The organism is Idiomarina sp. ST20R2A10, assembly GCF_051842345.1.
GTDB lineage: Bacteria > Pseudomonadota > Gammaproteobacteria > Enterobacterales > Alteromonadaceae > Idiomarina > Idiomarina loihiensis.
Genome location: NZ_JBNIEY010000010.1, coordinates 1 through 57,671 on the forward strand (window position 1 = coordinate 1; position 57,671 = coordinate 57,671).

The 57,671-nt window shown below is 46.5% G+C and carries 55 protein-coding genes (1 of these 55 running past the window's edge); 24 read left to right on the plus strand and 31 right to left on the minus strand.

Features of this window, described 5'->3' with window-relative positions:
- The 3 genes from ACP7H9_RS12050 to ACP7H9_RS12060 all read left to right on the plus strand — a co-directional run.
- Positions 1-361 (plus strand): hypothetical protein (locus ACP7H9_RS12050; RefSeq protein ID WP_439222817.1); only part of this gene is annotated, 361 nt, incomplete at its 5' end.
- Between the two features lie 62 nt (positions 362-423).
- Positions 424-1,386, plus strand: a complete 963-nt coding sequence (locus tag ACP7H9_RS12055; protein ID WP_439222818.1) for a S41 family peptidase — start codon at positions 424-426, stop codon at positions 1,384-1,386.
- A 65-nt stretch (positions 1,387-1,451) separates the two neighbouring features.
- Positions 1,452-2,414: a DUF4350 domain-containing protein gene (locus tag ACP7H9_RS12060; protein WP_439222819.1), complete on the plus strand. Its 963-nt coding sequence runs from the start codon at positions 1,452-1,454 to the stop codon at positions 2,412-2,414.
- A gap of 277 nt (positions 2,415-2,691) precedes the next feature.
- Here the strand turns inward: ACP7H9_RS12060 and ACP7H9_RS12065 are convergent, their stop codons facing one another.
- Complete coding sequence (locus tag ACP7H9_RS12065) at positions 2,692-3,276, minus strand: LysE family translocator (protein ID WP_439222820.1); 585 nt, start codon at positions 3,274-3,276, stop codon at positions 2,692-2,694.
- Positions 3,277-3,384: 108 nt separating this feature from the next.
- On the opposite strand from ACP7H9_RS12065, the gene ACP7H9_RS12070 reads away from it, so the two are divergent.
- From ACP7H9_RS12070 to ACP7H9_RS12085, 4 genes are all read left to right on the plus strand, one after another.
- The gene (locus ACP7H9_RS12070) at positions 3,385-3,828 is read left to right on the plus strand and encodes an Lrp/AsnC family transcriptional regulator (RefSeq protein WP_439222821.1); all 444 of its coding nucleotides are present in this window, start codon (positions 3,385-3,387) and stop codon (positions 3,826-3,828) included.
- A gap of 160 nt (positions 3,829-3,988) precedes the next feature.
- Positions 3,989-5,074 (plus strand): sensor histidine kinase, encoded by a 1,086-nt coding sequence (locus tag ACP7H9_RS12075; protein WP_439222822.1) that lies wholly within the window; start codon positions 3,989-3,991, stop codon positions 5,072-5,074.
- Positions 5,071-5,805, plus strand: coding sequence for a LytR/AlgR family response regulator transcription factor (locus ACP7H9_RS12080; RefSeq protein WP_439222823.1), 735 nt, complete (start codon positions 5,071-5,073; stop codon positions 5,803-5,805). Before ACP7H9_RS12075 ends, ACP7H9_RS12080 begins: the two co-directional genes overlap by 4 nt.
- A gap of 153 nt (positions 5,806-5,958) precedes the next feature.
- A complete protein-coding gene (locus ACP7H9_RS12085; RefSeq protein WP_439222824.1) occupies positions 5,959-7,128 on the plus strand; it encodes an acyltransferase family protein in 1,170 nt (389 codons plus the stop codon).
- 147 nt (positions 7,129-7,275) lie between these two features.
- Here ACP7H9_RS12085 and ACP7H9_RS12090 read toward each other — a convergent pair whose 3' ends face one another.
- The 4 genes from ACP7H9_RS12090 to ACP7H9_RS12105 all read right to left on the minus strand — a co-directional run bounded on the left by ACP7H9_RS12090 (position 7,276) and on the right by ACP7H9_RS12105 (position 10,842).
- Positions 7,276-8,355, minus strand: a complete 1,080-nt coding sequence (locus tag ACP7H9_RS12090; RefSeq protein WP_439222825.1) for a serine hydrolase domain-containing protein — start codon at positions 8,353-8,355, stop codon at positions 7,276-7,278.
- Positions 8,356-8,498: 143 nt separating this feature from the next.
- Positions 8,499-8,711: a helix-turn-helix transcriptional regulator gene (locus ACP7H9_RS12095; protein ID WP_439222855.1), complete on the minus strand. Its 213-nt coding sequence runs from the start codon at positions 8,709-8,711 to the stop codon at positions 8,499-8,501.
- A 2-nt stretch (positions 8,712-8,713) separates the two neighbouring features.
- A complete protein-coding gene (locus ACP7H9_RS12100) occupies positions 8,714-9,133 on the minus strand; it encodes a hypothetical protein (RefSeq protein WP_439222826.1) in 420 nt (139 codons plus the stop codon).
- Between the two features lie 485 nt (positions 9,134-9,618).
- Positions 9,619-10,842: an acyltransferase family protein gene (locus ACP7H9_RS12105; RefSeq protein WP_439222827.1), complete on the minus strand. Its 1,224-nt coding sequence runs from the start codon at positions 10,840-10,842 to the stop codon at positions 9,619-9,621.
- Positions 10,843-10,966: 124 nt separating this feature from the next.
- On the opposite strand from ACP7H9_RS12105, the gene ACP7H9_RS12110 reads away from it, so the two are divergent.
- Entirely contained in the window at positions 10,967-11,854 is an 888-nt protein-coding gene (locus tag ACP7H9_RS12110) for a LytTR family DNA-binding domain-containing protein (protein ID WP_439222828.1), read from the plus strand.
- Positions 11,855-12,021: 167 nt separating this feature from the next.
- On the opposite strand, the gene ACP7H9_RS12115 is transcribed toward ACP7H9_RS12110, so the two are convergent.
- Positions 12,022-13,530 carry an amidohydrolase family protein gene (locus ACP7H9_RS12115; protein WP_439222829.1) on the minus strand — a complete coding sequence of 503 codons (1,509 nt, stop codon included), beginning with the start codon at positions 13,528-13,530 and terminating at the stop codon, positions 12,022-12,024.
- Between the two features lie 84 nt (positions 13,531-13,614).
- A complete protein-coding gene (locus ACP7H9_RS12120; RefSeq protein WP_439222830.1) occupies positions 13,615-14,646 on the minus strand; it encodes a helix-turn-helix domain-containing protein in 1,032 nt (343 codons plus the stop codon).
- A 224-nt stretch (positions 14,647-14,870) separates the two neighbouring features.
- Here ACP7H9_RS12120 and ACP7H9_RS12125 point away from each other — a divergent pair, with 224 nt between their 5' ends.
- The 3 genes from ACP7H9_RS12125 to ACP7H9_RS12135 are packed head-to-tail and all read left to right on the plus strand — an operon-like array spanning position 14,871 to position 16,380.
- Entirely contained in the window at positions 14,871-15,683 is an 813-nt protein-coding gene (locus tag ACP7H9_RS12125; RefSeq protein ID WP_417438857.1) for a helix-turn-helix domain-containing protein, read from the plus strand.
- A gap of 47 nt (positions 15,684-15,730) precedes the next feature.
- Entirely contained in the window at positions 15,731-16,183 is a 453-nt protein-coding gene (locus ACP7H9_RS12130) for a carboxymuconolactone decarboxylase family protein (RefSeq protein ID WP_439222831.1), read from the plus strand.
- Positions 16,184-16,194: 11 nt separating this feature from the next.
- A complete protein-coding gene (locus ACP7H9_RS12135; protein WP_081423233.1) occupies positions 16,195-16,380 on the plus strand; it encodes a YrhK family protein in 186 nt (61 codons plus the stop codon).
- A gap of 20 nt (positions 16,381-16,400) precedes the next feature.
- Here the strand turns inward: ACP7H9_RS12135 and ACP7H9_RS12140 are convergent, their stop codons facing one another.
- Positions 16,401-17,762 carry a bifunctional diguanylate cyclase/phosphodiesterase gene (locus ACP7H9_RS12140; protein WP_439222832.1) on the minus strand — a complete coding sequence of 454 codons (1,362 nt, stop codon included), beginning with the start codon at positions 17,760-17,762 and terminating at the stop codon, positions 16,401-16,403.
- A 195-nt stretch (positions 17,763-17,957) separates the two neighbouring features.
- On the opposite strand from ACP7H9_RS12140, the gene ACP7H9_RS12145 reads away from it, so the two are divergent.
- Both ACP7H9_RS12145 and ACP7H9_RS12150 read left to right on the plus strand, forming a co-directional pair.
- On the plus strand, positions 17,958-20,570 hold the full coding sequence (locus tag ACP7H9_RS12145; RefSeq protein WP_011235712.1) for a TonB-dependent receptor plug domain-containing protein: 2,613 nt from the start codon (positions 17,958-17,960) through the stop codon (positions 20,568-20,570).
- 116 nt (positions 20,571-20,686) lie between these two features.
- On the plus strand, positions 20,687-21,718 hold the full coding sequence (locus ACP7H9_RS12150; protein ID WP_011235713.1) for a phospholipase A: 1,032 nt from the start codon (positions 20,687-20,689) through the stop codon (positions 21,716-21,718).
- A 4-nt stretch (positions 21,719-21,722) separates the two neighbouring features.
- Here the strand turns inward: ACP7H9_RS12150 and ACP7H9_RS12155 are convergent, their stop codons facing one another.
- Positions 21,723-23,732: a ligand-gated channel protein gene (locus tag ACP7H9_RS12155; RefSeq protein WP_114982323.1), complete on the minus strand. Its 2,010-nt coding sequence runs from the start codon at positions 23,730-23,732 to the stop codon at positions 21,723-21,725.
- A gap of 113 nt (positions 23,733-23,845) precedes the next feature.
- Between ACP7H9_RS12155 and ACP7H9_RS12160 the strand changes: the two genes are divergently transcribed.
- A complete protein-coding gene (locus ACP7H9_RS12160) occupies positions 23,846-24,703 on the plus strand; it encodes a LysR family transcriptional regulator (protein WP_114982322.1) in 858 nt (285 codons plus the stop codon).
- Here the strand turns inward: ACP7H9_RS12160 and ACP7H9_RS12165 are convergent.
- From ACP7H9_RS12165 to ACP7H9_RS12180, 4 genes are all read right to left on the minus strand, one after another.
- Positions 24,677-25,336 (minus strand): SDR family oxidoreductase, encoded by a 660-nt coding sequence (locus ACP7H9_RS12165; protein ID WP_227016385.1) that lies wholly within the window; start codon positions 25,334-25,336, stop codon positions 24,677-24,679. The genes ACP7H9_RS12160 and ACP7H9_RS12165 overlap by 27 nt on opposite strands.
- A 130-nt stretch (positions 25,337-25,466) precedes the next feature.
- Positions 25,467-25,676 carry a cold-shock protein gene (locus tag ACP7H9_RS12170; RefSeq protein WP_011235717.1) on the minus strand — a complete coding sequence of 70 codons (210 nt, stop codon included), beginning with the start codon at positions 25,674-25,676 and terminating at the stop codon, positions 25,467-25,469.
- A gap of 215 nt (positions 25,677-25,891) precedes the next feature.
- The gene (locus ACP7H9_RS12175; RefSeq protein WP_273025441.1) at positions 25,892-27,280 is read right to left on the minus strand and encodes a diguanylate cyclase; all 1,389 of its coding nucleotides are present in this window, start codon (positions 27,278-27,280) and stop codon (positions 25,892-25,894) included.
- An 86-nt stretch (positions 27,281-27,366) separates the two neighbouring features.
- Positions 27,367-27,906: a DUF1415 domain-containing protein gene (locus ACP7H9_RS12180; RefSeq protein WP_273025442.1), complete on the minus strand. Its 540-nt coding sequence runs from the start codon at positions 27,904-27,906 to the stop codon at positions 27,367-27,369.
- Between the two features lie 36 nt (positions 27,907-27,942).
- Here ACP7H9_RS12180 and ACP7H9_RS12185 point away from each other — a divergent pair, with 36 nt between their 5' ends.
- Positions 27,943-28,404, plus strand: coding sequence for a methyltransferase family protein (locus tag ACP7H9_RS12185; RefSeq protein ID WP_273025443.1), 462 nt, complete (start codon positions 27,943-27,945; stop codon positions 28,402-28,404).
- 9 nt (positions 28,405-28,413) lie between these two features.
- Here the strand turns inward: ACP7H9_RS12185 and ACP7H9_RS12190 are convergent, their stop codons facing one another.
- The 5 genes from ACP7H9_RS12190 to ACP7H9_RS12210 form a co-directional block, all read right to left on the minus strand.
- Positions 28,414-29,091: a PepSY domain-containing protein gene (locus ACP7H9_RS12190; protein ID WP_273025444.1), complete on the minus strand. Its 678-nt coding sequence runs from the start codon at positions 29,089-29,091 to the stop codon at positions 28,414-28,416.
- Positions 29,088-29,804, minus strand: a complete 717-nt coding sequence (locus tag ACP7H9_RS12195) for a hypothetical protein (RefSeq protein WP_439222833.1) — start codon at positions 29,802-29,804, stop codon at positions 29,088-29,090. The genes ACP7H9_RS12190 and ACP7H9_RS12195 overlap by 4 nt, the downstream gene beginning before the upstream one ends.
- Before the next feature lie 65 nt (positions 29,805-29,869).
- The gene (locus ACP7H9_RS12200) at positions 29,870-30,460 is read right to left on the minus strand and encodes a uracil-DNA glycosylase family protein (protein WP_414019235.1); all 591 of its coding nucleotides are present in this window, start codon (positions 30,458-30,460) and stop codon (positions 29,870-29,872) included.
- Complete coding sequence (locus tag ACP7H9_RS12205) at positions 30,417-31,256, minus strand: patatin-like phospholipase family protein (protein WP_439222834.1); 840 nt, start codon at positions 31,254-31,256, stop codon at positions 30,417-30,419. Before ACP7H9_RS12205 ends, ACP7H9_RS12200 begins: the two co-directional genes overlap by 44 nt.
- 59 nt (positions 31,257-31,315) lie before the next feature.
- Positions 31,316-32,098 carry a ferredoxin--NADP reductase gene (locus tag ACP7H9_RS12210; RefSeq protein ID WP_153850201.1) on the minus strand — a complete coding sequence of 261 codons (783 nt, stop codon included), beginning with the start codon at positions 32,096-32,098 and terminating at the stop codon, positions 31,316-31,318.
- Between the two features lie 143 nt (positions 32,099-32,241).
- On the opposite strand from ACP7H9_RS12210, the gene ACP7H9_RS12215 reads away from it, so the two are divergent.
- Positions 32,242-33,309, plus strand: coding sequence for a PepSY-associated TM helix domain-containing protein (locus tag ACP7H9_RS12215; RefSeq protein ID WP_439222835.1), 1,068 nt, complete (start codon positions 32,242-32,244; stop codon positions 33,307-33,309).
- 2 nt (positions 33,310-33,311) lie between these two features.
- Positions 33,312-34,142, plus strand: a complete 831-nt coding sequence (locus tag ACP7H9_RS12220; RefSeq protein WP_439222836.1) for a DUF4198 domain-containing protein — start codon at positions 33,312-33,314, stop codon at positions 34,140-34,142.
- A gap of 65 nt (positions 34,143-34,207) precedes the next feature.
- Here ACP7H9_RS12220 and ACP7H9_RS12225 read toward each other — a convergent pair whose 3' ends face one another.
- Positions 34,208-35,209, minus strand: a complete 1,002-nt coding sequence (locus tag ACP7H9_RS12225; RefSeq protein ID WP_439222837.1) for a Vgb family protein — start codon at positions 35,207-35,209, stop codon at positions 34,208-34,210.
- Positions 35,210-35,396: 187 nt separating this feature from the next.
- Between ACP7H9_RS12225 and ACP7H9_RS12230 the strand changes: the two genes are divergently transcribed.
- On the plus strand, positions 35,397-37,172 hold the full coding sequence (locus ACP7H9_RS12230; RefSeq protein ID WP_011235729.1) for an SLC13 family permease: 1,776 nt from the start codon (positions 35,397-35,399) through the stop codon (positions 37,170-37,172).
- Here the strand turns inward: ACP7H9_RS12230 and ACP7H9_RS12235 are convergent.
- From ACP7H9_RS12235 to ACP7H9_RS12260, 6 genes are all read right to left on the minus strand, one after another.
- Positions 37,169-38,302 (minus strand): GNAT family N-acetyltransferase, encoded by a 1,134-nt coding sequence (locus ACP7H9_RS12235; protein WP_439222838.1) that lies wholly within the window; start codon positions 38,300-38,302, stop codon positions 37,169-37,171. The two genes, ACP7H9_RS12230 and ACP7H9_RS12235, sit on opposite strands and share 4 nt — an antisense overlap.
- A 3-nt stretch (positions 38,303-38,305) precedes the next feature.
- Positions 38,306-38,545, minus strand: coding sequence for a DUF2442 domain-containing protein (locus ACP7H9_RS12240; protein WP_114982310.1), 240 nt, complete (start codon positions 38,543-38,545; stop codon positions 38,306-38,308).
- Positions 38,526-38,762 carry a DUF4160 domain-containing protein gene (locus tag ACP7H9_RS12245; RefSeq protein ID WP_153850206.1) on the minus strand — a complete coding sequence of 79 codons (237 nt, stop codon included), beginning with the start codon at positions 38,760-38,762 and terminating at the stop codon, positions 38,526-38,528. The genes ACP7H9_RS12240 and ACP7H9_RS12245 overlap by 20 nt, the downstream gene beginning before the upstream one ends.
- 86 nt (positions 38,763-38,848) lie before the next feature.
- Positions 38,849-39,712 carry a putative RNA methyltransferase gene (locus ACP7H9_RS12250; protein WP_153850207.1) on the minus strand — a complete coding sequence of 288 codons (864 nt, stop codon included), beginning with the start codon at positions 39,710-39,712 and terminating at the stop codon, positions 38,849-38,851.
- 134 nt (positions 39,713-39,846) lie between these two features.
- Complete coding sequence (locus ACP7H9_RS12255; RefSeq protein ID WP_439222839.1) at positions 39,847-42,012, minus strand: S46 family peptidase; 2,166 nt, start codon at positions 42,010-42,012, stop codon at positions 39,847-39,849.
- Between the two features lie 180 nt (positions 42,013-42,192).
- Positions 42,193-44,340, minus strand: a complete 2,148-nt coding sequence (locus ACP7H9_RS12260) for a TonB-dependent siderophore receptor (RefSeq protein WP_439222840.1) — start codon at positions 44,338-44,340, stop codon at positions 42,193-42,195.
- 110 nt (positions 44,341-44,450) lie between these two features.
- Here ACP7H9_RS12260 and ACP7H9_RS12265 point away from each other — a divergent pair, with 110 nt between their 5' ends.
- The 3 genes from ACP7H9_RS12265 (at position 44,451) to ACP7H9_RS12275 (ending at position 48,289) form a co-directional block, all read left to right on the plus strand.
- A complete protein-coding gene (locus tag ACP7H9_RS12265; RefSeq protein WP_417441484.1) occupies positions 44,451-45,596 on the plus strand; it encodes a PepSY-associated TM helix domain-containing protein in 1,146 nt (381 codons plus the stop codon).
- Positions 45,596-46,066: a hypothetical protein gene (locus ACP7H9_RS12270; protein WP_439222841.1), complete on the plus strand. Its 471-nt coding sequence runs from the start codon at positions 45,596-45,598 to the stop codon at positions 46,064-46,066. Before ACP7H9_RS12265 ends, ACP7H9_RS12270 begins: the two co-directional genes overlap by 1 nt.
- A gap of 72 nt (positions 46,067-46,138) precedes the next feature.
- The gene (locus tag ACP7H9_RS12275; RefSeq protein WP_439222842.1) at positions 46,139-48,289 is read left to right on the plus strand and encodes a TonB-dependent siderophore receptor; all 2,151 of its coding nucleotides are present in this window, start codon (positions 46,139-46,141) and stop codon (positions 48,287-48,289) included.
- Between the two features lie 77 nt (positions 48,290-48,366).
- Here ACP7H9_RS12275 and ACP7H9_RS12280 read toward each other — a convergent pair whose 3' ends face one another.
- Positions 48,367-49,023: an epoxyqueuosine reductase QueH gene (locus tag ACP7H9_RS12280; RefSeq protein WP_110013507.1), complete on the minus strand. Its 657-nt coding sequence runs from the start codon at positions 49,021-49,023 to the stop codon at positions 48,367-48,369.
- A gap of 126 nt (positions 49,024-49,149) precedes the next feature.
- On the opposite strand from ACP7H9_RS12280, the gene vapB reads away from it, so the two are divergent.
- Together vapB and vapC are read left to right on the plus strand one after the other, a co-directional pair.
- On the plus strand, positions 49,150-49,416 hold the full coding sequence (gene vapB / locus ACP7H9_RS12285; RefSeq protein ID WP_439222843.1) for a type II toxin-antitoxin system VapB family antitoxin: 267 nt from the start codon (positions 49,150-49,152) through the stop codon (positions 49,414-49,416).
- Positions 49,413-49,862, plus strand: a complete 450-nt coding sequence (gene vapC / locus ACP7H9_RS12290; RefSeq protein ID WP_439222844.1) for a type II toxin-antitoxin system tRNA(fMet)-specific endonuclease VapC — start codon at positions 49,413-49,415, stop codon at positions 49,860-49,862. The genes vapB and vapC overlap by 4 nt, the downstream gene beginning before the upstream one ends.
- Before the next feature lie 14 nt (positions 49,863-49,876).
- On the opposite strand, the gene ACP7H9_RS12295 is transcribed toward vapC, so the two are convergent.
- A complete protein-coding gene (locus ACP7H9_RS12295) occupies positions 49,877-50,584 on the minus strand; it encodes a ZIP family metal transporter (protein WP_439222845.1) in 708 nt (235 codons plus the stop codon).
- Between the two features lie 2 nt (positions 50,585-50,586).
- Positions 50,587-51,867, minus strand: a complete 1,281-nt coding sequence (locus ACP7H9_RS12300; protein WP_439222846.1) for an anti-phage deoxyguanosine triphosphatase — start codon at positions 51,865-51,867, stop codon at positions 50,587-50,589.
- Between the two features lie 183 nt (positions 51,868-52,050).
- On the opposite strand from ACP7H9_RS12300, the gene ACP7H9_RS12305 reads away from it, so the two are divergent.
- The gene (locus ACP7H9_RS12305; protein WP_439222847.1) at positions 52,051-52,698 is read left to right on the plus strand and encodes a hypothetical protein; all 648 of its coding nucleotides are present in this window, start codon (positions 52,051-52,053) and stop codon (positions 52,696-52,698) included.
- A 22-nt stretch (positions 52,699-52,720) separates the two neighbouring features.
- Here ACP7H9_RS12305 and ACP7H9_RS12310 read toward each other — a convergent pair whose 3' ends face one another.
- The 3 genes from ACP7H9_RS12310 to recD all read right to left on the minus strand — a co-directional run.
- Positions 52,721-53,779 (minus strand): alpha/beta hydrolase, encoded by a 1,059-nt coding sequence (locus ACP7H9_RS12310; RefSeq protein WP_439222848.1) that lies wholly within the window; start codon positions 53,777-53,779, stop codon positions 52,721-52,723.
- 192 nt (positions 53,780-53,971) lie between these two features.
- A complete protein-coding gene (locus ACP7H9_RS12315; RefSeq protein WP_439222849.1) occupies positions 53,972-57,130 on the minus strand; it encodes a DUF3427 domain-containing protein in 3,159 nt (1,052 codons plus the stop codon).
- A protein-coding gene (gene recD / locus ACP7H9_RS12320) for an exodeoxyribonuclease V subunit alpha (RefSeq protein ID WP_034822889.1) crosses the window boundary here: on the minus strand, positions 57,123-57,671 show its 3' end. It continues 1,371 nt past the right edge of the window; 549 of the gene's 1,920 nt are visible here — the last part of the coding sequence; its start codon lies off the right edge, out of view; its stop codon occupies positions 57,123-57,125. The genes ACP7H9_RS12315 and recD overlap by 8 nt, the downstream gene beginning before the upstream one ends.

A 57,671-nucleotide genomic window follows, 5' to 3' on the forward strand; every position in this document is an offset into this window, starting at 1 on the left:
GGCCGGTTGTGTGGTTTATGCGACGCTTACATTATCTTGGCCGGTTGGCCGGTTGTGTGGTTTATGCGACGCTTACATAAAAATAGGTGTCTTTTTAAACCTGCCGCCCCTACTAATGCAGCTTATGGCTCTCCTTAAACTAGAGATTACCCCTATCATTTTCGCAGCATTGTTGTGGGCGAATATCCCACTTCAATACCTTGGTATGGCCTCATTCTTTACTCAGCATCAGGTAACTTTCAACGGATGGGGTGTGAGTCAAGCGTCTCCTGTGGTTTGGTTCTCTATAGTATTGTTTTGGCTGCTTCTGGCTGCTCTTATTAGCTATATAAGCTTGCTAAGGATAACTAGTAAAAGCTGATTTTATTTGTATTCACATTTTAGTGTAACCTAACTTTTTCACTTGGAGTGAGGTTCAAGTCGGTGCTTCTATTTCGCGCTTTTCTGCTCTTACAGCTACTAACATTTTCGACACACGCTCAAGATTCAGTGCGTGGCGAGGATGTAACTCCTGAAGCGACAGCATATGAAGTTCTGGATTTGATGAGGGAGCATGTTGTTACGCGTGACCAGGTAAACTGGCGTGTATTAAAGTCTGATTTGGATAGTATTGAGCGTCCATTTACCAGAGATAATTTACGCGAGGCACTAACTCTCATCTTAAAGCGAGCTGATACTGGCCATACATTTTATAAAAGTTCCGTTGAACCAAAGTTTGTGATGCAAAGAAAGTTTGAATGTGTGGCAACGAATACCTATGACTTGCCTATCATTCCTGGACACATTGGCTACCTTCGCGTCAATAGCTTCAATGCCCCCTCAGAGAAGGCTAAGCTTCGCTATATCAAAGAATTGCGAGATGAGATCAACAGACAGAAAGATCGCGATACAAAAGCCTGGATTATCGACCTCCGGTATAACAAGGGTGGGAATATGTGGCCGATGTTAGCTGGAGTCGCGCCATTGCTAAGCAACGGAGTACATGGTTATTTTGTGAAACCTGACGGCTCCAAAACTGCTTGGGGAACCTATGACGGACAAAGTTTTCTCAATAATCAGTTTATGATTGGAATTGAAAAGCCTCCAGTGGGAGATGCAAACATGCCAATAGCAGTGTTAAGTAGCGAACAAACAGCGAGCTCTGGGGAGTCATTATTAGTCGCTTTTGAAGGGAAACCTAATATCCGCTCTTTTGGCAAACCATCGTGTGGTATGTCGACAGCTAACCACACGTTTAATCTAAGTAATGGGGCGACTTTAAATATTACGACAGCAATTATGGCAAGTAGCACCGGTAGAGTATTCGGTGGCAGAATATCTGTCGACGAAGACTCTAAACGTCCGGTCGAAGATGCGATTCAGTGGATTAATAAAATTGTCGAATAATGACTTCGGCATGCCCGCAACTCGCTTAAGGCGGTCTGACTGTGTCGCACCAAAAGGAATTGTGAGTGAAACTATTGTCTAGGCTTATTTTTCTGTGTTTAGTTTTGGCAATTTCAGCATGCTCTGACAGCTCGCAGCAAGCTGATCCTGATTTTCACCCCCATGGTAGTACAACCAGTTTGATCGCAGATGAGAGCCCGGTTGTCATCGTTGATGAAGCACACAATAATTTTCTTACCATCTCAGGTCGGTATAAACCTTTCGAGCAAGTTTTGTCGAACAATGGTTATAAAGTCAGGTCGAATACTAAAAGTTTCACATCATACCTTTTGAATAGAGCCGATATTCTAGTAATTGCCAATGCACTAGATCGTAATAGAAGTGACTGGCAACCACCGTTTGGCAGTGCATTAGATGATGATGAAGTTGATAACATCAAAAAGTGGGTTAGTGATGGAGGTTCACTTTTGTTAATCGCTGACCACACACCGTTTCCAAAAGTTGTCGAAAATCTCGCACTCGCCTTCGGTTTCGAATTTAGTAATGGGCATGTTGGGTCTTATGTATTTCGGAGTGCAGATAACACTCTCGCTGAGCACACGATAACAACCGGTACCAGCAATAATTCGTCACCAGAGCCGCTTATGCCTTTTCCTAAGCAAGCGTTGAATGAGAAGAGCCCACCTTTCGGTCAAGTAACGCAAGTAAAGACCTTTGGCGGATCTGCATTCAAAGCTCCTGATGAAGCAACGTCATTGTTAACAATTGGGCAGGGTGCTGTGTCTATAGAGCCGCTCATACCATTTCAGGTTACTTCGTCGACACCTCGAATATCAATGAATGGCTGGAGCCAGGGAGCCGTTCTAAAATTCGGAAAAGGGCGTGTAGCCGTATTCTCTGAGGGTATGATGTTTTCGTCACAAGTGGATCTTAAAACAGGTAAAAAATATGGTTTAAGAGCCGTTGGAGCTGAACAAAACGAGCAATTTCTCCTCAATATCCTGTTTTGGCTTTCGAGTGCTAATTAATCGCGAAACACGCTGGTTTTCAGGGTTTTCATCGATAAAGAAGATACTAAATGAAGTTTCCACTACTCACAGCTCGTATCGGACTGACTGTTTAGTGCCAAGAACGTACATTGACGCTTTAACCACGTACGATTTAATCGTCACTGAGGCTCTCTCTATTGTTTCCGAGAAATCATTAGTTGTTTTTCTGACAATCTCAGAAGATGGGTCTGCGGCAAAATGAGCAAATATGAGCAGTAAATCATCTCTGTATATAAATCATGAAGGCCGCAGAACATTAAACCAGCATCGGCAAAGTAGAGCCGACCAAGATCAACGCCATACTCCAGTTAAAAAGGCGCATGTGCAATTCCTGCTTTAACACTCGACTGATTTTTTTGCCTGCGTATGCCCAAATAGAGGCGGAAGGCATATTCACAAATATAAACGCCAGTGTGACCAAAGTCAGTCCAAACAAACTTGCTGTCGGGTTATAAAGGCTCACCGCTGATAAAGCCATCGTCCAACCTTTTGGATTTATCCATTGAAATAAAACTGCGGCCGAGAACGTCATCGGCTGATATGAAGCGCTCTCCACTTGCGGACGACTACGCGCAATTTTTAATGCAATGTAAACTAGAAACACGCCACAAATCACGCGCAGCGCATCATGAATTTTAGGGAAAGTCTTAAAAACCTCGGCTAAACCCAGCCCCACTAAAAAAATCATAAGGCCAAAGCCAAAGATAACACCCAACATATGGGGGATAGTCCGTCTAAAGCCTACGTTGGCACCCGAAGCCATGAGCATCATGTTATTAGGGCCCGGTGTAAAGGTAGAAACAAAAGCGAACAGCACAAGCGCCAGTAATGACTGATCCATGACAGCAACCTTTTTCAGTAAGATATGGCGCATAGAATAACTGGAATTCTATGGAATTTTGTGCTTTTATTGCCAATAATGAAGGAAATTAAGAAACGATGTTCTCTTATGGATAAGTTTGACGAAAAGATATTGCAAGAACTGAAAAGCGATGGGCGAATTTCCAATATCAAACTGTCAGAGCGTATTGGATTATCGCCGTCGGCAACATTTCGGCGAGTACAGGAACTTGAACGCAAGCGCGTTATCAAAGGCTATCGCGTAATTTTAGACCCTGAGCAGCTCCAAATCGGTTTTGTCGCATTCGTCACCATTGGCTTAAGTGACCACCGCAGAAGCTCGCAGCTAGCTTTTGAGCAACACGTTGCAAATGTACCCGAAGTCGTTGAGTGCCACAACGTAACAGGAACCCACGAATATCTGTTACGCGTTGAGGCAACTGACCTCAAACATTTTCAACGCATACACTCCAACGTGCTGGGTGAGTGCCCACATGTCAATGCCATCACCACAATGGTTGTGATGGAGTCATCAAAAGATCAGCACAATTGAATTAGGCAGAAACCGAAGGTCCCTTCCTCGCTCAAAGCGGAAATCAGTAATGCACTTTATGCTATTAGTCCCTCAATTTTGCGTCTGGTCACAATTAAGTTGATCAATAAGGCTGTTCTCTTAATATGGCTTAAATCTGATAAAGTTGAGAGTTTATTTTATGCTTAGCTCGTGGAAAAGAACCTTACGTTACGGGCTAATATGGACCCTTCTTGGCGTTTACCTGAGCATAGCCAGAACAACCGAACAAGCAGACAATAATATACCCTGGTGGGTTATCTGGTATACGGAGATGACCGCGGCTTATCTGCTCGGGTTGATTTTTCCGTTAGTAAAAAAATACTATGAGTTGTCTTATTTTAGTCATTGGTCGACGCTTGGCCAATGGCTGCGGCATATTGCTATCTTACCTTTTATTATTTTGCTGATATGTGTGTTAATGGATATTGTTCGTTATCCATTCTATGCCAATCTGCCCGCAGCCTATGGCATGGATCACTATCTGTGGCTCAACGAGCATTTCTCAAAGCGAATCTTGTTGGAGTGGCCGCGTATCGGTGTGATTTATCTATCTATGGTACTCGCCATTTTTTATCGGAAGGAGGAACTAAAGCGAGGGAAAGAGAAACAGCGAAGCATGCAAGTGCAAAGCGAGTTAAGCAGCGTAAAACTGTTGCAGCTTAAGTCTCAGCTGCGTCCGCACTTTCTGTTCAATACATTGAATATGATTTCGGAAAAAATAGTGACAGATCCTCTGTTGGCAGAAGGACTTCTACAACAGCTGTCTGACTTGCTTCGTTACTATCTGGCTCAGTCAGAAACCTCCCAGGTGAAGTTGTCACAGGAAATGACTATTTTGCATAGTTATTTGGCTATCCTACAAAAACGGTTTCCCTCTCAAATCCATTATGAGGAAAGCATAGCGGATGAGTTACTGCATCAGAATGTACCTTCGATGTTGTTGCAACCGGTTCTGGAAAATGCGGTGATGCATACCATTCACCGCAGCCGTGGTGAAGTATTAATCGCGTTGAAAATAGTAATGCATGAAGGAAATATTCATATTGAGATGACCAATACCCTGCCGACTGCTGAACCGGCATCAGAATCTTTAGGTATTGGCCTGAAAAGTGTCCAAAAACAACTGGAATTGTTGTACGGCGACGAGGGCGAGTTGACGCTCGACGTCGGTCATAATCGAGCACGGTTGGAGATCGTGTTTCCCGCCACAAGGGCAGAGGCATGACGATCCTTATCGCTGATGATGAAGCTCCTTCACGGGAAAAGCTTAAGCGCATGTTAAGTCAATTAGCGCCAGACCATGGCATTATTGAGGCAAGAGACGGGCTTGAAGCAATGGAGCTGATTGAGCAGCAGAAGCCTGACATTTTAGTGCTTGATATTCATATGCCGGAAATGACTGGGCTTGAAGTGGCACTGGAGATTGGAGATAGGTTCCCCGTTATATTTGTTACCGCTTATGACGAGTACGCTATAAGAGCCTTTGAACTGTTTGCCGTTGACTATTTACTTAAACCTTATTCTCTACAAAGGCTGGACGTTGCCATACAGAGAGCCTACTCGCGTATTGATAAGCCCGCTATAATACCGAGCAAAGAGCTTCTGGCCTTAGCAAAAAATTTGTCACCCCAACACGCGCCACGCATATTGGTTCGAACTGGTGAGCGAATGTTGCCGTTATCTATCTCTAGCATTAACTGGATTGCCAGCATGGGCAACTATCTGGAGCTGCATACCGAAGACAGCAAGTTTATCGAACGCGATACAATGAATAATTTCCTTTCCCGTTTAGATTCTCGTTTCATTCGAGTTCATCGCAGCTTTTCAGTTAAGCTGGACGAGGTCCGTAAGGTTGAAGCGGTATTTAAAGGCGACTATCAACTGACTATGAGCGATGGCAACACGGTCAAATTGAGTCGCCATTATCGCGACGCCTTCTTTTCAAGATTTGCGTAAGGATTGTCCACCTTTCGATCTTTTATGGCCTCTTAACCTGCTTATCACATAGTTTTGCGACTGGTCACAAATTGGCGGTAGACCTATTTATTGAATGCCATTATCAAAGCCTGTTAATAAATTGTCGTCTACGATGTAGGCAGGAGCCTGGTAATGAACGTCGAGCATCAACGGTACTATGAACTGGACTGGCTAAGGGTATTGGCGTTTTTCTTATTGATACTTTTTCATGCTGGGATGGCGTTTAATACTTGGGGCTGGCATATTAAAAATACAGAGCAAAGTGAGTGGTTAACTGATTTGATGTACTTTCCCCATCAATGGCGTATCCCTTTGCTTTATCTTATTTCGGGGACGGGGATCTGGTTTAGCCTTAATAGTCGGGGAATAGTACGGTTTATTAAGGAGCGTGCTACACGGCTGATATTGCCACTTATATTTGGCATTCTGGTGGTCGTTCCTCCACAGATATACGTGCAGCGATTGACTGAGGGAATGACTCTATCTTACTGGCAATTTTACCCTCGTTTTTTTGATGGAATTTACCCAGAAGGTAATTTTTCCTGGCATCACCTTTGGTTCGTTGTGTACCTGGTTGCCAGTATTATTGTTCTGTTACCACTGTTTAGCTGGATACGAAAACAGAATAGTCAAGGTCGGTTGAACTTGCTATACCGTATTACCTGCCATCCGTACGGCATTCATTTATTCGCGGTGCCTATTGTTGCGGCCGATTGGTTTCTGGCGCCTATTTTCCCCCCAACTGACCAGTATCTGATTGGCGACTGGACCCGTTTCAGTGTACTGACAATGATATTGCTTATCGGCTTCTTATTTTGCTCGAACCAGAAATACTGGAGAGTTTTACTTGATTCCCGTCGCACCTTTTTGGTGACTGGTATTGGACTCTTCGCAATACGCTATTTGGTGTTATTTAGTATGGTGACAATACCCGACTCCGGCTTGATTCATCGCCTGTATGACTTTATTAACGTTGGCTCAAGCTGGATGATTATATTAGCCGCACTAGGTTATGGTCGACGCTATTTAACCTTTTCCAACCGTTTCCTCACTTACTGCAATGAAGCGGTTTATCCCTTCTATATTTTGCATCAGACCGTAACCCTCATAGCCGTGTATTTTTTAGTACCACTAACGTTGCACTGGTTTACCAAATTTGCTTTGGTCACAGTCAGCACCGTTGTGGTGACCTGGGGGATATATCACTACCTAATCAGACCTTATAATCCTACTCGCTTTGTATTTGGTCTGAAACTACAGAAGTCTGAGTCAAAACTTCCTAAGAAAGTTTGTGAAACTTAGTTGTTCTTATTGGTAGTTTTGATATTTCGCTACTGGCTCGAAGCTGAGAGTCTGTTGTGAGCGAACAGCAGAAGTAACGAAAAAGTCAGCAACGCTATGGCGAGTTTTTAATTTTCCGATTTATTAAAATATATCGACGACACAAATTTACTGCCTACGCAAAATCCGAACAATGCGGTTATAGATGATACCCGATAGGCCCGTGGCCTTGCCGCCGATGATATTTGCGGTTCCCCAGGTGTCTCCGCCAGTTGTATTCACAAACTGAACCACGACTGTGTCAATATCTTCATGATAACGTGCAATACTGTGGTAACCTGGGACCCAACCGGTATGTCCATATTTATAAATTGAGGAGTAGGTTGCTTGCTCGTCGTTATTGAGCAGTGAGCCGTCATTTAAGGCGCGCAAGAAAAGTCCAACATCCTCTGCTGTGGCGATCATTGATCCACCGGGTATTACATGATCAAGCTGTCTGAGATCGTCGTCGTATTCATACCAATAACCGCTGGCAACACTGTCATATTCGACTTGGCTGAGCAAGCTGTACGTATTCGTGAGCCCAAGAGGAGCCAATATTTCTTCAGCGATATATTCATGGTGGCTGTAGCCCAGTACGTTGTCCAGAATACGGCCAAGCAGCAGATAGTTTGTATTAGAGTAACTGGTCCGTGCGTCAGGTTCGAAATCCGCTGGTTCATCCAGGACGAGTTCCAGAGCTTTGTTGATGTCCGTCTGCGAAGCGAACCAATCCCATGCTTCATCATCCGTGAAATTTGGAATGCCGCTGCGATGCTGCACCAACATTCGCAGAGTAATTTGATCGGTATATTCAATCCTGCCAGCAAGATTAGGCAAATAATCCTCTAACGTTTTATCTAGCGACAAACTCCTGTTATTGACCAATTTGGCAACCGCCGTGGCGATATATAGTTTGCTGATACTGCCAATTCTAAAGAATGCGTGCGGGTTAGCCGGTTCTTTAGTCATTTTATTTTTCCAGCCTGCAGTATAAACCTGTGGTGGCCTTCCTGCCTGATCGACATAGACGATTATGCCATCCAGTCCCTGCTCAACTGCATCATCTACCTGTTCTTGCACCGTATCAGGTAATGGCGCTAACCAAATAGGCAATAAATCCAAAGGGGCAACTGCGATGGTTATGGTGATAGCGACGATCGGCATGATAATTCGAAGTTTACGGGTTAAACTATTCTGCTTTTTCACTTGGAGTCCCTTTCAGCGCCAGGATAGCCATTATTTCGTGGTTTACCTCTTTTCAAAAATAGCACACTTATTAAAATTTCTACGAAATTCATCTGGCTTATCATTTTGTTCCAAATAACCTGCTTTGAACGGGACTCCGTAATTCATGCATCACTTTCGAACCAAAATACATCTACAAGGCTGATATTAAATACCCTCGCTATGCGAAACGCAGTTTCTAAAGATGGTGAATAACGGCGTAGCTCAATCGCGGCTATCGTTTGTCGTGTGACACCTACTCTTTCTCCCAGCTCTCCTTGTGTCATATCACCGTTTTCCGCCCGCAATTCTCTTACCCGGTTCGCGACTGGCAACATCATTAATAACCTCTCCGAAAGCTCCAAATTTGCACTGCGTACTCCACAACTTGCGACACGACTAAACTTAATAAGCAACTATAAAATAGTAGGTTGCCATCGCTGACGAAAAGAAACAGCATTAATGAACCGACCACACCGCTGCTCAGCACAATACCAGCGACTGCTTTACCCCTACGAAAAAATGCTTTATCTCGCTCGTCTGTTTGCTGGTCGGCTTCTTTGACATTCGTAACGGCTAAAATAATTTGTCCAACCACGCTCACTACTATAAAAACTACCGTGACCTGGATAAACATCGGTAAGACTGGGGGAACTTGCGCTTGTACTAGGTATGTTTGGACAACCTCAAAGGTCATGTAGCTCCCGATGACTAGTGTCGCGAGCAACATCAGCCATGCTGATTTTTCTTTGAAAGCCATTATCCACTCCTTAATGTTAAAATTTTTTAACATTACAAAATTATATTGAGCTCCGCTTTATGTCAAATTTTATTAACATTAGAGTGGATTTTATTAGTTCAGTATCTTGCTGTTGAGACTTCCCGACATTATTTATGGTAAAAAGATCAGCTCAATAACAAAAAAATAAGAAACTAACTACTATCCGGTTATTTTCGTTCTAGCGCTGTTTCGCCTCGCCAAGAGCGCTCCCTAACTTCCGCTCTTGGCACAAAAGCTGAAGGTCCCTAATGAGCGATAAGCAGACCTCTAATTTTCAGTCTACTTAAACTATAGATTTCGCTAATTAGGGGTTATTTATTGAGCTGTTTACCAACGCTAATCTGTCCTTCAGCTAAGAACAATTAGAATATTTAACACTAACAATGGTATTGACTGACAGGAGCCAATACTGCCGATTTGGTCGGTCGTTATCCGTTGGAAATTCGCAGTTCTCTTACTTACACTTAAAACAAAATCTCTAAGCCAATTGGAACACTGCAACAAAAAGTGAAAGCCTGCACGCACTTCTCTAAACGCTGACTTCGCAGAGATACTGGCATTCCGAAGGCCGGGCGTAACACATTAGAGCGTTCAATCGTGATCAATATTGAAAAGCAGAGCATCAATACAAATAAGGTGCTTAATAAAAAATGTTGAAATAGTGGTATCTCCGGCGCATAGCTGGACAGAAGAAATGCCACAACGATACTGACACTTTGGTGAATGATATAAAGTGGGAACACCAGAGTGTTTAGTCGCGTAATTTGAGGCTTAGCGTGGTTAAACCATTTGTAAACTGCTGCGACAATCGCGATCGGCATAACCGTCCGGTTAAGAATGTACCCGAACTCAGCAATGAATATGATAAATTCATTCGGGTTTTCGGATTTCCATACAAAAAAGAAGCCTATCTGCACCGCAATTAAGCTAAGAACGGCCAACGATATCAGCACTTTTGCATGTTCAGATATCTGGTTCCAAAAGTTTAGATATCGACCAAGTGAAAACCCAACAAAGAACCAAACCAATCCGTAAGATTCTCTTACCAAGTCACCTGAAAAGGCTTCTTGAATAAACAATGCTAAGACGAATATCGCTAGTAGAATTAACCATATTTTCTTTGCTATAGCGGCTAAAACTCGTTTACCAATAGTCGTCGCTAACAAAGGTGAAATTAATATTGCCAGTAGACTGTATTGCCACAATGATCGGAGAAACCAAAGGTGATTTACATCAATGCTCGGCCAGATCCCTGCTGTGAAATTCCTGAACATTTCACCCTGTTGAAAAAACAACGCATAAGTGAACTCTGAATAACTCAGCGGCATTTCGCTCGCTTGTGACATTTCAATATAAAGCTGGGGGGGAACAATCAAAAGTACACCAATTAAAAGCGGGAAAAGCAATTGTGACGTCCGCTTCAACAATGCATATGGGATCGATATTTTGGTAATCATGAAACTTAACGCAATCCCAGATATCAACCACAATAGTCCCATGCGCCAGGGAGACGTCACTACCATTAAGTTTTGTAAAAAGACCCATTCCGTTTCGACCTTATAGTGAAATCCCCAGTCAGGTACGTAGATCATTGCGTGGTGAAACATAACCAATACAGCTATAGCTACCACTCGTAGCGTATCAATTGCAGGTATTCGACCTTCTACGAAATTTTTAGTTGTATTCATGTGTGATTTCCGTGTTAGATATACACGGATCTTTTACTTGAAACGCATCATCTTGTCGTCGCTAACACCTTGTTATGACAGTTAAAAGTGATGAGCGGTTGAAAATAGGGGCTAACGAATTGTCGTGAGAATAAATAAGCAATGGTTTCAGACTCATAAAAGGCTGGTTGAGCTAATTTTGTTGTTCGCAATTTTCTCAATAAATGGGCTGATAAACGCGACGACAGTATTAATGCAAGATATGCGGGGAAACGAGAGCGCATTTTTGACCTGGGAGCCTTTCGTCTGGGAACTATCAAGTGCTTACTCGACGCTATTGTTATTCCCACTTATTGCATTGTTTACTGAGCACTTCAGCTGGCAATGGAAGTACCCATTGAAATCTTTTTTGAGATATACAGGTGCAGCAATCGTTTTCAGTCTATTACATGTCTGCACGATGGTTCTTGTAAGAGAGTTTGCTTACGGCTTCACCGCATCAGAATATGATTTCGCAACAAATACAAATACTTTTGTATTTGAGCTATTCTATGAAATACGAAAAGACGTTTGGAGCTTCACATTCTTTGTCGTTGTAATTGAAGTCTATCGTTACGCACTTTATCAGTGGTTAGGTGATACCAAGCCAATTTTTCAATCTTCAGTGCCTCCCGCGGAAAGTCATAACGTTCTACCTGAAGTCCTACTAGTAAAGAAAACGGGAAAAGAGTTTTTGATAAAGACGAGAGAGGTGCAGTGGGCAGAATCTGCAGGAAACTACATCAATCTCCGTATTGACGAAGCCATTTATCCGATGCGAATTACAATGGCAGACTTCGCCGAGCAAGCAAAATTCTATGGTTTTGTTCGCACGCATCGTTCACAAGTCATCAACACCCATTGGATAGAACATATTAAGAAACTCCCCTCTGGTGATGCAGACATCAAAATGAGAGACGGCACCGTGCTTAAATTATCCAGACGTTTTAAAAAGGAGTTTGACACGTTTGTGACTTCGCTTTCCACTACGTAAGTTGAAATGGGAATAGAGTTCTTCGTTATCTGAACATTCAAAAGCCTAAAGATGCCCCCCGTTTTTTCGTGCAAATACTGCCAGTGACGCCGTAGATCTTGAGATAGCCAATATAACGATTTAATCAACCTATTCCCGGATATTCGCAACCGTAACTAACTCACGGTCTAATCATTAATCCCTTCGTTTGCGTCCCGAACCGCTTTTAACATAGCTTGAGTGTCCTTCGGAGAGTACCAACGTCCGTTAGACATAACGCCCGAAATTGCTCTGGTATTGTCGATATCCACCAGCGGATTACTATTCAGTACCACAAGGTCTGCCTGGTAACCTGCAGCAACGACGCCCGTTTTTAACCCCATCCACTGTGCGGTTTCAGCCGTCGCGCTTCTCAATGCCTCCGCTGGTTTATAGCCGGTACGAACCAGCGCAGCAAGCTCGTCGTGCATGGAAAACCCGGGAACCATTACAGGCACATTTGCATCAGTACCCGCCAGAACCTTGACCCGATTATCGCGCATAGCCTGCAAAAGTATCTGGTTGGCTTTTGCGTAAGCTTTCCAATAACGCTGATTACCGGGAACACGCTCTTCAGGATAGTCTTCCGGTAAACGATAAATGTTTACTTCGGGCAGCCACCCCATGACTTTAATACTTGGGTGTAGAGCCTCCGCAATTCCGCGGTTTACATGCTCTACGTGAACATGACTCAGTGCACTTTCTACGCTCATTTTCTGTGCAGGAAAGCTTTCGACAAGCGCCAGAGTAGAAACCACCGCCATATTATTCTCTGCCAGACGGCTTGCTATGTCGGTACTACGCTTTTCTACAAACTCCAGAAAGACCTCAGTATTATCGCGGCCATAGCCACCAAATTCACGGTCCAGGGCTTTAACAAACTCTTCAACATGGGCTATTTCTTTCAGGTTCGATGGCCAAAGCTCTGAAAGTGGCAGGTTATATGGAATATGCCCTAAAATTTGTATATCGCTATTACCCGCCTCCTCGTTAAAAGCAAAGAAGTGGTCATTGCTTAAAAGCGTGTAAATTTTTATGGCATCGTAGCCTGCGTCTTTAATCTCGTTTACCCGCTCAGGTATATCGTCGATATCGGCTACCGGGTTTATTTTTGCAGCCCAACGGTCGAACAAGCCAGCAATACCACTTGAGCTATTATGACGTCGGGTTGCCACAAATAAGTCCGGCCCCGGCCGTCCTGATGCAATTTCAGCACGCCATTGCAGGTGCTCTTCACTACCATTGAGCTCACGTACATGGGTGACGCCATTAGCCAGATACAACAACAAGTCATTCGGGCTTTGCCATAAGTGCACATGCGCATCAATAAGGCCGGGAATTATAAACTTACCCGTGCCATCAATGACTTGCGCATCCTCAGGTAATGAGAGGTCGCTCCCCACTTTTGTTATTTTGCCTTCTTGAATCAATACCGTCTGATTAGGCAGCATGTACTGTCCATTATCTGACAACACGTTTGCGTTGGTAATGGCGTAAGCGTCCTGAGTTTTTGCATAAAGCGCAGGGTCTACAACAGGAACATATTCTCCCCAGGCTTTATTCACCTGGTAGTACATAACACCGAAACTGGTCGCGCTGAGAGCAAGCAATAAAACAATTAACCACAAACCGAGTTTCTTTAAGTTTAAAGCTTTCATAACTAATTACCTTTGGTTCTGATAAGTGCATTCAGAATAGAAAGGCAACCCAATAAAAGCTGATCGATTATGAAAAATATCGCGTCAATTTTGAAAATTCTGAAGGTTTTTGCGAAATTGAGACGGCGTCACTCCGGTTTCTTTTTTGAAGGCACGATTAAAAGGCGGTAAAGAGTTAAACCCGTTATTCAGAGCAATGGTTAAAATGGGAAGGTGATCGTTATCTCGTTTTGAGAAGCAGTCCATCACGCCTTTAAGCCGGAAAGAGTTAATGTAATGACTGAAGTTAGTGAAGCCCGTTTGGGTGTTTATCAAGGCTCTCAATTTATGCTCTGCTACCCCCAGCTTTTTGGCCAAATCAGCAATGGTCAGAGCTTCTTCTAAATACACCTTGTCTTGTGTCATTAGCTTGTCGAGTTCGGCCAGTATTCTTTTATCCGCTGCTGACAATTGCTTCTTCTGAGAAGCGTTCCGATAAAAAGTCAGCGCCGACGTGTCACCCTTTAATACCCAAAGGCTCATGGAAAAAATGGGAAGCCAGACGCTCAGTGCATTAATTGTAGACTGGGAGCTATGCAACCAAACAGACCCCACCAAAACCGCGACCAAAATAGACGCTGAAATAATGAATAGAAAATAAAGTCGATAGGTGCGCCGGGCTTCAATTAAGTCGTCGTTACGGCCGCTTAGCGTAACGAACACCATATGTGCCACCAGACAAAGTGTCAGAGTAATAATAACAACAGGCCACCACGTAGGCAGCTCGTTCAACCAACCCAACCAAACAGCCCGCTCCACCAGCATAGAACCGCTAACTGCAATTAAAGCCAGCCAATGGAACTTTCCCGGCCTGAAATCTCGATGAAAAAGGGTTAACACAAATACCCAGGTAACCGGCAAAAGCAAAGTATCCAGTAACCGAAAGGGAACTTGCCACACCATAGGAAGCGCAAATTCAGCGGGCATAGAACCAAGCAGAAAGCTTGCCAGGCAGAGGTTTGTAGCCACCATTAAAGTACAGCGTCTGGAACGGGGCAGATCTTTAATTACCAGCACCGTCATAAGCAACAACAAGCCCAGTGCGGAAAACCGGATGAATGCGTCAATCAAGAACATAAGCCTGTGCCTTGGGCTGTCCTGAGAATCAGTATCTTTAGTTAAATTATAACCAGCCTTGAGATAAAATCTGAAAATTAATCTAACCCGGCTTTGTCTTCCAAAATCAGCTCACCGTTAAGACTATGTAAAGCTATTCGGTAATTGCCAGCAGTCGCTGTCTACTTGGGCTATTTGTTCCAATCGGTTATTATTTATTCACATACACTTCGAAGGTTGCCTGCATGTCACACAACAAATTTGACATTATACCTGCTGCCAGCTTTTCTAATATTGGGTTAGAAATGATTCCGCCGTTTCCAGGCCTCTCCAGCTGGGTTCAGTGCTTGTGGGTTAATAATGACTTAAAAAACAGTTCGCGCCATGTTGAAGAAAAACTCTATCCCGATGCGGGGTCCAGTTTAACTTTTGAAATACGTAATACTCGGATCAATGCTCGTTATTTTCACCATACTCGAGTCGTTACTCACCGTTGGGATACATCAACAAGGTACATTAGCGTACGATTCCGCCCGGGAGGCGCGAAAGCACTGCTGAGGCTGGACATCGATGATTCGCAGAACATCGAAATAGAGTTGCTCGACACAGCCTTTTCTCAACAACTCAGTTTACAGCCATTAATGGACATGCTGCCCACTCTATCGGCAGACCAACAAGTACAGGCGGTACAAAACTGGTTACTGACGCTGAGTTATCGTGCTCAAGAACCGAATCGTAAGTGGTCGACTTTATTGGCTCATGCGTCCACCTATTTAATACCGCCTCAGCAACTGGCATTACAGAATGGATTTAGTCGACGCACACTGGAAAGGCAATTGCGCAAATACTTAGGTTTTACACCAAATCAGCTACACGGCTTTGCTCAAATTCGAGCCGCCCGACAATATTTGATTTTGACACCAGACAGTCTCAGCGACATTGCTCTTGCCTGTGGCTACTTCGATCAAGCGCACTTTACAAATGCTTTCCGTGAGCAAACCTTGGAAACGCCACTGCAATACCGCCAAAGAAAAATGTCGCAAATCTCCAATCGATAGCTAGCGAATGTTCCTAAAGTATCCGGAGTTAATCTTTGGAGGACATTATGCAACACCGAATTTCACAATCTTCACTTTATAAACAATGCCCGCGCCTGGTGACTCATTTAACCGCGTTAGGCGATGTACCGGAATCAGTAAATCTGTCTCCGCAACTTCTGCATCTCGTCAGACTGCGCGCATCACAACTAAACCACTGTGGCTTTTGTCAGAAAATGCATACCGATGAAGCCCGAGCTGATGGTGAACTCCAGTCAAGGCTAGATGTGCTTCCGGCCTGGAAAGAATTATCGTGTTTTACCGCAGAAGAACGGGCTGCTTTGGCCTGGACGGAAGCACTAACGCTAATCAACCATGTAGAAATCACAGATGCTGTCTTTCAGTCGGCACTGAATGCTTTTGGAGAAAGTGGGTTAATTGAATTGACCACGGTCATAGTACAGATAAATAGCTGGAATCGTATTGCGGTGAGTTTCCGTTTCCAACCCGACATAAAATAATGGGTCGTAGTATGAAAGCAACTTTCTTACAGCGCCTTCAAAAAAACACATTAGGGATATTGGCTAGCTTGTCGTTCTTCTTTGGGAGCATGCTATTTCTACCCACTTTCGCAAGCTATGCAACGGTCGGTGTGTGGCTCTTCATGACAGGATCAGCGTTGATGTTTATCGATATTATTCGCTCACTAAATGATTAGTGGGCGAATAGACCAGCGAGTCAATTACTGGACCAAGACACTCTATTTCTTCCATCTCTTTTACTTTTATAAAGAGCTAAATCGGCCTTTTTGTAGGCGCTGTTAAATTCATCTTCAGCCTTTAACTCTGTCGCACCAATCGAGACCGTGACCTTAATAGACTGATTTTTATCAATAGTAATAGCGTTGCCCTCAATCGCTGTGCGCACTTTTTCCAAAACTCTTTCGGCTTTCTCTCGGGGAAGATCAGTCAAAAGCAGGGCAAATTCTTCTCCGCCAACCCGCGATACGCAATCACTAATACGTACAAGTCCAGCTATTTTACGAGCCGTTTGCTGCAAAACCTCATCACCTGCGTCATGACCGTAGTTATCATTTACTTTTTTAAAATGATCAACATCGATGATGGCAAAGCAAGTAACATTTGCGAACTTATTATCGTTGGGCTCCAGCTCTTCAAATCTCTCAGTAATAAACAACCGATTCGACAGTCCGGTTAAAAAATCGGTATAAGCAAGTTTCTCTAACCTCTTAGTCTTAGACGAGTTAATAATAATAGTCTCAATAGCAGAGCAAATTAAACTCATTAACTCAATATCGAGCTCGGTAAACGGTGTAAGCCGTGTCTCAGGACTAGTGAAGTTTAACGTTCCCCAGGTTATCCCATTAACTCTTATAAGCAGCCCCAGGTAGGTTTGCAGTTGAAATTTTTCATAGCAGGGGTGGCCTGAATATTCGTCGCTTTCAGAAGCATGCGTAGTTGTAATGACCTCATTAGCCGTCAACGTCACCGAGCAATAAGTATCGCCTAACGGAAAAGTTGTTTCAGCAGGGATATCTGCTGTTTCCGAGTACGAATATTTAACCGTGTAAGTATCATTCTCAACATGGCTTACAAGCCCTGTTTGAACATTTAAATAATGACAACCCAGTTTAAGCAAGTTATTGATACGTTCGGTTGATAATACCTGTGACTGGCAATTTACTACATCGTGAACCGCTCGCAGCACTTCGGCTGCACTCGCATATTCGGTCACATCGTTTATAACCGCGAAAAATCCATTAACTTTTTTACTCAAGCCTTCAAAGTTAGGAACATACTTGATATCCAGTTGAATAGTGCGCCCGTCTCTCAGGTTCACTTTATCAGTAAAGCCTATTTCCTCGCCTTTCAGTACTCGATCATGAAGCTCCGAAATTTTTCCATAAGACTCTTCCCCAACAACCTCGGCAATACTCTTACCTTTAATGTTTTTGAGTTTTACACCGAAAAAACCCTCATAGGCAGTGTTGACGAATTTGTAACGACGCTCATTATCCACAAAGGCAAGCAGGTAGGGCAGCACGTTTGATAACTTCTTAAAGGAGCGATCTACTTTCATGATTTGGCTCGAATTTCTGCTGAGTCATTCTAATTTTAGCATACACAGGTGTTTTGACTGTGTACACCTAGTTACTACTAGAGAAAGTTCCTCCCAAATTGCAATTTCCCCTTTACCTCCACCACTCATCTCGCTTATGCTAAATAGCCGTTTAGACGTCTAAACGGCTTATTAATTCATTTTGTGAGGTATTTAATGAAATCAAAGTTCTTTACGTTATCAACTATTGCCGCTGGACTTATCGCTGCATCGGCATCCCCAGCTCTGTTAGCCAATGATGCTAGCTCCGAGCTGGAACGCATTAGTGTTACGGGTTCCTACATTAAACGGGCCCAGAATGAAGACGCCACGCCGTTGCAAATTATTGATGCCAGCGACATATCGGCCAGTGGTGAAATTACGCTCACAGACTTGCTGCGTGACTTAACGGTGAATACCGGTAACAGTTACGACGAGCAATACACCAGCAGCTTTTCGGCGGGTTCGGCTTCGGTTGGCTTACGCGGCTTAAGCCCCAAAAACACGCTTATTCTGGTGAATGGTCAGCGGGTGTCTAACTACGGTTTTGCGTTGGGGACTCAGGATACCTTCGTTGACTTAAACGCGTTACCTTTAGGCGCGGTGGAGCGCATAGAGGTACTGAAAGACGGCGCTTCCGCAGTATATGGCTCGGACGCTATTGCCGGGGTTATCAACATTATTCTACGCAACAACGTACAAAGCACTCAGTTCCGCGCGGGTGTCGGCGGTGCCAGCGAAGGTTCATTAACGCAATACAGTGCGGGCGTTATCAGCGGGTTTGGCGACATAGCAGGCGACGGCTATAACCTGACATTCAGCTACGACTACCTGACCCGCGAGCGTTTAAACGCCGATGACCGCGACTTTACTCGCTCGGGTGACTTTCGCGACAAGCCCGGCGGGCGTTTGTCTGGCTGGTCGTCGCAGGGCGGTAATTATTTAAGTGATCCGCAAAACCCTCAGGCTTTTGAGAACTGCCCGGGCATTTCTGAGAAAAGAGACCGAAGCGATTTTACCCCTGGCGCAGACGGCCAGGTGTGCGCCTTTAACGCTCAGCCATACAACACGCTGCAGCCGGAAGTTGAGCGACACCAGTTCTCACTACAGGGCACTTTGCAGCTTACCGAGGACATACAGGCGTACAGTGACTTTCTGTACAGCAATAACCGTTCAAGCCACGTGTTTGGCGCGCCGTTAAGTGTCGGTGCCGGACTGCGGGCTTACAATGAGGAAACCGGCAGTTTAGTCGATATTCCGGTGGAATTACCGGTCGGGCATCCGGATAACCCGGGTTCAGAGGCCTTACCTTTTGAATACACCTTTTTTGATGTAGGCGAGCGCGTAAAAGCCAATAAACAAGACTTTCACCGCTTTCTGGCCGGTGTTAATTACCGGGGCTTAGACTGGGACTGGTCAGTTAACGTGCTGAATTCACAAAGCCGCCAGCGCGAGTACGTTGATAACTTTATTAACCGCTACACTTTTGAAGATATGCTGGCCAGCGGCGAATATGACTTTTTTAACGGCAACAATGACCCGGCAACCATTGAAGCGTTGCGCATTGATACGCGTCGTCCGGGCTTTTACGAGCTAAACAGCATTAACGCTAATGCCAGCACCATTTTAAAAGAGCTAGATAACGGCCCGCTAAGCGTTGCCTTTGGGGTCGACTGGCGTGAAGAAGAAATGGATGCGGGAACTTCACCGGAAGTGTTATCGGGCACCGAGCTGCGCCCGGCTATCAACCTGGTTAAAGGGAAGCGACAAGTTGCGGCAGGCTTTGTTGAGCTGGACGTTCCTGTTGTCGAGAACCTGAACGTAAACCTGGCCGGCCGTTATGACCATTATGATGATTTTGGCTCAGCCTGGTCACCTAAAGTGGCGTTTCACTATGTATTAGGCGACGATTGGCTTCTGCGCGGCTCGTGGTCACGCGGCTTCCGTGCACCATCGCTACCGGAAATTGCAGAAAGCAACACCATCAGTTATGGCTCGGTTATAGACCCTAACGACCCTATTAATCCGGGCGCGAGTCGTGGTTTCACGCAAGTGCGTACAGGTAACTCTGAACTCGATGCCGAACGCTCAACCAACCTCAATGCCGGTATTATCTGGTCTCCGCAAAAAGGTGCCAGCATTGCTGTCGATGTATTCGAAATTGAGCAGGACGATATTATTGCCCCCGACAACGCGCAGTTTATTGTCAATAATGAAGGCCTGTACGCAGACCGCATTCAGCGCGACGACGCCGGGCGACTGCAAATTATCAGCAACCAATACCGCAACCAGGGCACCCGTTCCACCCGCGGCTTCGATATTGATGCGAATTACCAAGTGCAGTTAAACAACTCGACGCTTCAGTTTCAGAGTACCTGGTCACGGCTTTTAGAATACAAGCAGGCCTTAGTTGCCGGTCAGGAACCTACTGACGGCGCTGGCAGTAATATATTAGGCGCATTGCCTAAGTGGAAAGGTAACAACCAACTGCGCTGGCTTATTAGCGACTGGCAATGGGGCGTCAGCCTCAACTACACCAGTAGCTATGAGCAGCAGGTGGCCACGCAAAGCAGTAACCCGGGTTTAGATGAAAAGGTCGACAGCTACTGGCAGGTTGACTCGCAGCTGGTTTATCAGGGTTTTGGTGACACTCAGCTAACCCTGAATATCAGCAACCTGTTCGACGAGCAGCCGCCGTTTGATCCGGCTGGCGGAGCCTACGGATACGATATGACCCAGTACAATCTGCGCGGTCGTACAGCTAACCTATCTATTGTTCACAATTTTTAGCGGAAAATATCAGCAGGGTCAGAAAAATTTCTTCTGACCCTATTTTGTAAACGTGTGATCTAAACACCCTTCTTACGCTATAGTACAAGGAGTCTTAATAAAGGAAGCTTGCGCTTATGAAAAAATGGATCTGGATAATTGCATCGGGAGTTACCGCACTAGCGGCGGTTAATGTCCAGGCGCAAGAACTGTCTGATATGCAGCAATGTCTGCTGGATGAAATGAACAACACTAAGGCTGACGCCACCATTGCGGATATTCGCTCTACCTGCGAAGAACAACTGCGGTCAGCTGAGAATGACGAAGATATAGTGGAAGTCGATGCGGTTGAAGACCCCGGTGCTTTAACCAGCCGCATGAAAAGCGAACAAGTTACCCAGTTTGACCCTTATGTATTAACACCGCACCGTCGTAACTATTTATTACCCGTTATTACCACGAACAACATTAACCGCCTGCAATATGCCGATGTTGAAGGTTACGAGCAGAACCTGGAAGACTATGAAGCAAAGTTCCAATTAAGTTTCAAAGTGCCTTTTAACAAAGAAAGTTTGCTGTTTGAAGACGACCAGTTGTTTTTTGGCTTAACCGTGCAGTCCTGGTGGCAGGTGTATTCCAGTAATATTTCTAAACCATTCCGCGAAACCAACTACATGCCCGAGGTTTTTTATGCCACTTCAACCGGCTGGCACCCTTTTGGTACCAATACCGCGTTAGTTTTCGGTTTAGAGCATTTGTCTAATGGGCGTAGCCAGCCATTGTCACGCAGCTGGAACCGCGGTTACATGCAATTTGTGGTAGAAAAAGGCCGCTTCGTTTTCTCGCTGAAACCCTGGTTACGTTTTCAGGAAGACGCCAAAACAGACCCCATGCAATCGAGTGGTGACGACAACCCGGATATTACCGATTACGTGGGTGACTATGAATTCACCACCGCCTATAACGATGGTGACTTCGAGTACATTCTCAGGCTCCGCCATGCCGTGGATACCGGCAGAGGGTCGGCAGAGCTTAACTGGACATTCCCTATTGGCGGGAAGTTTATTGGCTATACCTCAATTTTCACCGGTTACGGAGAGAGCCTGATTGACTACAATCACAAGCAGACTCGCTTTGGTATCGGTATAGCCTTAAACAACATTCTATAAGGGTTTAGAAACTATAGGCGGCTGACAACCATAAGCGTCGGCCGTCTTCAACATAGCCGTACTCTTCTACACCAATTTCCTTGTCGAATAAGTTGTAAACACCCGCAGCCAGCTTTAAGTCACGCGTAACAAAGTAGTTCACACCAAAATCCGCCAGTGTATAAGACGGCGCGACCAGAGAGCCCTGTGAAGGCCCGGTTGTCGGCTGGCTCTCTTCACCACGATAATGCACACGCAACCAACTGTTCCAGCGCTTACCTGGCTTCCAGTTCAGTGAGGTTTGTACTAAGTGCTTAGGTAGCTGGTTTAATGGCTCACCTTTATATTCACCCGATTTTTGCTCAGAGTCGGTGTAGGTATAGTTACCTTTCAGTGACCACTCCCGGCTGAAATGCGTACTTAAAGTCATTTCAATACCGCGAGTAACGGCTTCATCAATGTTAATTCGGGTGGTTGGCATAGAGCCAAATTGATTAGGCCCTGCATCGCAAATGCTTTCAGGACAGTCTACCCGGGTGATTTTGTCGTCAAACTCATTGTAGAACACGGTAATTGAGGTTGAGCTACGACGTCCCCAGTCTGTGTATAACCCTAACTCGTAGTTGGTCGACGTTTCAGCTTCTAAATCCGGGTTACCGTAAACGTTACCGCCGCGGCTGACTTGTCCCCAGTCAGCGGTTGTTTCACGCAGGCTTGGCGCACGGAACCCGGTAGAAACACCACCTTTAATGGTTGTGGCATCGCTTAGAGTATAAACACCGTACACTCGCGGGCTCCAGTGTCCACCAAAAATGTCGTCATCGTCGTAACGAACACCAGTCGTCAGGTTAAAGTCATTGAATATTGGCCAGGCGGTTTCTGCAAAGGCGGACCATTGCGAGCCTTCAATGCGGTTACGATCACTTATCTGGTTACTGGTTAAATCTTCCAGCTCTTCCTTTTGGTACGCCACGCCAAGATTCATAGAGCTCTCTTCAAGCAGTGGTACGTTCCAGTGACTCTGAAAATCGGTGTTTTTAATGGTCATAATACGCGCTTTGTTTTCATATTCATCGCGCTTTAAATAACTGCGGGCGCCCACCATACCCCACTGACCATTATGGGCAATGGACACGCTGGTATTATCATATTCAGTGGTTGATGACTCCGGGCAGCCACGACGACCGCATTCCTCGCCCGGCGCCAGCGGCTCAATGGTTTTGCCGACAGAAGCGTCAATGCTTTGCTGAGCTGTACCCACTTCAAACAAAATTTCATGGTTGCGGTTTGGTGTGTAAGCCAGTTTTAAGTCGGCGTCTTCTGCGGTTTTATCCCGGTAGCCAGAAACAATTTCATCTTCCAGACGACGCGTATAACCGGCCGACAACTGAATGCCCAAAGTGTCTTTAATTAACGAGCCGGAGGTGAACAAGTTGGTCTGGTAACTGTTGCCTGACTCTGAACGTTCCTGCAAGGTGCCATCAACGCGAATTTCCGAGCGCCATTCTTCCGGTGTTTTACGGGTAATGATATTGATAACACCGCCTATTGCGTCCGAACCGTAGAGAGACGACATAGGTCCGCGAATAACCTCTATGCGATCAATTGCCGCCAGCGGCGGTGTCCAGGCACCTTCAACGCCGGGGCCATCACTGTTTGGACGGGTTTCACGCGAGCTCTGGCGCTGGCCGTCGACCAAAATCAATGTGTAGTCGGCACCCATACCACGCAGGCTAATATCCTGGCGATCACCTCCGCCGGTCACGATAACGCCCGGGGCGTCAGTCATGGCGTCGGTTAAGTCTTTATAAAAACGCTGAGAAAGCTCTCTTCTGTCAATAACGGAGATTGAAGCGGGCGCTTCTTTCAAATGCTGAGCAACACCTGACGCCGTTACCACCATAACTTCCATATCTTTATGTTTATGATGTTTTCTTTTAGGCTTTTCTTGCTCCTGAGCCTGAGCCACGCCTACTGCTGATGCTACAGTTAATGCTAAAATGCTCAATTTTAAGCCGCTGATACTGCAATTCATGTTCATCCCCTAATGAATTATAAATGCGAATTATTTTCATTAGCGATTTTAACTGGTACCATGGAATCAGCAATTTCAAAAATATTGAAAGCTTCTTTAGCAGGACTTAAAACATGAATCCGAAAATGATTCGATCATTAAAAGCTTTTACCCGTACGGTAGAACTCAACAGTATGAGTGCCGCTGCAAATGAACTGCATATGACAGTGTCCGCTATTAGCCAGCAGTTGCAGCGACTGGAAAACGACAACGGAATTTCGCTTTTTCACCGTAATACCCGTTCGCTTTCACTTACCGAAGCTGGTCAGGTTTTTTATCAATCGTGCCTCGACATGTTGTCTATTGCAGCGAAAAACCAAGAGCGCTGGGATCAATTGACGAATCAGCCGCAGGGGCAAATAAAAATTATTGCGCCCGTGGGTTTTGGCGGAGGTTTGCTAAGCGAACCTTTAAAACAGCTGCAGCAAGAGTTTACTAACGTGAGCTTTCAGCTGCATATGACCGATGAGCCTATTGACCTCATTACCTCGGGGGCAGATTTGGCAATTCGCATTGGTCCGCTAGCCGATTCAACCTTATACGCCAGGCATTTGGCTGACTGGCACCTGATCCCTTGTATTGCTGCTGAGCATCCTGCGGCTAAAAACTTGATAAAAAGCTTTAAAGATTTACCCGAAGGTTGTTTTATTGGGCACATACCCAGCTTACCCAACAAGGATTTCCCCAAGCCTAAGGTGCTGCTGAACAACATGCAGACGGTAGTCCAGTTGACGCTAGATGGTGTTGGCTATGCGCTACTTCCGGAGCCGGAAATTAAACATTACATTGAGAGTGGGCGCTTACTGCGTTTGTTGCCAGAGTGGGAAGGCAGTCCGTACAGTGTACACGCCGTGTTGCCTATTAAAGACAACATACCGGCGAAAACTGAACGGACTATTGAGGTGCTAAGCCATTTCTTTCATCGACTGTAACGAATGATCAACTTCGCTTTCGCCAGCCATTAGGTCGAAAGCTCTCATCTCAGTGCCACTTTCATCCAGGCAACGACGTAGCACACTGGCAACATCCTCGCGTGGGATTGACCCCGGTGCCAACGATTCACCAACAACCACTTTACCGGTGGCTTCTTCGTCGGTTAAGGCCCCCGGACGTACAATGGTCCAGTTGAGTTTGGTGCGCATTAATTCGCGGTCAGCGTAATGCTTGGCGGCATAGTAAGGAAGCAGAGCTTCAGCCCAGTTTTCACGGTTGTTCGACTGCCAGGCACTGACCATAACAAAACGTTTTACGCCCACAGATTCCGCTGCTTCCATGGTTTTCACTGCACCGTCCAGGTCGACTAATAAGGTTTTGTCGTCACCAGAGCTTCCACCAGAACCTGCCGTAAATACCACGGCATCAACGCCCTGAAGCAGCTCTTCCAATTTTGCGACGGGGCCTTCTAAATCACCCAATTTGGCCGTTACTCCGCGGCCTTCCCAGGCTTTTTGCTGCTCTTCCTTACGCACTACTGCAATCACTTCATGTTTTTTTGCGTGTTGCATCTGTTCAACTAAATGCTGACCAATTTTTCCATTTGCGCCTATCACTGCTACTTTCATCATCGACCTCCATGAGTGTTTCGTGTCTGAGTTTACGTAACAAAGGCTTAGTTTAGATCGCTCATTTACACCGATTTACAGGCACAAAAAAAGGCAACCCGAGGGTTGCCCTTTTAGACTTCGAGGCGCGTAATTAAAGCGCTACGATGTTTTCAGCCTGAGGACCTTTAGGGCCTTGAGTTACTGCGAACTCAACGCGCTGGCCTTCAGTTAAGGTTTTGAAACCGTCGCTAGAAATAGCGCTGAAATGTGCGAAAACGTCTGCGCCGTTTTCACGTTCGATGAAACCGAAGCCTTTTGCTTCGTTAAACCATTTTACTGAACCAGTAATTTTCTCTGACATAATATATCTTCCTGTAACTTTTAAGTATGTGGTCATTTAGACCGATGGTGCGGGTAATAATAAGAACTTAGAACTACAGGACGATGGTATTAATAATAATAGGTCAACGAAGTGGAGTTTTTTAACTAACTGTCTTTCTATCTATCCGACCCCTCGCAGTCTACGCTTATTACACTGCGAGTCAAACCATTTACCAAGTTATTTTCATAATAAGTTTAAACATCGCTTTCACTGGCCCAGACAACACGGTTACGACCTTCTCGCTTAGCCTTATACAGCGCCTGATCCGCTCTTCTGTAGATACTGGAAACATCATCATCAGCGCGGCTTTCTGACGCACCGATACTGACCGTCGGATTAATGATTTCGCCTGAATCCAGGGTAACTACCGTTTCCTCAACGGTCGCTCGCACCCTTTCCAATACCTGTACGGCACTTTCATGGTCGGCATAAGCAAGTACCACCATAAACTCTTCGCCACCCACTCTAACCACACTGTCACTGCTACGAACCGCCGCTGACATAGCTTCAGAGCCTGCAATTAATACTTTGTCACCAATATCGTGGCCATAGGTATCATTAATGGTTTTAAAGTGGTCAAAGTCGATAACCGAAACGACAAACCCCTGCCCGCCATGTTGACGAACCAGGCTCTGTTCAAGTATTTCCATGCCAGCTGAGCGATTTTTTAACCCGGTTAGTGCATCGGTATAAGCAATTAGTGCCATATCGTCGCGCTGACGGATTAAATCGGAACGAATTTTCTGTTCCGCAATAACCGTTTCCAGCGCGGTGCCCATCATTCGCACCATTTCAATTTCAAGTTCAGTAAAAGGCTCAGCCCTTTTGTTTTTACGAGCAAAACCCAGAACTCCCCACACCTGGTCATTAATAATAAGTGGCGTACCTATATAAGTCTCCAAACCATAAGTTTGATAACTCGCGTGCTCTTTAAACCGTGAATCTCGTGATGCGTCATTGGTATAAATAAGATGGTTAGCCTTAAGCACAACCGAACAATAGGTGGTTGCCAGCGGTAGTTGCACGCCGGCGGAAAAATCCAGCTTCGCTGTTTGCACCCACTCAATGGTATATGTGCCGTTTTGAATGGAGCTGGCAGTTCCGATATCAACACCTAAATAGTCAACGCCCACTTTTAATAGTTCATCAATAGAAGCCGGGTCAATGCGCCGCCCACGCTTATGAATAACTTCATGAATCGTGCGCATAACATCAACCGATGCGTAATAGTCACTGACATCTTCGACAAGCACGTAGATACCAGTAACCTTGTCTTGCTCATCAAATTCAGGAAGATAACGAATATCTAAGAAGCATTTATGCCCATTACGAAAAGTGACAGAGTCTGAAAACTCCATTTTCTCGCCGGTGGCAAAAATATGGTCATGATTGGGCTTTATGCGTTGATGAGACTCTTCGCTAAGTACATCGGTTAACGGCTTGCCCAGCATTTCCTCAGGGGTCAGGTCAAAGAACGCCGCATACGACGTATTTACATAGCGAAAAAGCCTGTCTCTGTCGACATAAGCCACCATAGTGGGTAGCTGTTCAATAATTCTATGAGTAATATGATGTTTTTTCATGACGCCTCATCACTTTATGGTTCGACAGAGCAAGCAATGCTAATTAATGTGATATTACTACTAATAGTGTAGCAACAACTCACACTCTAGACTGGCAAGATTGCTTTGAAAAATCCATCGCCTTTACGTCGGGCAAATTCGATATTGCGCTCAGGAATCGATTCAGGGTCGTCATAATCTCTCAGAGCCTCTTCAATACTGGCCTCACGCAATAAATGTAAGGTTGGATAGGGGGCACGGTTGGTATAATTTGCCGGGTCGTCCTGAGGTTCGCCCTCAAAGCAGTAGTCGGGGTGAAAGTGCGCCAGCTGATACACACCCTCGTAACCTTCCTCAATAAGCAAAGCATCGGCAACATCAACCAAATTCAGAAATTCGTAAAACCCTTCAAATCCCGACGGCAGAATAAACAGCGTAGTTTCGGTTTCAGGTATGGTATCCATGTGCTTAGCTTCATCCAGTAACTGCTGTAAAACAGCTTGTGGCTTGCGATTTTCAGCTACACTGTAGCGAATACTCTTGCGCTCAACTTCGCGGCGTGCAAAAGGGCAGATGTTGTACTTTACAATCAGCTGTTGCACCCAATGCCGGGTTTGCTCAATAATCTGATGGGTATCGGTCGTCATATTTCTTGTCTTCGCTAAAAGGGGCGCCACTTTGCCATGAAATCACTTGAACTCAAAATACCACCTTTGCTGGTTGTTGCCATAGTCGCCGGTTTAATGTGGTTAACGGCTCACTATACGCAGGCCTTTAACCAATTTTATGTCGGCCAGCACGCCGCAGCTATTTTTCTATTAGCATTAGGGGTCTTACTGCCCCTGCTCGGCGTTATTGGGTTTCGCAGAGCACAAACCACGGTAGACCCACGCGCTCCGAACAAAAGCACCGAACTTGTCACTACCGGAATATACCAAAGAACACGTAACCCAATGTATTTAGGCTTTTTCTTTTTGCTTATGGCCTGGGGTGTGTTTCTGGGAAGTGTCTTTTCTTTATGGGGGCTGGCGTTATATGTGGCCTATATGCACCGCTTTCAAATTCTGCCGGAAGAACGTATGTTAACTGAAACGTTTGGTGAAGCTTACAAAAGCTATTGTCGTAAAACCGGGCGTTGGTGGTAACCGACAGCTTTAGAATAACTGCCGGTGTTTTAAGCTGCGCCCGAGTAAAATTAAGCCTGACAAACTAAACCATAACGCGATGGTAGCGGCAATAATGTTCAGTAAGCTGTTAAAATCGCGTTCGCCACTGTAGTCCATAAAGTGTAAACGAAACATCCAGTCACTTAGCCACCAATTGTTATTGCGGTGATTGACCACTTCACCCGAGGCAGCGTCAACATACACTCGCGTATGAATGTCATCGGTAAAAGTGACTCTATAACCGGGCTTGTTCCAGTCAATAATTTCATCACTGCCCGTTACAGCCTGTACTTCTTTGACCGAGCCTGGTCCGTTATAGCTTTGTCGTGCCAGTTTTGCGGCCAGCGGCGCGGAGGTTTGCCAGCGCTCGCCGGTCTGGGCATTCACATAATGTCTGGAGCCATCAACTGTCAGAACCAGGTACTGAGCCGTTTCCGAAATTGAGCGTATTTCCACACTTTTAATGTTATCGAAGCGCTCAATTAGGGCGTTTTCAGGGTAAAAAACAGACCCGACCGGCGCTTTAGGAGCGCTTTGAAAGTAGTCATGAGCGGCCAGACTCTGGTGGCCCACCCAGCCGAAGTACAAGCCACTGACCAGCCAGATAAGCACTTGTATAAAAATAACCAGACTCAGCCAGCGATGCAGTTTACGCACATACCTCATGCAGCTCGCCTGCTTTTTCTACGCGGCCGGAAATGGAAGTAAAGCAGAGCCGTGCCAGTTATCACAAAAAGTATATTCGCTATGCTAAACGCCTTTAACCACCAGGTTTCAATATCCACTCGGTCTTGGTAATCCATTATGTGAAGCATCCAGAAAAAGTCGAACAGTCGCCAGAAGTTATGCCGTTTGGTCACCAGCTCCCCGGTTGTCGCCGAGAAGTACAAGGTAGCACCGGCCAAATCATTAAAGTCTACTCGCCATACGGGTAACAAAGCGGGGTTAAGTTCACCCGGCGGCCGGTCTTCGATATAGCTAACCTGGGCTTTTGTCTCTTCGTTACCGGTGTAGTGTTGACGCGCAATATAGCCAATATCCATTCGATCAAGTGTGACCGATTCCAAAGATTCAGCGCTCAGCAATTGCGTACCGGTTTGGCTTTCAACGCGGTAAACCGTCTGCAAAGAACCATCTACCCATTGGCGCATAAGTCGCACCGATGTGGCTTGCGGATGTTGCTCTAAGACCCAGCTTACCGGCGAAATTAACGTGTTCTCAGCTATAGGTTGCTCAAGCTTTTTCACCAGATGGTCGCCGTGAATGAAGCTTAAATCAAAGAACACCATATAGGCGCCACTAATGCTCCATACCACTAACTGCAGGCCAAAAAGAAGAGATAACCAGCGGTGCAAGATGCGCCATTGTCGTAATTTCATCAGGGTTATCCGTGCCCGCTGCGTTTAAGTTAAGCCTCTAAAATTATCGACTTGCCCTGTAAAAGTCAAAGCAGTTCTTTCACTCTTTGCCTTAACTCCGGAATAACCTCAGTTTCAAACCATGGGTTACGCTTCATCCAGATATTGTTGCGGGGGCTGGGGTGAGGTAATGGTAATAACTGCGGCCAGTAACTTCGCCAGTCTCTGACACGTTCGGTCAGGCTGCGCTTAGGTTCCTGCAAATGCCACTGTTGTGCGTACTGACCAATAGCCAGTGTTAATTCTAAATTGGGTAGCTGTTGCAGTATTTGCTCGCGCCAGGTTGGCGCGCATTCAGGGCGGGGAGGCAAGTCACCGGACTTACCGGTGCCCGGATAACAAAAACCCATAGGAATAATAGCCAGTTCTTCGGCATTGTAAAAAGTGTCTTTATCAATGCCCATCCACTGACGAAGCCTGTCGCCACTGGGGTCATCGAAAGGCTTACCGGAGGCATGGACGCGCTTCCCGGGGGCTTGTCCGGCAACTAGAATTCTGGCTTTAGGATGCAACTGAACAACGGGGCGGGCACCAAGCGGCAGCTCTGGTTCACATAAGGTACAGGCACGGACATCACGCAGAACTTGTTGCCAATGCGGCGGCTCTTCCCATTTCATAACCTTGCTCCAGCAGCTTTTTATCCTGAGTGAAACGTCCTACCGGAAAATCCTCCGGCGGAGCCAGAATTGTCATTTTACAGTCCGCAGGAGGGTTATCAATAAAGTTAATAGCGTCATTGTAAACTGCCGAACGTCGGGCTACTGCGTCAAATAAGGCAGGATGGTGTTTAAAAAAGCGCTTAGTAAACTTAGGCAGGGGTCTTATCTTCTTTCGGAAGCCTCGCGGCCGGGACAAAATAACCGTTATATCCCGCGCACCCATTTCATAGGCTTTAATCACCGGAATAGAATCACCCAGTCCGCCATCCGTCATAGGCGCTCCACCAACGGCCGGAAACTCACGGTAAGCCAGCGGAATAGCGCAGGAAGCAGGAAATAGTTCGTGTAAGTTATCGGCTGTCACCCTGGTATACACCGGAAACCCTGTATCGACATTGGTTGTTACAACGTATAAAGGTCGGTTCTGCTCCAGGTAATGGCGGGTGTTCAGCGGCACTTGTTCAAACGAAGCGTGCCAAAGCCAGCTCACATCACAAAAATGTCCGCCTTTTAAAAAGCGTCGCCAGTTCAAGAACTCTGGTTGCAGCGCATGCTGTAAGAGAATTTTACGGTTACGTCCGTGGTCGCCGGCAAGAAAACCAATCAGGTTGGTGGAACCTGCCGACACCCCAATTGCAAAATCAAAGTCGGTTTGTCCGGTTTCAAGAAAACCGTCCAGCACTCCAGCAGCGAAGATACCGCGCATGGCGCCACCTTCTACCACTAGTGCTTTTTTACTTTGCTCCTGGGTCATACACCTGCTTATTTTTCAATACTCTCTACTTCTCAATACTCTTTATTTCTCAATACTCTTTATTTTTCAATAAAAGCCTGCTCAATCACGTAGCTGCCTTGTTTACGTGACGTTGCTTTACTAAAACCTCGTTCATTGAGAATAACCATCAGATCTTGAAGCATAGCGTCATTACCGCACAACATAAAGCGATCGTGTTCAGGGTTCAAATCTGGCATACCAATGGTTTTAGTTAAGGTACCCGACTCCAGCAAATCGGTAATACGTTGCTGATGCGCTTCATCACGGAATGGCTCGCGGGTAACTGTCGGGTAATAAATGAGTTTTTCCCGCACCCAATCACCAAAGTATTCGTTGTTTGGCAGAATCTCAGAGATTTCTTTTTGGTACGCCAACTCAGAAACCCAGCGCACACCGTGAACCAAAATGACTTTATCGTACTGTTCGTAAATGTCAGGGTCTTTAATAACGCTCATAAAAGGCGCTAAACCGGTGCCGGTACTGAGCAAATACAAGTTTTTTCCTGGCAGTAAGTGCCCGGGTACTAACGTCCCGGTAGGGCGTGTCGACAACACCACTTCGTCACCCACCTGAATATGTTGCAGGCGCGACGTTAAAGCGCCGTCCGGCACTTTAATACTGAAGAACTCAAGCTCTTCTTCATGGTTTGCACTGGCAATGCTGTAAGCTCTGAGCAGAGGCTTGTCTTCCAGTTGCAGTCCCATCATTACAAACTGACCGTTTTCGAAGGTAAAGCTTGGCTGGCGTGTGGTTCTAAAGCTAAACAGGGTGTCGTTCCAGTGGCGTACCTGAGTCACTTTTTCCGCAATGATACTTCTCATAACAATTCCTCATTGGCGATTTTGTGCGCATAATAACATAAAAAAACTAAATCTAAATGAGAATTTTTATCATTAAGTGTTGCAAATGAGAACGGTTTTTATATAAGATACATTCACTCTTGTTTGTAAAGGAAGAAAAGTTAATGGCTCGACGCTCGGGTGGCCGCAGAGGGTGGTCTTTAAAAGACTGGCATTGGATAAGCTCTGCCGTTTGCCTCATTGGCATGTTGTTGTTTTCAGTCACCGGTATAACGCTAAACCATGCTGGCTGGATAGAATCCGTACCCAGCGTCGAAAGCCATGAAAGCTCTCTCCCACAAACGGAATTGGACCGGTTGGCGAATGCTTCAGGGACTGACGCTCTACCAACTTTTTTCCACCGCTGGTACGAAGATAAGACGCAAAACAGCATCAGTTCAAATGCCGAAATCGAATGGAGTGACTACGAATTGTACGTCGCCATGCCTCGCCCTGGCGGGGACAGCTGGTTCAGCGTCGATTTAACCAGTGGTGCTTTTTATTCTGAAACCACCGATCGCGGCTGGATTGCCTATTTCAATGACCTCCACAAAGCCCGCAATACCGGTTTTCTCTGGAGCCTTTTCATTGACGTATTTGCCGTTGCCAGCATTTTATTCACAATTACGGGGTTATTACTTTTGAAAAAATACAGTAAGGGGCGCAAGTCCACCTGGCCACTGGTTCTGGCTGGCTTCATCATTCCTTTGTTCGCTGTTATGGGATCAGCACATGCTGCTGAAAACGAGCTCAATGTCGAAATTCCCCGCCTGTCAGTCGCCGAATATCACGCACCTTACCTAGCGGTATGGCTGGCAGATGAACGCAACCAACGGGTAGCTGATATTGCGGTCTGGTACGACGTTAACCTAAAAGATAACGAAGGTGAAAAATGGCTTAAAGACATGCGCCAGTGGTGGCGTCGTAGCGGCCGTATGGCCGATATGCCTATCGATGGTGTATCGGGTGCGACACGTCGGCCCGGCACTCACAAGGTGGACTTAACGCCGTTATTAACCAAACTACCTGACCTTGAGCCCGGCCAGTATTACTTGTATGTAGAAGCCGCGCGCGAAGTCGGCGGTCGCGAAATGCTGCGCCTGCCATTGTCTTTACCTATCGATAGCCCAATATCCATCTCAGAGACCGGCGAGCACGAGCTTGGCCGAGTGTCATTAAAACTGGAGCCTTAATCATGAAATTATCTTCTGTACTTACAACCAGCCTGGCTGTGCTGACCTTATTTGCCAGCACCAGCAGTGAAGCTCACCGGGTCTGGATTAAACCCAGCGCCACCGTCGTTTCCGGCGACTCAGAATGGGTGACTTTTGATGCCGCTATAGCCAATGGCATTTTTTATCCAGATCACTACCCGCTAGGTTTAGATAACGTCAAAGCCATGGCGCCAGACGGCTCTGCTGTGACCCTAGAAAATGGGCATAAAGGTAAGTATCGCTCGGTATTTGATATTGAACTGGAAAAAGAAGGTACTTACACCATTTATTCAGCCAGCTCAGGTTTATCCGCACGCTGGGTGGATGACGAAGGTGAACGTCAGTATTGGCCGCCACGTGGTGCGCAAAAAACCAATGAAGACTTCTACAAAGAAGTTCCTCAGGACGCTAAAGAGTTGGAAGTTAGTGAACGCTCACGTCGTGTTGAAACCTTTGTTACCTCTGGTGCGCCAACTTATGACACCCTGGGTCCAACCGGTAGCGGTCTGGAACTTGAACCAGTAACCCACCCGAACGATTTATACACCGGTGAAAACATTACCTTTAAATTTAATATTAATGGTACTGCAGCTGCTGGAACTGAAATTGTCTTAGTAAAAGGTGGTGAGCGTTATCGTGACCAGGCACAACCAACCAAGTTAACGACTAACGAGAAAGGCGAAGTCACCTTCACTCTGGATGAGCCTGGCATGTACTGGTTAGAAGCAGAATACGCTGACGACAACGGCGAAGCCCCGGCTACCAAACGCCAGGGCTCTTACGTTGCCGTACTAGAAGTTCTGCCTATGTAAGGTTTCATCTGGCGTAGCCTGACATTCATGTCAGGTGAGATATCGCTCCTGACGTAAACGTCAGGCTACTCAAGACGAACCACTCCCAGGGTGTTGGCGTCGGTGCCGAACCAAATGGAATCGGTATTTTCATCATAGAACATATGACGAACCGTACCGCCGCCACTCTCCAGCTCAATTGGCTCTGAAAACTCGTGGGTTTCGGTATCGAAGCCCACTAGCCGGTTCGGCTGCACACCGGTTTCAACGAACCAGACGTCATTACGTTTATCCACAGCCATACCATAAGGCCGTGAATTTTCTTCAGCTGGTGCCCGCCAGTCTTTATTCTCACCGCTAGCCGGATCATAACTACCAACATACCCTTTGTTGTAATCCACATACCAAATGATACCGTCGTCAGTCATACCAAGCCGACGCGGCCTATTGTCTTTCCGTTCAAGCTCAATTTCCCGCAGCTTTCCGTTTTCAACAGTCGCCAACTTATTGGTACCAAAGAGCGTCGCCCAGGGTTTGTCGTTCTCGACAATTAAACCGTAAGGCCTGGCCGAATCCGTGGGCACATCCCAAAGTTCTATTTCACCGTCATCGGTTTCCAGAAAGCCTATTTGGTTACCGGCCTGAACCGTAAACCAAATATTGCCATCGCTAGTGAAGTCCATGGTGTGGCTGTCGCGCGTTCCATCTCCGGGTAATTGATACTGCTTAATGTCGCCTGAAGCCGGATCAATTAAACCAATATGGTTCATAAGGTTGCCGGTGTACCAAGCGCCACGATCATCGACAATAACAGTATGCGGACCCGCTCCATCGGGTAGATCGTAGCGTTTAAACTCTTCGGTTTCGGGGTTAAATGTTGCCGCGTAATCACTTCCCTGACCCACGAACCAGACCGTATTATTGTGCACCCAAGGGTCACGAGGCCGGGAATCCTCCCAGGGAACCTGCCACTCCTGAATTTCCGCTTTAGCCAGTCCACTGTCTTTGTGGTCATCGCTGTTAGCCGGCGCACTGCTTATTCCCACCAGACCAATAATTACCGCACTTGTTAAGCTTAAGTATTTCATTTTTATGGTCTCCGTAAATAATTTCGTAGCCTGACATTCATGTCAGGTGAGATGCCGTTCCTGACGTAAACATCAGGCTACTGCAACGAGATCTCCGACTACGAACTGTTTATCAGTATAGACGCTATTGCTTCAAACCCAACACTGTGCAATCTTCAACCTTTAAACACTAAACGGTACCTGTTACATGCTGGATCAATGGCTTATTGGAATAATCTTAGTCGCCATGTTGGTGCTTTTCGTCATAGATAAATGGCGTTACGACCTGGTTGCCATGATGGCGCTATTGTCCGCAGCTATTCTTGGTCTGGTTCCAACTGCCGAGGTGTTCAGTGGTTTTGGGAACGCTGCTGTCATTACTGTTGCGGCGGTATTGATTATTAGCCAGGCACTTTGGCGCTCCGGCGTTGTCGATGCACTGGCATCGGCTATGAAAAACATAGGCGATAAACGCTGGTTACAGATGATAGCCCTGACCTCAGTCACTACGATCTGCTCAGCTTTTATCAGCAATACAGGCACCATGGCAATAATGATACCAGTCGCCCTTCAACTCGCCCGCAGCAGTGGCAATAACCCCTCCAAAGTGTTAATGCCTATGGCCTTTGGCTCCTTACTGGGGGGCACTATTACTATGGTGGGTACGCCGCCGAACATTATTATTGCCGATATTCGTCGCGAGGCTATGGGTGAGTCTTTCGGTATTTTTGAATTTACTCCGGTTGGTCTCAGCATCGCCATCGCGGGCTTACTCTTTATGTGGCTGCTAAGTCACTGGTTGGTGCCAGAAAAAGCTGGGAAATCCAAATCGCAGTCACTTTACGATGTCAGTAGCTACCTGACCGAACTCTATGTACCTGAAGGCTCTAACTTTGTTGGTGAAACTCTCTATGAGCTGGAAAACCGTAGCGAAGAGGACTTTGTAATTGTTGCACTACAACGTGGCGAAAAGCGCTGGTCTGCACCGGCCCGATACTTGCGATTGAAACCTGAGGATGTATTAATAGTTGAAGCCAACGCGGAGACCATTCAGCAAGTTATTGACGGAACAGGGCTTGAGCTTAACGCCGAGGAAGAAATTGACGAGCGCTTTTTAAAGTCCGACGACATTACCGTTATTGAAGGGATTGTCGGGCACGATTCACGCCTTATCGGCCGCTCGGCTGGCGACATAAAATTACGCAGCCGCTACGGTATTAATGTACTGGGCGTTGCCCGCGAGGGCCAAAAGCTGGGAACAAAACTGGCGAATATTCGCTTTAAGCCGGGTGATGTTTTATTACTGCAGGGCGACGCTGAAGTGCTTAATGACGTATTTCAGCGCTTTGGCTGCTTCCCTCTAGCTCAACGTAGCTTGCGACTGGGCTCACCAAAACAACTGATTCAGCCACTGGGGATATTCTCGGCAGCGATTCTGGCAGCAGCACTCGGCTTTATCTCAGTGCCGGTTGCGTTCTCTCTTGCGGCCGGCCTTATGGTTATTACCAATATTCTGCCTCTTCGGGAACTCTATGACGCCATAGACTGGCCTATTATTGTCTTGCTGGGAGCGACAATTCCACTGGGGTCTGCGCTGGAGCGCAGCGGTGCTGCCGATACCATTGCCAACGCGGTGCTTTATGTGAGTCAGGGGTCACCCGATTTTGTTGCCGTGGGCTTACTGCTAATAGTTACGATGCTGCTGTCGAACATAGTTAACAACGCCGCCGCGGCCGTATTGATGGCGCCTATTGGCATCAGTATGGCCAGCAGCTTCGGCGCCAGTATGGATCCGTTTTTAATGGCGGTTGCTATTGGTGCCGCTGTGCCTTTCTTAACCCCGATAGGCCACCAGTCGAATATATTGGTTATGGGCCCGGGGGGTTACAATTTTAGCGACTACTGGCGGCTTGGACTACCGTTGTCCCTGCTGGTTTCGGCGGTTGCGCTGGTCATGATACTGCTGGTATGGCCGTTGTATTAATCGCTGATTTTATAAGGCAGATAGGTTTGCAGTGTTTTCAGGTGTTCGCGTAACGCACTGCGTTCATCCTGACAATACTGCTCAATGGCGTCGCTAAGAGGCGCCTCCATAAAACGGTAAAAGCCTTCGCGCAGAACAGGCTCAAAACCACGATGCAATTTGTGCTCACCCTGAGCGCCCGCGTCAAAATACTGTAGCCCGTGGTTTATGCAAAACTCAATTCCCTGATAATAACAGGCTTCAAAGTGCAGAAATTCAAGCTCTTCCCGGCAGCCCCAGTAGCGTCCGTAAAGTGTATCTTCTCCTTTAAAACACAAAGAAGCAGCCAGCAGGTTGTCGTCTTTGTAGGCAGCGAATACCACAATATAATCGGCTAAATGTTCAGCCCAGAGCTTGAAGGTAGCAGGGGTTAAATAGCCGCCATGCCCCGAACGTTTTAAATAAGTACGCTGGTAGAACAGAGTAAATTGCTGCCAAAACTCCGCAGTTAACTCATTACCCTGCAGGGTTCCCATTTGCACATTTTGTTCTGATACTTTCTGCCGCTCTTTGCGAATCGTCTTACGCTTACGCGACACCAGAGCCGCTAAAAAATCATCAAAGCTGCCGTAGTCCCGGTTCTGCCAGAGAAACTGGATATCAAAACGCTGCCACCAACCTTCGTCGGCGAAAGCATGGCTCAAGTCAGGTTCAACGTACAAACTCTGCAAGTTACTGACGTCATGTTGCTTTAACAACTCCGACTCAATAATGGACAACATTTCGCCGCGGTTAACACCCTCGCTAATAGCCAAACGCGGTCCCTGACATGGGGTAAAAGGTATGGCGTTAATCAGCTTGGGGTAATATTGAAAACCATAGCGCTCAAAGGCTTCGGCGAAGGCCCAGTCGAACAGATACTCACCATAGGAATGCGTTTTCTTAAACCACGGCATAGCCGCAACCATGGTGTCATTATCATCATAAACAACAGCATATTGCGGCAACCAGCCGCGCTGCAGCCCAAGACTGCCACCCTGTTCAAGTGCCAGCAGAAAATCGTAACAAGTAAAAGGGTAATCACTCCCAAATAAAGAGTTCCATTCAGCCTTAGATATTGTGATTATTGTCGAATGGATAACTGCTCGCATGTTTTAGGCGCTTAAAAGCCCTCGCACACTAATATCTTCATCCAGTTGCGGCCAATGGATGCCCTGACCATTTCCCAATAGTTGCCAATCGCTACGCTCTTCTTCTGAGGCGGCTTCCAAACGGGGAAACCAGACTATAGGTGCAGAAATTTTACGCCCATCAGCCAACTCGACTTCAAGCGTTGCCTCGGTAACAGATACATTCACTGCAACAGGATGGCGATCAATTTCTAAAGTATTCATCCCAAGCCTCCAGAAGCTCTTCTCTGTGTTGAACTACAATTCTGTTTATGCGCCTCAGCTCAAACGATGAGAAGCCTACCGAACTGCTCATTAAAACAGGCTTCAGCCAAAACTTTGCCAGTTTATTATCTCGCTGCACATGAATGTGCGGAGGCTCACCGCTTTCATTACTATAAAAGAAAAAACGATAAGCACCAATCCTTAGTATTGTTGGCATGCTTTTAGTTTCCGTACTTTTCAAAGAAACAAAGCTTAGGAGGAACTAAATGATTATGCCTTATCAAATCACTTAAACGTACGTAGTCATTTACCCTTTATAGTTATCGGATACTCGCTTGAGTAGCTAAAAACACGTATCCAAATATCCGCCGTCAAATCAAGAGCTTCGAGCCTCTTCGCTTCTTCACGCCCTTCAGCGTTACTTCGGTATAGGTGCGGAGTCATAGTCAGTAAATCTTTTATGGCTTCATTCGATGTCAGTGATACCGGAAAAGTCTCTCGTTGTTCGGAAATCAGTTCAAATTCGGAGGCGGTTATCGGTAAGGTCTCATTTTTACTTTTTATCTCAGAATAAATAATGGCTTTTAGCTCTTTTAGGTGATCACCAGCCGGGTCTACCATAATTAGCCGCCCGCCGGGCTTTAGAACTCGCTTAAATTCAGCTTCGACAGGGAAGCCAAACACGCACAAAATGGTATCGACACTGTTATCGTCCAGTGGAATAGAGTTATTGGAAGCGACCATCCAGCTCAGGCGTTTATCGCGTTTTGCCGCAGCCTGCACTGCCCATTTTGAAATATCCAGAGCGGCCATGCATAAATCAGTACCGTTTTGTTCCGCCTGCTCAACCAGGTAACGTAGGTAGTAGCCTTCACCGCAACCAGCATCGAGCACCGCCTGCTCGCCCTGTGCGAACACTGTATCGGCCAGAACCTGAGCCAGGGGTTGGTAGTACCCCTGATCCAGAAACTCCCGCCGTGCCTGCACCATAGCTTTGCTGTCGCCCGGGTCTTTCGAGCGCTTATTCTGCACCGGCAACAAATTCACGTAGCCCTGTTTAGCCACATCATAGCTATGACCATTTTCACAACGCCAGCTGCCACCCACCAACTGCAAAGGTGAGTGCTCTATCGGGCAACGTAAGGCGGATATTTTTGTTATTGGCATACCATCTACTTTTACAACGCTATTTTGCGACCATCTTATTCTTCCTGCTCGCCTTCTGCCAGCACAACAAAAAAACCACCACCGCTAAAAATTAACGATGGTGGTTTTGCTATAGCTAATACGTTAAATAATAACTACTGGCTTGTACTAACACCCAGCTCTTTCAGCAGATTATCCGCATGGTCAACGTATTCCATCTGCCACAGCATGTAGCGAGTATCCACCTGAATAGAACGGGTGTTCTCCAGGTTGAAATCCCAATCGGAAATAATGGAATCCAGCGTGCCGTCAAAAGCCAGGCCGACAAACTCGCCTTTATGGTTTAAAACCGCAGAACCTGAATTACCACCGGTAATATCCAAAGTGGCAAGGTAGTTCACAGGTACAGAATTTAAATCCGCTTTTTCATAAGGACCGAAGTCACCCGCTTCAATCGCCTTCAGTTGTTCTTCCGGCGCATTAAACTCCCCTTCACCAGTGGCTTTTTCTGTTACACCACGCAAGGTAGTAAAAGGTGCCCAGGCATTACCGTCTTCGGTACCATGGTCGCGGCCTGCAACGTTACCGTAAGTAATTCTCAGCGTGCTGTTCGCATCAGGGTACACAGCCTCTCCTTTACTTTGCATAAAGGCAATTTTTGCGCGCATGTAGTCAGCGTAGGCTTGCTGAATTTTACCGGAAAGTTCTTCGCTCTTTTTCTCATCTTCTAAATCGGAAGGATAAAGTGCAACAGCGGCTTTAACGAACGGGTCTTCGCTTTGCTTAAACTGCTCGGGGTTGTATTCCAACAAGGCCATGCGGTTATCCCGGTCAAGTAAGCTAGTGCTTTCATACCAACCATCAATTAACGCGCTTAACTCATCCTTGCTCATGCCATCACGCAGACCCATAGCTTTATCGAAAGCGGCATCGCGCTCTGACTTAGGCTGTGCCATGTAGCTGCTCAGATTGTGCAGATCTAATGCCTTCTCAACCTTAGCGTCAAAATTTCTGTCCATACCGGCCAGGTATGACTGGAAGCGTGGAACATCACGCTCCTGATAACCAGCTTTGCGTTCGGCGTCTGGTTTGGTGCCTTCCTGAGCCAAACGGTGCACAGCGCGCGCAACAGAAAGCAAACGCGGCGTTGCATTATTCAGCTGGTAATCAGCACGACTTTTCTTATGGCGCTGCTGTAGCAACGTATCAATGGTATTAAGCCCATCGGCATACAACGCTTTTTTCGTGCGGTCGCTGTTTACCCACTCAGTCAGCTCTTTATGTTCCTGTTGCTTACGTTCCAGCAAGTCGCTGTTCGCAAAGCTGTCCAGCATACCCTGACGGTTTTTCAGGTAATTGTTCAGGCCGGCAACACGGCTGGCGTACTTGAGCTCCGCATCTTTATCGTCGGTTGTTTCCCGGGCAATAATGTCCAATGAATCCTGAAACTGTTCAACTGTTTTAGGGTAGCTCCATTCAAAGGTTTCTTTTACTTCAGACGGCAGCCGGTGGCGGTTCGTGCGGCCCGGATAACCCAGGGCCATAACAAAGTCACCTTCTTCCAGGCCTTCACTGGCTATCGTTAAGTGGTAATCCGGTTTATAAGGTACGTTGTCTTCACTGTAATCCGCTGATTCACCTTCCGGGCTGACATAAGCGCGTAAAAAGCTGTAGTCGCCAGTGTGACGTGGCCACATCCAGTTATCGGTATCGCCACCAAATTTACCCACACCACTTGCCGGTGCATGGACTAAGCGAACATCCTTAATTTCCAGTTGCTTAATAAGGTAATACTCGAGGCTGCCGTAGTATGCAGCTACCGTGCAACGATGCCCTTCGTCCTCTTCACACTCTGCTACCAAAGCTTTCTGGTTATCTTCTATCGCGTCCAGACGCGCTTTACCCGTTAACTCGGTTACCCTGGCATCAATCACCTTATTAGTGACTTCATCGACCGCTTTAGTCACAAAAATGCGGCTGCCCGGTGCCGCCGGTACTTCTGCACTTAAGTCTTTGGCTAAAAAGCCATTAGCGAGCAAATCGTTCTCTGGCGTCGAGTTATGAGCAATGCTGTTGTAAGCACAATGATGGTTCGTTGCCACTAACCCGTCTGGTGACACAAACGAAGCCGAACATCCGCCCAGGCTGACAATAGCAGCAGCGGGGAACTCGGTTAATTTAGAAATATCATTAGGGTCAATAGTCAGACCTGCCGCCTTCAGCTTATCGGCAATTTCCGGTAACTGTTTGGGCATCCACATACCTTCGTCGGCTGCCGCAAAACAGCTGACTACAGACAAAGCAATCAATAACTTTTTCATAGTGTCTCTTCTGTTAATTGTTAGGGAGGGAACAATAACCTCTAATAAAAGCTATAGTCATAGTCTTACCGAAACTTGTCAATAATCAGACAAGTAATGTTACAAAATAACAGTGTCAAAATTTACGCACAAAAAAGGCCGTGCAAAAGCACAGCCTCTTACAAGTAAAGCTTGCTGTTTTTACCAAGCGTATTTAACGCTCAGTTCCACATTGCGCGGAGCACCGAAAAAGCCCTGATTATAAAAGTCGATGCTGGAATAGTACTTTTTATCGAACAGGTTGTTGACGTTAAAGCTCAAATCCCAGTTTTGGCTTAGCTTATAGTTGGCCATGGCATTCACGACGGTGTAGCTGTCCTGAGTAAAGGTTTCGCCATTTGGACCTATATTCGGATTAGACGATATTTTGCTCTGCCAATTTGCATTTACACCGACTTTCAATGCATCTGTGGCAGTATAAAGTACGCTGGCTTTCACCATGTCTTCGGGTAAGTAAGGCGCATAGTCTGAACCGTCACGATCTTCCGACTCATTGTGGGTATAACTGAAGAAAATATTCAGTGAATCGGTTGGCTTACCATTTAACTCAAACTCATAACCTTCACTCTCGGCGCCATCGACTCCAATAGAAGGGCGAATAGTCGTACCTGGCAGGAAGTCCGCATTATTGGGGTCACTAATTGCAAGATTATCTTCTTTCACTTTAAAGACGGCAACACTGGCTGTTAAAGCTTCATTAAAGAAGTCGCCTTTAACGCCCAATTCTGCGTTTGACCCTTCCACCGGACCAATGAGCTCATTGTCTGCATTTCGTGCGCTTTGAGGTTTAAAAATTTCCGTGTAGCTGGCATAGGTTGAAATAACGTCTGTGACATCGTAAACAAGCCCGAAATAAGGCGTGTTAACACCCGAGTTTTTATAATCGCTTGGCGACCAGGGTGATTGTACAAAAGTGTCATAGGTTGTAATTCTATTGCCTAGAATAGCAGTTAAGTCATCCGTTAAACTCAATTGAGCTGCAGCATATACCCCTTTTTGTTTATATGATTCATAAGTTCCATAAGCGGGAGTGTCGCTAAAGTTAATGGGATCGACCCCATTCCCCCAGTCAAACAAACTAGGAACGTCTATGGCATCAGCACTGCTATAAGAAACGGAATCAACATTTTGTTCAGAACTCAGAGCACCTGCGGTTAATTGATGCTCACGACCAAATAGCTCGAAAGGACCTGACGCCAAAAACCGATAGGAAGTTTGCTCACGTTCAGCAACATAATGATTCGGCGATGTTCCTAAGCCTTGTCCGGTATCTTTGTTTGGAAAACCGGAGAAATACAAAAGATACCCGTCCATATCATCTTCACGACGTTCAACATCCAGTTGAATATCCCAGCCGTTATCAAAAGCATGCTCTAGCTGAACGAATACGCTGGTACTCTCTCTATCCCATCTATTCCAAGGTGATGCTGTTGTCGTACTAACTGGCAAATCATCAGCCTGCGTACCGTCATCATAAAACAGAGGTAATGCACCCCACATACTTCCTTTGGGGTTACGCTCGCTATAATCAGCGCCCATGGTTAAACGTGTTTGAGTCGTCAAATCAGCAGTTACAACAGCGTAAATTTGCGCGTTTTCTTTTTCGGACAAATTGACGTAACTGTCACCTTCTTCATAGGCAAGCGCAACACGTCCTTTTACGTTTCCATCCTCTGACAAAGTTTGAGAGTGGTCAGCTTCTACTCTGTAGTTACTCCAGGAGCCAATCCCCAGGCTCGCATAACCACCATCTTCCGCTTTAGGGCGTTTACGAATAAGGTTAATGGCAGCAGAAGGTTCTCCTGCACCGGTTAACAAGCCTGTCGCGCCACGCACAATTTCAACGCGTTCAAAAATAACGGAGTCCGCCAATGCTTCACTAAAGAAGCTGTTGTACGCAATAGGCACACCGTCAAATTGGAAGTTGGTCACATCGCGGCCACGTGCACGGAAGAAAAACCGGTCAGTTTCGGCCTGTTGCGCCTGAATACCCGGAGCAAACTGCATCACATCGGCAACCGTATCGAGTGAGAAGCTGTCTATAAAGGTGCGGTCAATAATAGAAATAGATTGGGGTGTCTGGCGCAGAGTTAACGGTAACCCAGTAGCTGTTGTTGCCTGATCTAAAGAACTACCGGTAACTTTAATGTGTTCAAAAATCTTTTCCTGCGTTCCTGCTTTTTCTTTGTTTTCTTCAGCAGAAGCTTCGTTTTGTGCGGCTACAGCAGCGGAGCTTAACAGCGCGGATGCTACCGCTGTGGCTATGAAATTTCTGGCAAATGCCTTCATGAATTGTCTCCCGACCAAACTTTGTAAATGAGAATTGTTATCGACACATTGTATTTGATAATTGTTCGTATTTACAATATCATTTCGGAAAATTTCTCGGGGGAGTTGGAATGACGCAAAGGCAATGGTTTAAATTACATGGGTGGTGCTCGCTGCCAATATGGATCCTGTTTTGCTTTATTTGCATTACCGGTACCATCGCCGTATTCAGTCACGAGCTAACTTGGTTGTTCAACGAAAATGCGCGCGCGGTTAACCCAGACAATTTACCCGCTCAGCCTATCTCCGAGTTAGTTGCTACCGTTAAAGACCAGTTTCCAACGGCCAACGTTACGACGGTAATGACTTTTGAGCCTTATATTATTAACGCCGTCGTTTTCTCCGATGAAAACATCCCGATGGGCATTGCTTATGTAAACCAGTACACCGGCGAAATTCAGGAAGTTAACCAAGGCATTACTTTTATTAACTTTATGCGCTCACTGCATAGCTGGTTGCTATTCCCCTGGCAAGACGGCTACAGCGTTGGTTACTACCTGGTTTCGGCCATGTCCTTTGTCATGATTGGCGCTCTGGTTACCGGCCTGGTCATTTATAAAAGGTTCTGGCGTGCCTACTCGCAACCTAAAATTCGTGCCAAGCAGGGCAAAAAAACCCTTTTAACCGACTTACATAAGCACGGCGGCGCCTGGTCCATCTGGTTTCTAATTGTTATGAGTTTAACTGGCCTCTGGTACTTTACTCAGCAAGTGCTCTGGCACGCAGACATTGATATTGAAGAACACGCTCCGCTGGTTGAAGTATCTGACATTCCTATGGGAGAAAAAGCACAAGCTCCGGTGTCTTTTGAAGACGCCTTGCTTATAGCGGAGCAGCGCTTCCCCGATATCCGCCCCAGCTTCATTATGATGCCTGAGCATAACCGTGACATGTTCAAAATTATGGGCGGTGGCGACTTTATCTTCTACGATCAGTACTCTTACAGGCTGGATATTAACCCCTGGAACGGTGAAATAGCGCGAGCCGTTTCGCCCGACAACATGAATACCCTGCAGACCATTCAGCATATTGTTGACCCACTGCACTACGGCACTATTGGCGGTATCTGGACTAAAGCCATCTGGTTTATTTTTGGACTTATTTTATCGGCTATGTCCATTACCGGATTTTTGATTTGGGGTTCTCGCACAGTGAAAGCGGCAAAAGCCAAACGCACACCGCTGCAAGAGTCGTTACAGAATGAAGGAGCTCATTAATGGCGCGCCGTAAAAATACCTTCTGGAACCGCAATAAATTTAAGCTCAGCGGCTTAATTCTTATTCTGCCCTTTTACTTTCTGTACCAGCAACTGCAGCTACCAGAGCTGCCTCCCGTCTGGGATGAAAAAGCCGTAGGCCCGTTTAAAGTAGCCTTACAACCCGCAAATAATGAAGCGCCTTACGCGCACCACGAAGACTGGGTGAAAGACTTTTCAGCGTACGTTAACGAAGGGAAAGTCAGTGATATTCGTCAGGGTTATGTGAACATTGGCGAGGAGCCAATTGCTATTGAAGAACTGCAACAAGATGATGTCGGCATTCTGCATGGTAGTGAGTTATTGCAGCACGTTCATGCCATAGCACCACAAAAGCTTGAACCGCAGCAACGCGTTTGGGTCACTCTGCAAACCTGGAATGGTGACGTTCATCAAGCTCATTGGGAACTTCCTGAGACTTGGGTGAAATAAAACTTTAAACACGAATCGTTTTCATTTAGGATCCACCTCGATTTAGACCAAATCTAAGATTCGAGGGGAATCATGAACATTCAAAAGACTGTATTGGCGGCTAGCATCCTGGCCGCTTTAGCTTCCACCAGCAGCTACGCACAAGAAGAAAAACAAGAAAAAACGCAAGAAGAGATGATGGAAACCATCAATGTCAGCTCTCGCGGACTTATCTCTTACGTTAGTGCCACCGGTTCCAAATCTGATACACCCATTATTGAAACGCCTTTATCCGTTTCGGTTCTTACCGAAGCGCGTATTCAGGACTTAGGTGCTGTTACAGTACAAGACGCTATCGGTTATGTAGCAGGCTTATACAACGGTCCTTTCGGTGTTGATACTCGCGGCGATTGGGCAAAAATTCGAGGTGTTAGTCCAGTTCAATACCTTGATGGCCTTAAATCTCTGTTTGGTAACTACAACAACGTTCGCGTTAATCCTTATTCCCTCGGTCAAATTGAAGTTCTGAAAGGACCTAGCTCTGTTCTTTACGGACAAGGTTCTACCGGCGGCATTATTAACTTAGTGAGTAAACGTCCGAAGGCAGAAACTGAGGGGCAGTTCTGGGCGCAATTGGGTAACTACTCCCGTAAGCAAGTTGCCGGCGATATTACTGGTGCATTGAACGATGATGCTTCATTAACCGGCCGCTTTGTTGGCTTATACCGCGACAGCGATACGCAAACCGATTACGTTCCGGATAACAGCCTGGTACTAAACCCGTCATTGAGCTGGCATGCCTCTGAAGACACAAAAATTACCTTAATTGGCAACATTCAGCGCAATGAGTCCGGCTCGAGCACGCAATTTTTCCCGTGGCAGGGAACCTTGTTGCCGAACGAGTTTGGCCAAATTGACAGCTCCACTTTTGTTTCAGAACCAGGTTTTGATAAATACGATACGGAACAAGACGCGCTAACAGCCATTGTTGAACACGACATTAACCTGGACTGGAGCCTGCGTTTAGCAACCCGGTACAGCGACAGCAGTTCTGAGTACAACACAATGTACGGTTGGCCGCCGGTGTTCGCGGAAGATAATCGTACGGTTAATCGTGTATCTTACCTGTCGCGTGCTGATGCCAGAGCATGGACCACAGATTTACAGCTTCATGGCAACCTAAATACCGGCGCGGTCGAACACGACTTAGTTTTCGGTATCGACTTCCAGGATGCCTATACTGATAACGACACTGCCTACGGCGCGATGAATACACTCGATTTATACAACCCAGTGTACGGTCAGGCAACTGGCTTACCGACAGAAGCCGATCTTTCAGACGCACCTTCCAGCACAACCTACCAGCTTGGCGTTTATGTGCAGGACAACATGCGCATAGCAGACAAATGGTTAGTGTCAGCAGCTTTGCGTAGAGATCTTGCTACAACGAATCCTGAAATGTCGGACTCAACGGATCAGTACGCCACAACCGGTCGTTTAGGCTTTATGTATTTAATGGACGGTGGTATTTCTCCTTACGTTAGTTATAGCGAATCATTCTCTCCGGTATTAGGTACTGACGCTTTTGGTAAAGCCTTTGTCCCTAACGAAGGTAAACAATGGGAAGCTGGCGTTAAATACCAGCCCGAAGGTACGGAGCATTTGTTAACTGCGTCTGTTTACAAGATAACTGAAGAAAACCGCACAACCAGTGTTAACGCAGAACAAGCGGCAGACCCAGACATTGTTGACCCTAATGGCCAGGTGCAAACTGGTGAAGTTGAAATTGAAGGGGTTGAGCTGGAAGCTCAGCTGGCCTGGGATTCTCTGGACGTTTACGCCAGCTACGCGTACACCGATGCTGTAGTCAGTGAAAGTAATACCGTCGGAGAAGAAGGGGCAACGCTCTCTGCTACTCCAGATCAGCAAGCATCTGTCTGGGCAACTTATCGTCCGGATAATTGGAACGGCTTTAAAATTGGTGCTGGCGTTCGCTATGTAGGTAATACTTCCGATGGCAGTGCTTACGTTGAGCAAAACGGTGTGGTACTCAATGACCCACTAGAAACTCCAAGCTATACCGTATTCGACGCAATGATCGGTTACGACTGGGATAACTACAGCTTAAGTCTGGATATCGACAACCTGACCGACAAAACTGTATTAACCTCGTGTTTGTCTCGTGGCGACTGTTTCTACGGACAGCAACGCACGATTATGGCGAACTTCCGTTATAACTTCTAAGGCTTATTAAGTTTAGCTTTCACGTGCAGCCCCGAGCGTCTCTCTTCCCAGCGTCCGGGGCTTTTTTTAGGTGGGAGTTATTCGTTGGTGTAGTACTGAACGCCAATTTCTATGCGGTCACGGCCATTCTTAAGGCGCCACCGATTCATGTCTCGTAATGAGTAAACGCAGCCGCAGTATTCCTGCTGATAAAAACGCTCACGTTTGGCAATTTCCACCATACGCGCCGCGCCGCCTTGCTTACGCCAGTTAAAAGTCCAGTAATGCAAACCTGGGTATGGTGCTACCGCGCGCTTACCACAGTCGTTAATCTGGTCCATATTTTTCCAGCGTGAAATACCTAAGCAACTGGTAATGGTGTCAAAACCGTTTTCGTGCGCATACAACGCTGTACGCTCAAAACGCATATCAAAACATTCGGTGCAGCGTTCACCGCGCTCCGGTTCCCACTCCAGACCTTTAACTCGTTCGAACCAGTTTTTAGAGTCGTAATCGCAGTCAATAAAGTCCACACCCAGCTTCTCAGCAAAACGGATGTTCTCTTCTTTGCGCAGCAGATACTCTTTTTCCGGATGAATATTCGGGTTATAGAAGAAAATGGTAAATTTAATGCCAGCTTCCGCCATGCGCTCCATAACCTCGCCTGAACATGGCGCGCAGCAAGAGTGCAGCAACACATGATCAGACCCCGTCGGAGTCTCCAAAACAATGGATTCTTTCTTGTTTCTAGCCATAACTCTCTCTTCGCGGCTGAAATTTGTGCGAATTATAACTCAAACAGGCGGGGGTGATCACGGTTTTGACAAGATTAAAATTTAGACTAAAATAGGTATATCCATTTTGGATATACAGGAAGACCAATGACTAAAACAAGCTTATTTAAAAGTAACAAAACTCAAGCTGTCCGATTACCCAAAGACGTTGCCTTTTCCGAAGACGTTAAAGAGGTGGAAGTTTTAGTGGTTGGTGAAAGCCGAATTATTACCCCGGCTAAAACCAGTTGGGCATCCTGGTTTAGCGGAGAGCCTGCCAGTGAAGACTTTATGGTTGAACGCGAGCAGCCTGCCAGTGAAGACTTTATGGTTGAACGCGAGCAGCCTGAGGAGCAGGAGCGCGACCCGCTATGAACTTGCGCTATATGCTCGATACGAATATCTGCATCTATATTATGAAGAATAGACCAGCATACTTAGCCCCTATTTTTGATGAGCATTCGCGCGAGCTCTGCATCAGTTCAGTTACAGTAATGGAGCTTCAATATGGTGTCGAAAACTCGCAGCAACGTACAACTAATGCCGACAAACTCGACAGCTTTTTGGCTCGTTTAAAAATACTAAATTACGATACTGACGCGGCTTATCACACAGCACTTATTCGTCACAAACTGAAACAGCAAGGCACACCAATTGGTTCCTATGATCAGATGATAGCTGGCCATGCCCGATGCCATGGACTCACGGTTGTTACCAATAACACCGGAGAATTTGAGCGAGTTCCCGGGCTTATTACCGAAAACTGGCTGCAACAACCACCGCAATCATCAATCAATGAGCCAACTCCAGCCTATCGTTGACTTAAGCAGGACGACTAACCCAGCAACTGCTTACTCAGCATGCCAATAATAAAGCCCAATACAGCTCCGAGTGAGGGCGTCCAGTGGCGTCGCATTCTCGCTTGTGGGGCAATATCCTGAAACACTAAGTAAAGGATACCGCCAGCGGCGAAACTCATGATCATAGCCGTAATTGCCGGGGTGTCGCTCAACCATAAATAGCCCGAAATTGCTGCAAGAGGGCCGAAGAATGAGGCTGCAAACAGCCCGCCCAGTGCCATTTTTTTGGTGAGCCCTGCCGCCTTCAGTTCACGGTAGGCATTAAAGCCCTCGGGAAAGTTTTGGGCGCCAATAAACACGGCGAGTAAAATCCCAGTCTGCGGACTGACCGCAAAAACGGCCCCCAATGACAAAGCCTCGGGAACAAAGTCCATTAGCATGGCAAGAAATTGAGAGGCATTTCCGCCCTGTTTAGCCAACCACGCATCAATACAGCAAAAGACTATACCACCGCCCGCAAACAACAGGGTCAGCGACCAGGCATTCAGTTCTTTCATTCCCTCCGGAACCAGAGCAAAGGCGACCGCGGACACTAAAATGCCCCCACCAAAGGCGGTAATGCCATGAATAAACTCACGTTTCGTGGTAGTTCTTGGCGTGCCTTCGTAACGGGCAAATACACCACCTAAAAAGGCAGAAAGCCCCGCTCCCCAGGCCAGTAACAGCATCATGTAAACATTCATAACTAAACCTTATCAAATACAGAGCCGGTGTCCGGGCTGAACAGTTTACTGTAAAGCTTGGTCGCGTAGTTGTCCGTCATGCCCGAAATATAGTCGCAAATAACGCGCTTGGGGTTTTCTGCGTTTTTATACTTTTGCAAAGTAGAGCCAGGCAGCAGTTGCTCAGGGTTTTCGCTCAGTACCTGAAACAGCTTCAAGATCATCATCTGGCCTTTGTACTCCAAAACCTGCACCGAAGAGCTCCGAATAACATGCTTAAACACAAAGTCCTTCAACACTTGCAGAGTATGTTCAATATGCTCCGGAAGGCTCGCCTGCAGATCCAGCCAGGGAGATTCAAACAGGTTCTGTTCTGCAACTTCGATGGCATCGACAAAATGCCCGACAAGCTTACTAATTGCGTGCTTACGCGCACGGCTTTGGCCTGAAAAAAGCGCCTCGGTATAAAACCGCTCTTCCAGCATAATAACGCTGTTGTCGTCCAAAACAGCGAGTACGTCTTCGCGCCACTGCTTTTCAGTTACCAGGTTCAGTGCCAGCGAGTCTTCCAAATCGTGCACGCCGTACGATATGTCGTCGGCCAGCTCCATAATGGAGGTATCAAAAGCTTTGTACTGTGCTTTGGTTTTACCCTCTTTCATTTTAGTGGAGCGAAAGGTCGCTTTGTCGTTGGGAATCAGCGGTTCCAGTATCCAGTCCAGCACATCCTGTTCGTCGTCATGAATGGATTTAGGCGGTTTAAAAGCACTTAAGTGGTCTTCGGCAGATAGTGAGCAAGCACTAACTTCGCTATGCAACACCGGATACTTAAGCACGCCAAGTAAAGTACGCCGGGTTAAATCCAAACCGTCGTGGTCGGAATACTCACCCAGCTTTGAAATAATACGCAGCGTCTGCCCGTTACCCTCAAAACCACCGCTGCTGTGCATGTGATAGTTCAGCGCCACTTCACCACCGTGCCCGAACGGCGGGTGACCAATATCATGCGCCAGACAAATGGCTTCAATTTGGAAATAGGACGGGATATGCATCGAAATAGCGTCGTTGTTGGCATACTTTTGCTTTAACTTCTCACAAATGCCCGAGCCAATCTGCGCCACTTCCATAGAGTGCGTTAAGCGCGTACGGTAAAAGTCACTCTCGCCCACACCCAGCACCTGAGTTTTTGCCTGCAAACGGCGAAACGCCGACGAATGAATAATACGCGCCCGGTCACGCTGAGCATCGCTGTCCGGCGTAGCGGCATTAAAGGTCGTAGTTTTTCCTGAGCGGCGTTGGTGCATAACAAAATATCTTCGTTTGTTTTTTCAGTTACTCACAGCAAAACAAATTTTTGCGGGTTTGCCCAGAGAAACCTGTTCATAAATGGCACACCTCTTGCTGTTTCCTATCCATAGACGCGAATAACGCACTAAACAGGCAAAACATTGCCACACGGCAATGCCAGTTTTGGATAAGGAAAAGCCATGAACATGAACCCTGTGAGTAATAACGCGAGTTATCCGGCAGCAATAACCACGCAAAGTGACAAAGCCCAGGAGCCAGTCAGTAAAGACGTTGCCACTGGAGAAGACAAAGAGTCATTCATCGACAAAGCGTATCGCAGCATATTGTTGAATCGTATGGGTGTTGATACCGGGCATCTGGACGAGATTGAGCAAAAAATAGAAGAACTTGAGAGTAAATCCAGCCTGACTAAGGAAGAAAAAGACGAGCTTAACAGCCTGATGGAAGCGCGCGATCAGCTATTCGAAGATGCTATGCGTCGCCAGGCCGAAGAAGGCAATAACGGCAAACAGTCCAATATTCCCGTAGCAATAACTGAAAACTTTAATGCCCGTAAGATTTCGCCAAACGACATGAGTGAACTGGCCAGTCAGTTGTTTGAAGCCGGCGTTATAACCCGTGAGCAGCGTAGCGCAATGAGTTTTCAATTCGTCAAAACCAGTTTTTATAAAACCTATACGCCCGAATCCCAGCAAGTTGACCCTGATGAGCCCATGGATTTTGTGAAGTTTTGGGAAGATAGGGTAAAAGCCAACGACTATTTTGACGTATCAGCAAAAGAAAAAGCGAAAGACCAGGGTATTTTAGATGTGTTGCGGCAAGTCTGAATATCACTTGCCGCAGGCTTCATCATTTATTGCGTGACTTCAAATCACTATTCTGCGCTTCAATTTCACTGATGTACTTCGACTGATGCTCGCGTGCGAGTTTCACCGCTTTGTTCGAGGCCTTTAGCGCACTTTCGTTGTTGTCATTCATTGAATAAACCGTTGCCAGGCTGTCCCACAAAATTTCGGACTGGTCGAATTCCTCAACACCTTTCTCCAGAATTGCCTGTCCCCAGTCAACTTTGCCTTCATAAGCGGCTTTTATGCCATAAACGTTATACTGGTGAACCGACATAGGAAAGTCGTAACCTACCGTCTTTTCGTAATCAGCGTAGAACGCCTGCAACTGCTCTAGCGACTTAATTTCGATGTTCGGCACCGCGTTAAACCCACGAAAAACGGATTTAAGTCCCTCGACATTGCCAATTAGTGGCGTGCTGTCATGAGTTTCGTTGGGGAACTGCTTTGACTCCCAGTTAAAAGCCGATTCCGGCTTCGCTTCCAGCACGTTCAATAAACGCTCATAGCTCTCGGCCATTTCATTAGGCTCATTCGCCATACTGACAAACCAACGTACCGCCTGTTTTTCTGCCTCTTGCTCTGCCACTTTTATGTCTTTTATAAGCGCAAAGTCATCCCACCAAAGGCTTGGGCTAACCGATATTGCCGCGTTGATAAAATCTGAATGGTGAGTCGCCAGATAACTGGTGTAGAGCCCTGACAGCGAATGCCCGGTAACCACTGTATAAGGCGACACTCTGTACTTTTTCTGCAACGCCGGCATCAGCTCATCTTGCAAAAACTGGGTGTACTGCTCAGCACCGCCAGAGCGGTCAGCGTAGGCCTCCATTTTCGTGTGAGTAAAACGCTTTAAGCGGTTCCTTGCACTGACCCCGACAACAATCATTTCCGGCACAATAGAAAACGTACTTAAAAAATTCACATTACCCGCTATGTGCTCAAACTGCGTTGAACCGTCCATAACCAGCAGCACCGGATACTGAAAACTGTCTGAATGCTCATAACTTTCCGGCAACGCGACCCGCGCCGTTATCCCTTCATCAAGGAGCTTAGATTCCATAGTGAAGATTTCAGCGGTGTGCGCGCTGGCAGCGGTGACGAGAACAAATAGACAGGCAAATGAACGGGTTAAGCTTTTAAAGGAAAGGGCCATGAGATCAGTAAGTTACTGGGTAGTGGGGGTATATTAGAGCTATTTGCGGGTGGGGGCAATTGGGGAGCGGCTAGATCTAGGTGTTACAGCAGGTTATCCCTACCGCAACACGCTAAATGCTTGATAAAGCCTAGTTGGAAGTTTGTTTTTCAACTCCCAGGTTACATTCATTGGTCGCTCTCCGTGACTGTCGATAAAAGTGACTGGCCCACATGCTTTATAAGCCGATTGCTTATTTTCTCTAACGAAAAGCTGGAACTGCCAGCCATTCGTGCCGCTCTCAATGTAGCGGTGTCCGGTGGGAGTACTCGCGGAGGCTGTATTCTGCGACTGCCAATGGAATTTTTCTCGGCTTATTGCGTAGTCGTTGTAAGCAACACCTTCGTGCACGGCATCAGCTTTATCAAGCGTAACGAATAGCAGTTCGAGCTTTTTATCTTGGAAGCGCAAAACGCCTTCGCGAAATACTCGACGCTCCTGTTCATTCAAAAAACCTACGGCGGTCAAGATTTCACGTATTTGATAAGAGGCGTGAAGTTTCAGTGGCGTATGTTCGAGTCCAGGCAGAGAATCGAACACGTAGTTTGTTCGGGCATCTAATATACGTGCTAGCTCATTCAGTTCATTTAATGCTTCCGGCTCAGTATGTAGGCTGTCTATAAAATCAATACCGTTAACGACACGCTCATTCTGGTAATCGACTTGGTAAGCCAACATTTGTGCATACTGCTTGGCCCTATCAGTCCACTCGATTTGCTCTTTTCTATTAGTCGCCTTCTCGATCAGACGAAGATACTCAGGGTCATCAATGTGCAATAGACTCATGAAGCGTTTGCTAAGATAAGTTTCCTGCTCCGTGGCATCGCCCACTATTAAATTAGCAGCACGCTTTAGGTTAGTCCATCCGGTGTTATTTCCGTTTCCGCGATAAATATCTGTAAGCTCAAGCTGTTGTTCGCTTATAAACTCCGATAGCAAAACAGTATTACTGCCTTTTATTCGAGCAAAATGGTTAAGTTCATTGCGCAGTTGATCCCAGCGTTGGTTAATCGCTTGTCTCAGGCTTCCTAAAATCGACTCCCGTGCTTCCTTTTGAAGTTGCAAGTAGCAGCCGCTCGGTAGCTTGCCAAAGCCATTTTGCACACCATCGTAAACTTCTTTACGCGTCAACCCCGTTAATGCGCCATACAATACGTCAAAACGAAAACCTGCACGGTGCTGACCGACAAAATCGAGCACTAAACAACTTTCCTTTTCGGGATGTAAACGAAGTCCTCGACCGATTTGTTGTTGAAACAACGTGACACTTTGAGTCGGACGTAGCAGCAAAAGCGTGTCAACGAAGGGCAAATCAATGCCTTCGTTGTATAGGTCAACGGTAACTATCACATTGATTTCTTTGTTCGCTAATTTTTTTGGCAACGAAGCGCGTTCTTCGCGAGAGCTTTCGCCGTATATCAATGCGGCTGGAATTCCCAAGTCATTAAACTTTCTGGTCATAAAGCGCGCGTGGTCAACGTCTACGCAAAATGCCAGTGCACGAGAATGCCTTATGTTATTAACAACTTCATCCCAAGCTCTGACTACATTTTGGGCGCGCGCATCATTATCTGAGAGAATATTATGAAGATCGCTACGGCCATCACCGTTTTTCCAATTCACTTGTCGATAGTCTTCTCCATCATCACAAGCATAATATTCAAACGGTGCGAGCAACTGCTGGTCTAACGCATTCCATAACCGCATTTGTACAGACGGTGAACCATCCGGACGACAGTCAAAATAGGCGAGAATATTCTTGTTATCTGCTCGCTCAGGTGTTGCGGTCAGGCCCAATAAATATCTGGGGTCTACTCGCGAAATGACCTCATCAAAACTTTTCGCAGCGATGTGATGACACTCATCAACCACAACAACTTGCCAGTGATTCGCCGGGTACCGCTCCAATAATTTTTTAGAACGTAAGCTCTGTACCGTTGCAAATAAATGGTCATATTGCTCAGGCTCATGTCGCCCCGTAAGTAAGTCACCAAAATTGGCATCTTTTAAGATTTGCCGATACGTAGTAAGTGACTGACTGAGAATTTCTTCGCGATGCGCAATAAAGAGTAGCCTGGGCTGCCCCTTCTCAAACTCGCAAACTCGACGGTAATCGAAAGCCGCCATCACTGTTTTACCAGTTCCGGTTGCTGCCACTAACAGATTTTTGAAACGTCCGTGTGCGCGCTCATTATCCAGCTGCTCTAGAATATCCGCCTGAAAGGGTTTGGGTGTAATATCAAAGAATGTTGTGATTACGTGCTCGGGTAAGTTTTTCCCGCCAGATTCTCTACTGAGCGCGTCCTTCAAAGCCGCAACATGCTGACTATTGTTTGGGTCATACGGCTGAAACTCACCATCTTCCCATAACGTTTCAAAGTGCGCTTTTGCGCGTGAATACAGATTATGTTGCCCATGTTGGGTGAACTTAACTGTCCATTCCAAGCCACCCATTAACGCGGCGCCCGATAAATTCGCACTACCTACATAAGCGCTTCCAAAGCCTGTTTTGCGTTCAAACATCCAGGCTTTTGCGTGCAACCGTGTCCGTCGCCCATCGAGCGAAACTCTAACTTCGCAGTTTGGCAACCTCGCGAGCATATCCAGTGCATTTTTCTCTGTCGCACCGATATAAGTTGTTGTTAGAACTCGAATAGAGGTTTTGCTGTGGCCTTCAGCATCGGTTGCGGTGATTTGCTTCAGTACGTCATAAATTTTTCGCACACCTGACACAGTGATAAAGCTCACTAAAATATCCACGTGATCACAGCTCGAAAGCTCAGTGATTAACTCATTCAACAACGCCGGTGAGTCTTTACCCGCCGTAAATAACCACGGCTGTGACAAACTGATATGAGGCAATTCTGGCTGCTCACCTTTACGATAAATTGATCGTAAAAATTTCGGCGGATTTACTATTTCATCAATGATCGTTTCCGCAGTCCTCTCTCTTATCTGGTGTCGGGCGTGTTGAAGAAGGCTGTTTAATAAGTCGACTTGAGCCATGAGTTTTCCGTTATCAGAAAGTCTCTCACCTTCGCCAACTGCCGCCAGTACTTGAGATAATTGCTCAGTTAATGCTTCCACTAATCGTTCATGACTATTCTCAACACTCAGTTTTTCAAAATCAGCAATTAGGCTTTCATCATGCGTTGAAAGCTCGTCTTTCACTGCTGAAGTTTGCAACAAGTCATAAATGCCACGGTGTAAATTAGACACGCTTGCCTCCCTGGCTAAATAGTTTACTACCCACCAAACTCAACCGCTCCTTAGCCCGCGTAATCCCCGTATACAAGAGTTCTTTACTCAGCACGGGGCTGTCGTGGTCGGGCAGAACCATGACGGTGTGTTTGAATTCGGAGCCCTGAGATTTATGTACGGTCATGGCGTACACGGTTTCTATGTGGGTGAGACGGCTGGGCAGTACCCATCGCACGCCTTTATTTTCAGACTGATTCTGGTCGGGAAAGGCGACGCGCAGGTGCCCGTGTTCGGGGTCTTTAAAGGTTAGACCGATGTCGCCGTTGTTCAGCTTCAGTCCGTAGTCGTTTTTGGTGACCATAACGGGGCGGCCTTCGTACCAAGTGTTGGCGTTTACGCCGAGTATGTCGCCGACTTTTTGGTTGACGGCTTTTACGCCCCAGGGACCTTCGCGCAGGGCGGTCAGGATTTGGAAGTTGCTTAGGTTTTGTAGAGCTTCCACGGCGATATCGTTAATGTTGTTGGCATCAGTTGCTGCGTCGGCATTGTTCCTGACGTG

Bases quoted from the DNA above. Each gene is read 5' to 3' on its own strand.
- ACP7H9_RS12245 (WP_153850206.1), bottom strand. From the start codon at position 38,762: ATGCCAACAATACTAAGGATTGGTGCTTATCGTTTTTTCTTTTATAGT.
- ACP7H9_RS12170 (WP_011235717.1), bottom strand. From the start codon at position 25,676: ATGTCAGAGAAAATTACTGGTTCAGTAAAATGGTTTAACGAAGCAAAA.
- ACP7H9_RS12185 (WP_273025443.1), top strand. From the start codon at position 27,943: ATGAAATCACTTGAACTCAAAATACCACCTTTGCTGGTTGTTGCCATA.
- ACP7H9_RS12225 (WP_439222837.1), bottom strand. From the start codon at position 35,209: ATGAAATACTTAAGCTTAACAAGTGCGGTAATTATTGGTCTGGTGGGA.
- ACP7H9_RS12120 (WP_439222830.1), bottom strand. From the start codon at position 14,646: ATGTTCTTGATTGACGCATTCATCCGGTTTTCCGCACTGGGCTTGTTG.
- ACP7H9_RS12160 (WP_114982322.1), top strand. From the start codon at position 23,846: ATGAATCCGAAAATGATTCGATCATTAAAAGCTTTTACCCGTACGGTA.
- ACP7H9_RS12265 (WP_417441484.1), top strand. From the start codon at position 44,451: ATGACGCAAAGGCAATGGTTTAAATTACATGGGTGGTGCTCGCTGCCA.
- ACP7H9_RS12295 (WP_439222845.1), bottom strand. From the start codon at position 50,584: ATGAATGTTTACATGATGCTGTTACTGGCCTGGGGAGCGGGGCTTTCT.
- ACP7H9_RS12205 (WP_439222834.1), bottom strand. From the start codon at position 31,256: ATGACCCAGGAGCAAAGTAAAAAAGCACTAGTGGTAGAAGGTGGCGCC.
- ACP7H9_RS12070 (WP_439222821.1), top strand. From the start codon at position 3,385: ATGGATAAGTTTGACGAAAAGATATTGCAAGAACTGAAAAGCGATGGG.
- ACP7H9_RS12125 (WP_417438857.1), top strand. From the start codon at position 14,871: ATGTCACACAACAAATTTGACATTATACCTGCTGCCAGCTTTTCTAAT.
- ACP7H9_RS12180 (WP_273025442.1), bottom strand. From the start codon at position 27,906: ATGACGACCGATACCCATCAGATTATTGAGCAAACCCGGCATTGGGTG.
- ACP7H9_RS12260 (WP_439222840.1), bottom strand. From the start codon at position 44,340: ATGAAGGCATTTGCCAGAAATTTCATAGCCACAGCGGTAGCATCCGCG.
- ACP7H9_RS12215 (WP_439222835.1), top strand. From the start codon at position 32,242: ATGGCTCGACGCTCGGGTGGCCGCAGAGGGTGGTCTTTAAAAGACTGG.
- ACP7H9_RS12195 (WP_439222833.1), bottom strand. From the start codon at position 29,804: ATGAAATTACGACAATGGCGCATCTTGCACCGCTGGTTATCTCTTCTT.
- ACP7H9_RS12210 (WP_153850201.1), bottom strand. From the start codon at position 32,098: ATGAGAAGTATCATTGCGGAAAAAGTGACTCAGGTACGCCACTGGAAC.
- ACP7H9_RS12080 (WP_439222823.1), top strand. From the start codon at position 5,071: ATGACGATCCTTATCGCTGATGATGAAGCTCCTTCACGGGAAAAGCTT.
- ACP7H9_RS12280 (WP_110013507.1), bottom strand. From the start codon at position 49,023: ATGGCTAGAAACAAGAAAGAATCCATTGTTTTGGAGACTCCGACGGGG.
- ACP7H9_RS12235 (WP_439222838.1), bottom strand. From the start codon at position 38,302: ATGCGAGCAGTTATCCATTCGACAATAATCACAATATCTAAGGCTGAA.
- ACP7H9_RS12150 (WP_011235713.1), top strand. From the start codon at position 20,687: ATGAAAAAATGGATCTGGATAATTGCATCGGGAGTTACCGCACTAGCG.
- ACP7H9_RS12155 (WP_114982323.1), bottom strand. From the start codon at position 23,732: ATGAATTGCAGTATCAGCGGCTTAAAATTGAGCATTTTAGCATTAACT.
- ACP7H9_RS12085 (WP_439222824.1), top strand. From the start codon at position 5,959: ATGAACGTCGAGCATCAACGGTACTATGAACTGGACTGGCTAAGGGTA.
- ACP7H9_RS12190 (WP_273025444.1), bottom strand. From the start codon at position 29,091: ATGAGGTATGTGCGTAAACTGCATCGCTGGCTGAGTCTGGTTATTTTT.
- ACP7H9_RS12165 (WP_227016385.1), bottom strand. From the start codon at position 25,336: ATGATGAAAGTAGCAGTGATAGGCGCAAATGGAAAAATTGGTCAGCAT.
- ACP7H9_RS12100 (WP_439222826.1), bottom strand. From the start codon at position 9,133: ATGGCTTTCAAAGAAAAATCAGCATGGCTGATGTTGCTCGCGACACTA.
- ACP7H9_RS12075 (WP_439222822.1), top strand. From the start codon at position 3,989: ATGCTTAGCTCGTGGAAAAGAACCTTACGTTACGGGCTAATATGGACC.
- ACP7H9_RS12175 (WP_273025441.1), bottom strand. From the start codon at position 27,280: ATGAAAAAACATCATATTACTCATAGAATTATTGAACAGCTACCCACT.
- ACP7H9_RS12095 (WP_439222855.1), bottom strand. From the start codon at position 8,711: ATGTTGCCAGTCGCGAACCGGGTAAGAGAATTGCGGGCGGAAAACGGT.
- ACP7H9_RS12140 (WP_439222832.1), bottom strand. From the start codon at position 17,762: ATGAAAGTAGATCGCTCCTTTAAGAAGTTATCAAACGTGCTGCCCTAC.
- ACP7H9_RS12145 (WP_011235712.1), top strand. From the start codon at position 17,958: ATGAAATCAAAGTTCTTTACGTTATCAACTATTGCCGCTGGACTTATC.
- ACP7H9_RS12270 (WP_439222841.1), top strand. From the start codon at position 45,596: ATGGCGCGCCGTAAAAATACCTTCTGGAACCGCAATAAATTTAAGCTC.
- vapB (WP_439222843.1), top strand. From the start codon at position 49,150: ATGACTAAAACAAGCTTATTTAAAAGTAACAAAACTCAAGCTGTCCGA.
- ACP7H9_RS12130 (WP_439222831.1), top strand. From the start codon at position 15,731: ATGCAACACCGAATTTCACAATCTTCACTTTATAAACAATGCCCGCGC.
- ACP7H9_RS12200 (WP_414019235.1), bottom strand. From the start codon at position 30,460: ATGAAATGGGAAGAGCCGCCGCATTGGCAACAAGTTCTGCGTGATGTC.
- ACP7H9_RS12230 (WP_011235729.1), top strand. From the start codon at position 35,397: ATGCTGGATCAATGGCTTATTGGAATAATCTTAGTCGCCATGTTGGTG.
- ACP7H9_RS12250 (WP_153850207.1), bottom strand. From the start codon at position 39,712: ATGCCAATAACAAAAATATCCGCCTTACGTTGCCCGATAGAGCACTCA.
- ACP7H9_RS12105 (WP_439222827.1), bottom strand. From the start codon at position 10,842: ATGAATACAACTAAAAATTTCGTAGAAGGTCGAATACCTGCAATTGAT.
- ACP7H9_RS12065 (WP_439222820.1), bottom strand. From the start codon at position 3,276: ATGGATCAGTCATTACTGGCGCTTGTGCTGTTCGCTTTTGTTTCTACC.
- ACP7H9_RS12275 (WP_439222842.1), top strand. From the start codon at position 46,139: ATGAACATTCAAAAGACTGTATTGGCGGCTAGCATCCTGGCCGCTTTA.
- ACP7H9_RS12300 (WP_439222846.1), bottom strand. From the start codon at position 51,867: ATGCACCAACGCCGCTCAGGAAAAACTACGACCTTTAATGCCGCTACG.
- vapC (WP_439222844.1), top strand. From the start codon at position 49,413: ATGAACTTGCGCTATATGCTCGATACGAATATCTGCATCTATATTATG.
- ACP7H9_RS12255 (WP_439222839.1), bottom strand. From the start codon at position 42,012: ATGAAAAAGTTATTGATTGCTTTGTCTGTAGTCAGCTGTTTTGCGGCA.
- ACP7H9_RS12310 (WP_439222848.1), bottom strand. From the start codon at position 53,779: ATGGAATCTAAGCTCCTTGATGAAGGGATAACGGCGCGGGTCGCGTTG.
- ACP7H9_RS12240 (WP_114982310.1), bottom strand. From the start codon at position 38,545: ATGAATACTTTAGAAATTGATCGCCATCCTGTTGCAGTGAATGTATCT.
- ACP7H9_RS12135 (WP_081423233.1), top strand. From the start codon at position 16,195: ATGAAAGCAACTTTCTTACAGCGCCTTCAAAAAAACACATTAGGGATA.
- ACP7H9_RS12115 (WP_439222829.1), bottom strand. From the start codon at position 13,530: ATGAAAGCTTTAAACTTAAAGAAACTCGGTTTGTGGTTAATTGTTTTA.
- ACP7H9_RS12305 (WP_439222847.1), top strand. From the start codon at position 52,051: ATGAACATGAACCCTGTGAGTAATAACGCGAGTTATCCGGCAGCAATA.
- ACP7H9_RS12220 (WP_439222836.1), top strand. From the start codon at position 33,312: ATGAAATTATCTTCTGTACTTACAACCAGCCTGGCTGTGCTGACCTTA.